The sequence below is a fragment of the Stieleria maiorica genome, from assembly GCF_008035925.1.
In the GTDB taxonomy this organism is placed as follows: Bacteria; Planctomycetota; Planctomycetia; order Pirellulales; family Pirellulaceae; genus Stieleria; species Stieleria maiorica.
Genome location: NZ_CP036264.1, coordinates 7374082 through 7431752, shown reverse-complemented (window position 1 = coordinate 7431752; position 57671 = coordinate 7374082). Strand labels below are relative to the sequence as shown.

38 protein-coding genes (2 of these 38 only partly in view) are annotated in these 57671 nt (G+C 60.2%); 17 read left to right on the top strand and 21 right to left on the bottom strand.

The window, feature by feature from the left end; genetic code table 11:
• A protein-coding gene (locus tag Mal15_RS25205) for a glycosyltransferase family 9 protein (protein WP_233903019.1) crosses the window boundary here: on the top strand, window positions 1-254 show its 3' portion. 868 nt of this gene lie to the left of the window's left edge; the window shows 254 of its 1122 coding nt (coding positions 869-1122); its start codon lies beyond the left edge, outside the window; it ends in the stop codon at window positions 252-254.
• Between the two features lie 11 nt (window positions 255-265).
• Window positions 266-616 carry a nucleotide pyrophosphohydrolase gene (locus tag Mal15_RS34755; protein WP_390623540.1) on the top strand — a complete coding sequence of 117 codons (351 nt, stop codon included), beginning with the start codon at window positions 266-268 and terminating at the stop codon, window positions 614-616.
• 702 nt (window positions 617-1318) lie between these two features.
• Here the strand turns inward: Mal15_RS34755 and Mal15_RS25195 are convergent.
• Together Mal15_RS25195 and Mal15_RS25190 are read right to left on the bottom strand one after the other, a co-directional pair.
• Window positions 1319-2347: a D-alanine--D-alanine ligase family protein gene (locus Mal15_RS25195; RefSeq protein ID WP_147870278.1), complete on the bottom strand. Its 1029-nt coding sequence runs from the start codon at window positions 2345-2347 to the stop codon at window positions 1319-1321.
• Window positions 2344-3366, bottom strand: a complete 1023-nt coding sequence (locus Mal15_RS25190) for a putative zinc-binding metallopeptidase (protein ID WP_147870277.1) — start codon at window positions 3364-3366, stop codon at window positions 2344-2346. Before Mal15_RS25190 ends, Mal15_RS25195 begins: the two co-directional genes overlap by 4 nt.
• 93 nt (window positions 3367-3459) lie before the next feature.
• Between Mal15_RS25190 and Mal15_RS25185 the strand changes: the two genes are divergently transcribed.
• Window positions 3460-4728 carry a GTPase gene (locus Mal15_RS25185; RefSeq protein WP_167547036.1) on the top strand — a complete coding sequence of 423 codons (1269 nt, stop codon included), beginning with the start codon at window positions 3460-3462 and terminating at the stop codon, window positions 4726-4728.
• Window positions 4729-4821: 93 nt separating this feature from the next.
• Here the strand turns inward: Mal15_RS25185 and Mal15_RS25180 are convergent, their stop codons facing one another.
• A complete protein-coding gene (locus tag Mal15_RS25180; protein ID WP_233903017.1) occupies window positions 4822-5907 on the bottom strand; it encodes a S1C family serine protease in 1086 nt (361 codons plus the stop codon).
• Window positions 5908-6029: 122 nt separating this feature from the next.
• The gene (locus Mal15_RS25175) at window positions 6030-7229 is read right to left on the bottom strand and encodes a S1C family serine protease (protein ID WP_233903016.1); all 1200 of its coding nucleotides are present in this window, start codon (window positions 7227-7229) and stop codon (window positions 6030-6032) included.
• Between the two features lie 95 nt (window positions 7230-7324).
• Between Mal15_RS25175 and Mal15_RS25170 the strand changes: the two genes are divergently transcribed.
• A complete protein-coding gene (locus Mal15_RS25170; RefSeq protein WP_147870275.1) occupies window positions 7325-8257 on the top strand; it encodes an NAD-dependent epimerase/dehydratase family protein in 933 nt (310 codons plus the stop codon).
• Between the two features lie 34 nt (window positions 8258-8291).
• A complete protein-coding gene (locus Mal15_RS25165) occupies window positions 8292-9083 on the top strand; it encodes an MBL fold metallo-hydrolase (RefSeq protein ID WP_147870274.1) in 792 nt (263 codons plus the stop codon).
• 142 nt (window positions 9084-9225) lie between these two features.
• Here the strand turns inward: Mal15_RS25165 and Mal15_RS25160 are convergent, their stop codons facing one another.
• Genes Mal15_RS25160 through Mal15_RS25150 form a run of 3 tightly spaced genes read right to left on the bottom strand, consistent with a single transcriptional unit; the run spans window position 9226 to window position 12482 of the window.
• Complete coding sequence (locus Mal15_RS25160) at window positions 9226-10011, bottom strand: 2-phosphosulfolactate phosphatase (protein WP_147870273.1); 786 nt, start codon at window positions 10009-10011, stop codon at window positions 9226-9228.
• Window positions 10011-11447, bottom strand: coding sequence for an MATE family efflux transporter (locus Mal15_RS25155; RefSeq protein ID WP_147870272.1), 1437 nt, complete (start codon window positions 11445-11447; stop codon window positions 10011-10013). Before Mal15_RS25155 ends, Mal15_RS25160 begins: the two co-directional genes overlap by 1 nt.
• 6 nt (window positions 11448-11453) lie before the next feature.
• Complete coding sequence (locus tag Mal15_RS25150) at window positions 11454-12482, bottom strand: rhomboid family intramembrane serine protease (RefSeq protein WP_147870271.1); 1029 nt, start codon at window positions 12480-12482, stop codon at window positions 11454-11456.
• A 312-nt stretch (window positions 12483-12794) separates the two neighbouring features.
• On the opposite strand from Mal15_RS25150, the gene Mal15_RS25145 reads away from it, so the two are divergent.
• The 6 genes from Mal15_RS25145 (at window position 12795) to Mal15_RS25120 (ending at window position 23358) form a co-directional block, all read left to right on the top strand.
• Complete coding sequence (locus tag Mal15_RS25145; RefSeq protein WP_147870270.1) at window positions 12795-13127, top strand: HesB/IscA family protein; 333 nt, start codon at window positions 12795-12797, stop codon at window positions 13125-13127.
• A 38-nt stretch (window positions 13128-13165) separates the two neighbouring features.
• On the top strand, window positions 13166-13411 hold the full coding sequence (gene yidD, locus Mal15_RS25140; protein ID WP_147870269.1) for a membrane protein insertion efficiency factor YidD: 246 nt from the start codon (window positions 13166-13168) through the stop codon (window positions 13409-13411).
• 493 nt (window positions 13412-13904) lie between these two features.
• On the top strand, window positions 13905-18725 hold the full coding sequence (locus Mal15_RS25135) for an Ig-like domain-containing protein (protein ID WP_167547034.1): 4821 nt from the start codon (window positions 13905-13907) through the stop codon (window positions 18723-18725).
• A gap of 293 nt (window positions 18726-19018) precedes the next feature.
• Entirely contained in the window at window positions 19019-19414 is a 396-nt protein-coding gene (locus Mal15_RS25130) for an HU family DNA-binding protein (protein WP_233903015.1), read from the top strand.
• Between the two features lie 452 nt (window positions 19415-19866).
• On the top strand, window positions 19867-21159 hold the full coding sequence (locus Mal15_RS25125; protein WP_147870267.1) for a Gfo/Idh/MocA family protein: 1293 nt from the start codon (window positions 19867-19869) through the stop codon (window positions 21157-21159).
• A gap of 180 nt (window positions 21160-21339) precedes the next feature.
• The gene (locus tag Mal15_RS25120; RefSeq protein WP_233903014.1) at window positions 21340-23358 is read left to right on the top strand and encodes a S46 family peptidase; all 2019 of its coding nucleotides are present in this window, start codon (window positions 21340-21342) and stop codon (window positions 23356-23358) included.
• A gap of 203 nt (window positions 23359-23561) precedes the next feature.
• Here Mal15_RS25120 and Mal15_RS25115 read toward each other — a convergent pair whose 3' ends face one another.
• From Mal15_RS25115 to Mal15_RS25100, 4 genes are read right to left on the bottom strand one after another with little or no spacing between them, the layout of a single operon-like run.
• Window positions 23562-25070 (bottom strand): DUF1559 family PulG-like putative transporter, encoded by a 1509-nt coding sequence (locus tag Mal15_RS25115; RefSeq protein ID WP_147870265.1) that lies wholly within the window; start codon window positions 25068-25070, stop codon window positions 23562-23564.
• Entirely contained in the window at window positions 25071-26564 is a 1494-nt protein-coding gene (locus Mal15_RS25110) for a hypothetical protein (protein WP_147870264.1), read from the bottom strand.
• Window positions 26561-27244 carry a hypothetical protein gene (locus Mal15_RS25105; RefSeq protein ID WP_147870263.1) on the bottom strand — a complete coding sequence of 228 codons (684 nt, stop codon included), beginning with the start codon at window positions 27242-27244 and terminating at the stop codon, window positions 26561-26563. The genes Mal15_RS25110 and Mal15_RS25105 overlap by 4 nt, the downstream gene beginning before the upstream one ends.
• The gene (locus tag Mal15_RS25100; protein WP_147870262.1) at window positions 27241-27753 is read right to left on the bottom strand and encodes a sigma-70 family RNA polymerase sigma factor; all 513 of its coding nucleotides are present in this window, start codon (window positions 27751-27753) and stop codon (window positions 27241-27243) included. Before Mal15_RS25100 ends, Mal15_RS25105 begins: the two co-directional genes overlap by 4 nt.
• Before the next feature lie 439 nt (window positions 27754-28192).
• Between Mal15_RS25100 and hrpA the strand changes: the two genes are divergently transcribed.
• Together hrpA and Mal15_RS25090 are read left to right on the top strand one after the other, a co-directional pair.
• The gene (gene hrpA / locus Mal15_RS25095) at window positions 28193-32374 is read left to right on the top strand and encodes an ATP-dependent RNA helicase HrpA (protein WP_147870261.1); all 4182 of its coding nucleotides are present in this window, start codon (window positions 28193-28195) and stop codon (window positions 32372-32374) included.
• A 482-nt stretch (window positions 32375-32856) separates the two neighbouring features.
• Window positions 32857-33066, top strand: a complete 210-nt coding sequence (locus Mal15_RS25090; protein ID WP_147870260.1) for a hypothetical protein — start codon at window positions 32857-32859, stop codon at window positions 33064-33066.
• 14 nt (window positions 33067-33080) lie between these two features.
• On the opposite strand, the gene Mal15_RS25085 is transcribed toward Mal15_RS25090, so the two are convergent.
• From Mal15_RS25085 to Mal15_RS25060, 6 genes are all read right to left on the bottom strand, one after another.
• Entirely contained in the window at window positions 33081-34313 is a 1233-nt protein-coding gene (locus tag Mal15_RS25085) for a M16 family metallopeptidase (protein WP_147870259.1), read from the bottom strand.
• A gap of 81 nt (window positions 34314-34394) precedes the next feature.
• A complete protein-coding gene (locus tag Mal15_RS25080; protein WP_147870258.1) occupies window positions 34395-35663 on the bottom strand; it encodes a M16 family metallopeptidase in 1269 nt (422 codons plus the stop codon).
• Between the two features lie 506 nt (window positions 35664-36169).
• Window positions 36170-37579: a tRNA (N6-isopentenyl adenosine(37)-C2)-methylthiotransferase MiaB gene (gene miaB / locus Mal15_RS25075; RefSeq protein WP_147870257.1), complete on the bottom strand. Its 1410-nt coding sequence runs from the start codon at window positions 37577-37579 to the stop codon at window positions 36170-36172.
• A gap of 3 nt (window positions 37580-37582) precedes the next feature.
• Window positions 37583-39025, bottom strand: coding sequence for a dihydrolipoyl dehydrogenase (gene lpdA / locus Mal15_RS25070; protein ID WP_147870256.1), 1443 nt, complete (start codon window positions 39023-39025; stop codon window positions 37583-37585).
• Between the two features lie 332 nt (window positions 39026-39357).
• Complete coding sequence (rpsD, locus tag Mal15_RS25065; protein ID WP_147870255.1) at window positions 39358-39966, bottom strand: 30S ribosomal protein S4; 609 nt, start codon at window positions 39964-39966, stop codon at window positions 39358-39360.
• 194 nt (window positions 39967-40160) lie between these two features.
• A complete protein-coding gene (locus Mal15_RS25060) occupies window positions 40161-41273 on the bottom strand; it encodes a 3-oxoacyl-ACP synthase III (RefSeq protein WP_147870254.1) in 1113 nt (370 codons plus the stop codon).
• Window positions 41274-42168: 895 nt separating this feature from the next.
• Between Mal15_RS25060 and Mal15_RS25055 the strand changes: the two genes are divergently transcribed.
• Window positions 42169-42942: a gamma-glutamyl-gamma-aminobutyrate hydrolase family protein gene (locus tag Mal15_RS25055; protein ID WP_233903013.1), complete on the top strand. Its 774-nt coding sequence runs from the start codon at window positions 42169-42171 to the stop codon at window positions 42940-42942.
• Window positions 42943-43736: 794 nt separating this feature from the next.
• Here the strand turns inward: Mal15_RS25055 and leuS are convergent.
• A complete protein-coding gene (gene leuS / locus Mal15_RS25050; RefSeq protein ID WP_147870253.1) occupies window positions 43737-46568 on the bottom strand; it encodes a leucine--tRNA ligase in 2832 nt (943 codons plus the stop codon).
• 119 nt (window positions 46569-46687) lie between these two features.
• Here leuS and Mal15_RS25045 point away from each other — a divergent pair, with 119 nt between their 5' ends.
• Both Mal15_RS25045 and Mal15_RS25040 read left to right on the top strand, forming a co-directional pair.
• Window positions 46688-47320 (top strand): thymidine kinase, encoded by a 633-nt coding sequence (locus tag Mal15_RS25045; protein WP_147870252.1) that lies wholly within the window; start codon window positions 46688-46690, stop codon window positions 47318-47320.
• A gap of 627 nt (window positions 47321-47947) precedes the next feature.
• A complete protein-coding gene (locus tag Mal15_RS25040; protein WP_147872493.1) occupies window positions 47948-50557 on the top strand; it encodes a DNA gyrase subunit B in 2610 nt (869 codons plus the stop codon).
• Between the two features lie 201 nt (window positions 50558-50758).
• Here the strand turns inward: Mal15_RS25040 and Mal15_RS25035 are convergent, their stop codons facing one another.
• Window positions 50759-51622 (bottom strand): hypothetical protein, encoded by an 864-nt coding sequence (locus Mal15_RS25035; RefSeq protein WP_147870251.1) that lies wholly within the window; start codon window positions 51620-51622, stop codon window positions 50759-50761.
• Between the two features lie 249 nt (window positions 51623-51871).
• On the bottom strand, window positions 51872-53293 hold the full coding sequence (locus Mal15_RS25030; protein ID WP_147870250.1) for a sulfatase-like hydrolase/transferase: 1422 nt from the start codon (window positions 53291-53293) through the stop codon (window positions 51872-51874).
• Between the two features lie 536 nt (window positions 53294-53829).
• Here Mal15_RS25030 and Mal15_RS25025 point away from each other — a divergent pair.
• Window positions 53830-56574 (top strand): FtsK/SpoIIIE family DNA translocase, encoded by a 2745-nt coding sequence (locus Mal15_RS25025; RefSeq protein WP_147870249.1) that lies wholly within the window; start codon window positions 53830-53832, stop codon window positions 56572-56574.
• A 381-nt stretch (window positions 56575-56955) separates the two neighbouring features.
• Here the strand turns inward: Mal15_RS25025 and Mal15_RS25020 are convergent, their stop codons facing one another.
• A protein-coding gene (locus Mal15_RS25020) for a transposase (RefSeq protein WP_199773673.1) crosses the window boundary here: on the bottom strand, window positions 56956-57671 show its 3' portion. The gene runs 445 nt beyond the window's last position; the window shows 716 of its 1161 coding nt (coding positions 446-1161); its start codon lies beyond the right edge, outside the window; its stop codon occupies window positions 56956-56958.

The window sequence follows — 57671 nt, the reverse complement described above, 5'->3', positions numbered from 1 at the left end:
TCATCAGCAACGACACCGGTCCGTTGCACATGGCCGTGGCGGTCGGCACCAAGACGATCGGCCTGTACGGCGCGACCAAGCCGGGTGACAGCGGCCCGTACGGCCAAACCGCCATCCAAGTGGCCTATGAATCGGGATCGGCACGCCAACGTCGCAACGCCTCCAACGCGGCGATGTGTGCGATCGGAGTCGAGCATGTCTGCCAAGCGGTCGACGAGATCGAGCATCAACGTCAGATGCTGGTCGCCGCGTGACGGAGCGAACCGTGATCGATCCGAACAGCCGAGACCGGTCGACCAGCGTGCAAGACCTGCGTGATCTGGTGGAACAGTTTGTCGCCGAGCGCAACTGGCATTCCTTCCACAACCCCAAGAACCTGGCGATGTCGCTGGGGATCGAAACCGGGGAGTTGATGGAGCATTTTCAGTGGTTGACGCTCGACGAAGCGGCCGAGGTGCAACACGATGCGGCGAAGAAGCATGACGTCGGCGAAGAGCTGGCCGATTGTCTGGCGTATGTGTTGGCGATCGCCAACACGATGGAAATCGATCTCAGTTCCACGCTGGCCAAGAAGATGATCCGCAACGCGGAGAAGTACCCGGCGCCCCGAGGATGACGGCCGTTCCGGGCGGTCGTGACAAGCTGTACGACGGCCCTTCCGGGCGGTCGCGGCAAGCTGTACGACGGCCCTTCCGGGCGGTCGCGACAAGCGTGCGTCTCGTTCTCGGACTCCGCCCGGGGACGGACGCGTGCAAAGGCTCCGCCGGGGCAGCTCAAAATCGTGGGGCGTCGCATCGCATGATTTCTGCCGAATCAAATGTTCGATCCACCATCGACAAACAGACGGCGGCTAAGCAGAGAAACTCGACGAACATCAGCCAGTATGCGCACTTGGTTTAGTTCCTAAACGAGCTGCGAAAATAGGGTAAGAACATTTCGGGGTAAGAAAATGGTGAATTGCCCCCTCCATGACGTCTCGCCAATTTTCCTACCTCCAAAATCTTCCTACCTCGCCAGCTGCCACGTCGGCGGGGAACTGAAGAGGAGGGCAAAATAATTCGCACACTGAATGATGAAACGCCGTGGGTAGACGGCTTATCTCATGGGAATTCGGCGGCATTGAAACCGTCAGAATTCCTCTGCCGAAAACTCGCACGGATTGCAAGGTGATGCACTGCCCGAGCCACCGCCTCTGGTTAAACGCCGCTGCCTCTGGTTAAACGCGGCGTGTTCGCGGCAGGAGCCACGCCTGCAGTGCGTTCCCAGGCGGAGCCTTGGAACGAGGCGGCGAGGCAGGGAAGGCGACCGCGGCCCGCCCCTAGCCCAGCATCCAGGCGGCTTTGTAGCGGAGGCCAAGATTCAGGATCCGCTGCATCAGCATCGAGTATTCGATGCCGGCCCGTTCAGCCGACTCGGCAAAATCCTCGCCGTACTCCAGGTTGGGATTCGCGTTGGCTTCCAACACGTGGATCTCCCCCGAATCGCTCAGCCGCAAGTCCATTCGGGCATAGCCGCTCATATTGAGAGCACGGTAGACGCGTTTGCAGATCTTTTGGATCTTTTCGCCCATTTCGCCATCCAAGTCGGTCGCTTCGTGCGTCGTGATGCCGTGTTTTTCCTGGTACTTGCGATTCCATTTGACTTGGCTGGTCGCGATCCGGGCGGTGTCGGAGGGCATTTTGCCGAAGTCCATTTCCCAGGGGGGAAAGGTTTGCAGGCGTTGGTTGCCGATCACGCCGACGTAGATCTCACGGCCTTCGATGTACTGTTCGACCATGGCGTCGTCGCGGGTGTGCTCGTGGACGAAGGCGACGCGTTCGGACAACTGTTCGTCGTTCTGCACGATCGAGGCTTGAGAGATCCCGAACGAGGCGTCTTCGGAGACCGATTTGACGAACAGCGGAAACTCCAGCTTCTTGGGCCGGTGGATCGTGCGTCCGTAGGGGAACACGGTGAAGCGTGGCGTCTGGATACGGTGGTAGGTCAGGATTTTCTTGCTGAGCGCCTTGTCCTTGCTCAACAACAATCCCCGCGGGTTGCAACCGGTGTAGGGCTGCTGCATCAATTCCAGATAGCTGATGACGGCAAAGTCGTACGTCACGACGCCGTGAAACTCTTCCAACAGCATGAACGTGATGTGCGGCTTGAATTCGCTCAATGCATTGCGGATCGGGGCCAAGTCGTCGTAAACGCCCAGGGGAAGCACTTCGTGCCCCATCAGCCGCAGCGTGTCACAGACGTCGAATTCCGCTTTCCACGCGTCGAGTTCTTTTTCCGAGATACCTTCCAGGGTCAGGGGGGGAACATGCCCGGTGCGGACCAGCACCAATACACGCAGCTTGCTCACATCATTACCCGTCGATGACCCGAATTGAGATAATTGCTTGTCCGCAGGGCCACCAGGATCATTGCGTCACGTTTGCAAATCTCCGGGGCGGAGCCCAGCCTTAACTCTAACTCTCGACACCGTTCGATCATTTCCTGCAGCACTTGATCGACCATGTACGTGTAGGCTCCGGTCCAATCCGCAACGACCCTCCGAATCTCCCCACGCCAACGCGACAGCAGGGCTGCGGCGGTGGGGTTACGCCGATGGCTCCGGTCGCAGGAAAAGAGCTTGCAAAGATCTTTGTCGAAGACGTTCGGATAATTCATTCCGTAGTATTCGCGTTTCCGCTGGTAATGCGTCCGCAGCGTGCGGCGAATTTGCGACAAGGGATCGATCCGCTGCTTGGATTGCACCATCGCCGGTTTGCCTTCCAATCCGCTCATCAATTCATCGATATAGCACAATTTTTTCAGCGCCGGCCAATTCCGGTAACGCGTCCTCCAGCGTGACTTGGGCGGCAACCAAACGGCAAAGGTCTCCGCAAAATCCTCCAATGGATGGGCTTGAGCATACCACATGTCCAGGTGCAGCACGTATTCGCGGGACTGCGGCTTGGGGCTGTAAAACTCCGGGTAGGGTTCCGACGGTTTGCCGAACAACTCTCGATAGCGGGCTTTGCGACGGATCTGAAACGCCGTGTCGATCGCGTGACCGGCTTCGTGCCGCAAGATTTTCATGCACCAGGTCTTGTTTCCCCCTTCGACCTCCAACAACTGTTTGCGTTCCAATCGGATCAGCCGGGGGTGTGCCAGGTAGAAAGGGATCGCGATGCCGGGGATTCCGTCGGGAGAAAACCAATCATCGCTGAGCCAGAAGTGCGGACGAAAGTTCAGTCCCCGCTCGGCCAATTCACCGTTCAATTGATCGATCCGGGCTTCCAATGGCGTCCCGACAATGGAAAGCTGTAGATCACAGATCCGCATGTCCAACAATTCTTCGTCCGACAGCGACGACAGATCTTGGGTTCTCCGTGCCATGGTTGTTGCGGTTGAGTCGTGAAATGGAAGTCCGATCGATGATCCTGGCGAGCCGCGATGGACTGCCTGCATCCGTGCAACCGACGTTACAAGATGTCCTTACCCCAAAACAATACGTTACCGATATCAAGCGACGAGTCTAACGACCAACCGCAGTCAAAACAAACGACACGTTGCGCGCTGTTGACCGGGGCCGGACGATCGGCGATCGCAGTGATCGAAATCTGGGGCCCGCGCGCCGCCGACGGTGTCGCCACCTTCTTTCGCACGAACACAGCACGTGCGATGGATGTCGGTCAAGTCCGATTTGGAGTTTGGGCGCAGCCGACGTCGGCGGATCAAGCCCACACCGCCGGCGAATCGATCGTGGTCGTGCCGACGGCCGAACAATGTTTCGAGTTGCATTGCCACGGCGGTCCCGCGGCGATCCGGCGAATCATCGACGACCTCGCGTCCATCAGTGTTCGCCAAGTCGCCCCCCGACGTTTCTCCGCCATTCCCGCCTCCGCGTTGCAATCGCTCGTTGACGACGTCGACCGCCGATTGGCCGACGAAGCCTGTGACGTGCTGTCACGATGCACGACGGTCAATACCGCCGCCATCGCTCTGGATCAACTCCGCGGCGGGCTGCGACAATGGCGGCGACAATCCATCGAGACGCTTGCCGATCGCAGCAGTGATGCCGCGGACATTGCCCGTCAAGCCGGAGCAATCGCGTCTGCGGGACGTCTCGGAATCCGCCTTGCAAAACCCTTTGACGTCGTGCTGGCCGGGCCCCCCAACGTCGGAAAGAGCAGTCTGATCAACGCGATGGTGGGTTACGATCGCAGCATCACGATGGACTTTGCCGGAACCACCCGCGATGTCTTGGATGCCGACACCGTGTTCGACGGCTGGCCGCTACGATTGCGAGACACCGCGGGGCTGCACGCCAGTGACGACACGATCGAACGGCAGGGGATCGACCGAGCCATGCTGGCGATCGCAAACGCCGATCTGGTCGTCCAAGTCAGCGAGCCGGGATTGCAATGGGATCCCACCGTGATCGATGCGATTCGCCGCGTCGGTCCCTCCGTGCCCAGCTTGCAGGTGATCAACAAGTCCGACCTGTCGCCGGCCGAATCGATCGATTCGTCAAAGGATGCTCTGGCGACGGTCGCGACGACCGGCCAAGGTGTTCGCGAGCTGCTTGAAACGATGATCACGATGCTTGTGGCCGAGATGCCACCGTCCGGATCGCCGGTCCCGATCAATCAACGCCAGTGGGATTGGGTGGCTGAAATCGCCCGCTTGGGACAGCGGCCCGACGCGATGCTCGCCTGCCTCACTCGCGGCGAACAGCAAGGACTCGCCTTGTCGTAGCTACGCTCGATGCGAGCGTGGAGAATGTCGGGGATCCACCTTCTGACGAACGTAGCTACGTGTCATGCCATCCGACGCACATTGACGACGCGATCACTCGCTGGGGCGACGCGCTTCTTCGAGCATGCCGATCATTTCCGCGGTGACCAACGATGACGGCAACGCATAGCTGACGACGCGTCCGGCGCGGGCGATATTGATTCCGATGACGCGTCCCTGGCTGTCCAACAGCGGACCGCCGCACTGATTGGGCGCCAACACCGTGTCGTGCTGGATGACGCTGTCAAAACCGCTCAACCGGACGTTCCGCGGCCCGTTCACCTTGGCGTCATTCTCCGATTCCATCAACAACGCCTGGTCACACATCAGAGCATCTAGCTCCAGCGTGTTGTCGCCGCGTTTGATCGTCAGTCGGACGACATCGCCGGGATACATCTTGCCCAGCGTGTTGATGGCCGATTGCGAGCCGAGCAGCTGAAGACCGTTGATTTTTAGAATCCGGTCACCGTCTTGCAGCCCGGCGTTGTCGGCACCGCTTTCGGGGTGGACACGGCGAACCATCGCCGGACCCGACGGGGCGTCATAAAAATTGACGCCCAGGCGACCTTGATGGGCGATGTACCGTGCCGGGACGCCCAAGACACCGATCCCGATCGTGAATCCGTCGCGGCCGGGTGAGACCAGGAAACTTCCCGTGGGCGGATCGACGGTGCTGAACGTCGCCGGTTGGATGTTCCAATTCGCTTCGTCCCCGCCGTGAAGTTTCAGCAGCGCCAGATCGTTGGACTTTCGTCGAGCGGCCACGCGGGCATCGACTTTCTGGCCGTTGGGCAAACGAACCGAAACCGGTTCGCCGCCGCTCAGCTCGCTCCGTTTGGTCAGGATGTAGCCGTCCTCGGAGACCACCGTCCCGAGCGCGACGACCTGACCACCGGAATAAACTTGCACGACCGAGTGTTCCACCATCTCTGACAGCGGCCGGACCAGACGCATCATCGCACCGCTGTCACGCGAGGCGATCGACGTCTGGTAACGTCCCTGGCCCATCCAGTGAGGAGTCGACTGGGCAAACACCGCCGGTGCCACCCCGCCTATCGAGAGGACCATCGACACCAGCGCCATCAAAACGAAAGCTGGCGGGCAGTGTTTCGAGAACCTGTCGATCGGGTTTTGTTTCATGGCGACAATCAATAAAGGAAACAAGAACTAGCGTATGTGATTTTGGGGGCCGAGCCAACCTTCAGGGCCGGGCCAACGCGAAACAGGTTCGGCGTCAACCTTGGCGTTCCTCGTTCCGAGTTTCACCCCGACCTACCGATTTCGATGACCAACCGGACCGTGGTGTTCCCCCGTTCGACCAAAACAGAGACTCGTTCGCCGGGCATGGTGTCGGCCACCGCATCGACCAGCGACTGGAAATCGGTGATCGGCTTGGTGCCGAATTTGATCACGACGTCGCCGGCCAACATCCCACCGGCTTCGGCCGCCATGCCTGGTTTGACGGCGATGATTTCAGCGACCTTGGTGGACCGGTTTCCTGAAACCCCCAAGGTGGGTTTGAAGTTCGGCAGAAACCCCCAGGCCTCACCGAGCGCCATCCGGTCCCACGAATAATCGTAGTGGTCGATCGGCACGTGCAAGTTGTCGGCCACGTCGTTTCCGATCCGGCTGTGCACGGCGATCAATTCGCCTGCGAAGTTAAACAACGGTCCGCCGCTGTCACCCCCGATCAGGGCACAATCGGTGCGGATCACTTCCGGACGCACTTCCAGCATCCTGCCGACGCGAATCACCGCCCCGCGTGACGGATCGTAACCGCCGGGATGCCCCATCGCGATGCACCACATCCCGGGAACCAAACTATCACTGGTCCCCAAGCTGGCATGCGGCCAGGGCTTGCCGCCGTTTTGGCCCGGATCGATGCGAATCAACCCCGCATCCACTTCCCGATTCATTCCTAAAGTGGTCGCCGCGACCTGACGTCCATCGGACAGCGTCACGATCGCTTTCAACTTGGGCCGCATGGCGACATGAGCGGCCGTGATGATAAATCCGGTGTCCGAGACGATCACGCCGCACCCCTGGGCGGGACCGATTTTGACGCTGACGGTACACTTACTGGCCCGTTCGGCGACGCGTCGCTGTTGTTTTTCCATCAGCCGCAGGATCTCCAGCGACTGGGGAACCCCGCCGCGACGGTGAATCGGTTCCAGATCGATCGGCAAACTGACGCGTGTTCCGGCCGCATCGGACTCCGCACGGCGCTTCGGATCGTCGGCACCAGCCCCCTCGACAAACGCATTCTGTACAAACGCATTTTCGCGAATCGTCGCTGAGTCACGCTCGCCCGTCTGGGCGTCATCGGCGAGGGCCAATACCGGCGTGATCGCAATCGCCACCACCAAACAGCTCAACTGATAAACCAGAGCATGGGCGCAACGCCGACAGCCCGACGGAAACACCGCCCTTGCCATGAAATTGGTTTGCTGGCCCTGGTTCAAAACAAACTCCTTGATTCATCGGCCGCACTTGAAAGACTCGCGTCCCATTGTAGCCTCAACCCCAGAATTTTGAAAAAGTCACGGAAAAAGCCGGAATGAACGACAATACGGATGTTTTAGTGGTCGGCGCGGGCTACTTGGGCCAAATCGTCGCCAAGCTGTCGGCGTCAGCGGCGGCCGGTACGAGCGCGAAAGTCTACGCGACGACGCGTCATCAAAACCGCTTCGCGGAGCTTGCCGGAAACGGATTTCATCCGATCCGTTTCGATTGGACCGATCAGGCAACCTTTCCAAATCTCCCTTGGCGGCAATTGTCCGCCGCGCCGCGGGTGCTGGTCGCGGTCAGCTACGACCGAAACAGCCCGCTGGACCGCTACCAGTCGCAAGTCGGCGGGCTGCGAAGTCTTCTGCGGGTTTTGCCGACCGACGCGAGGCTGTGTTACATCAGCACGACAGGCGTGTATCACCAAACTGACGGTCGCTGGGTCGACGAAACCTCGCCGACGCACCCGACGCGACTGGGTGGCCGCGTGCACCTGCAGGCCGAATCCCTGTTGCACGCGCTGCGCCCGGCGGCACCCTGGGCCGTGCTGCGGCTGGCCGGAATCTACGGGCCCGGACGCGTCCCGCGCGCCGCCGATGTCATTGCCGGTCGCCCGATCGCATCGCCCGAATCCGGTTTTTTGAATTTAATCCATGTCCAGGACGCCGCACGGGCGGTGTTGGCGGCCTGGGAAAAGATGGCAACCGCGTCCGGGGGCCCTGTCGTTTCCATGCAATCGCGGTTGTACGCCGTCAGCGACGATGCACCGGTCATGCGGGCTGATTTCTATCGTGAAATCGCCCGCCGCTGCGGCGCCCCGGCACCGCGTTTTGTCGCCCCCCCGCCCCACGCCTCGGATCGGATGCGGAGCGACAGCAACAAACGCGTATGGAATCGAAAACTACGCCGCGAGCTGTTACCGGCGTTGGACTTCCCAGACTACCGCTGCGGGCTGGCGGATGTCTTACGGCCCCCCGTAGAATGACCTGTCACCGACTTCTGATCACCACATCGAACGCATGATCCAGCGAACTCCTATCTTTCCCGGCATTCTTGAACTGAACTTCCAAGCCCGCGAAGTCCTCGGCTGCAATGTTTATTTGATCTACGACGAAGACGAATGGGCGCTCGTCGACATCGGCTATGAAGAAACCGTCGATGATTTTGTCGAAATCATTCGCAAGCTCGATTTTCCCCTGTCGCGATGCAAAATGCTGATCGCGACCCATGCCGACGTCGATCACATCCAAGGGCTGGCGAAACTCAAGTCGCTGCTGAAAACCACCGTGACGGCACATCCCAATGCCGTGCGGCCGCTTGCCGAAGGCGACACGCTGTGGACGTTGGCCGAAATCGAAGCCCAAAATCTGAAGCTGGACATGCCCAAGGTCGAGGTGGAACACCAGGTGACCGACGGCGATGTGATCAAAATCGGCAACCTGGACGTCGAAGTCTGGCACACCCCCGGCCACACCAACAGCCAACTCGCCTTCCGCATCGGCGACGTGCTGCTGAGCGGTGACAACATCTACCGCGACGGCTGCATCGGCGCGATCGACGCGCACCACGGCAGCGACATCAAAGCCTTCCTCGCATCGCTACGGCGGATCCGCGACAGCGACGTCAAATGGCTGGCACCGAGCCACGGGCCGATCTTTGCCAACGACAAGGACTTCATGAACAAAACCATCGATCGCGTCAGCGGCTATCTGAAAATGGCCGACTTCGGAACGCTGGCCGAGTCCTGGCCCTTGATGGACCAATGGGACGAAGAAGTCGCCGCCGGAAAACTGCCCGATGGGTTAGGCTGAGCGGCCGCGTTATAGGCTTCCGGGTTGTCAGGGTGCGACTGGAGCGTGGCAATGGTGGCCCGGCTCCGTCGTAGCTACCTTCGCCAGAAGGTGGTCCGCGGGACGTCGGTCCGGCGACCACACTCTGGCGAGCGTCGCCACATCAACGCTTCACGAACCGAAACACCGCCTTGCCCGGATCGACGCGTTCGGCGATGCCGTCGATCGTGTCGATTTGGGCACAACGGCCGATGTCCGACGTGTACCCGGCTTCGATCAGGTTGCGTCCGCCCAGCGACAGCGCGAGCGATTCCTCAAGCGCTCGCGCCGGCGTTAGGGATTGCCGCCAGGCGCTCCACGCGATGCGGGCTGAATCATCCAGGTGATCGGTCGGTTCGCCCGGCCCGCTTCCAGATTCATTCAATCGGTCGATGATCGCACCGGCTAACAGGACGTCTTCATAGCTGATCTGGCCGTTGGTCCCGGCGCAGACGATTTGCAGGTGCGGTTCAGACTCAACGGCGGCCACGGTCGCAGCGAGATTCAAAAACGATGCGGCCAATAGCCGACGCGACCGCATCGCGGCCTGGATCGCCCGCGTCCCGTTGGTCGTCGTCAGCACGATGTCGCGGCCGACAACGCGATCGGGCGTGTATTCGGCCGGCGAATTGCCGAGATCGAATCCATCGATCGGCTTGCAGTGGCGTTCGCCGCACAGCAACGGGCGACTTGGCGGTTGATCGGCGCGTTCGCTATCTGACTGGTCGGCGATTTCAAAGGCCGCGTGGATATTTTCGCACGTGATCATTCGCTTCGCCCCGGCCAGACCCGCCGTCGTCATCACGCTGGTCGCGCGCAAGACGTCGATGATGATCGAACACGCCTGATGCAATTCACACTCCGGCGCCAGCCCCGACGGCGTCAGTGCGACGGAAATTGATCGACTCATTAAACCATCCGCATGGATTTCCAGCGGCCTCCCAAGAATCGTGTGGTCATCGCAATCGCCAACGCCCAGATCCAAATCGTGATCACCCACCACCACCACGTCAGCGAGGAACGGCCCGGATCAAACGCGATCCCAGCGGCGATCGAAAGCGCGCTGGTCGCCGCGCCGGCGGCGAGCACAAACCATGTGTCTCCGGCACCCTTGAGTGCCGCGCTTAAAATCAATTGCACCGCGTCGACCAACACGTACGACGCGACAAATCCCAACAATCCGCCGGCCAGCAAGATCGCCTGACGAGAATCCTCGTCCGGTGTGCCTAAACCATACAGCGACAGCATCCAGTCCCCCGCGACAAGGTAGGCGATCGCCCAAACCCCGGAATAGAACAGCGCGATCAACAACGACGCCAGCGACGTTCGCACGGCAAAGGCCGGGCCGTTTTGCAGCAGGTGCCTGCCCACCAGCACCGACGCGGCGATCGCGATCCCGACCAAGGGGATGAACGCGACCATGTTGAAATTGATCGCCATCGTCGTCGCGCGCAGCGGCACGTCGCCCAGTTGTCCGATCCTTAAGATGATGATCGTGAACGCGCCGGCCTCGGTCAGATACATCAATCCGCTGGGCAGACTGTAGTACAAGAAATTGCGCAGCATCGGCAAATCCAGACCGAACCCGCCGCGCATCCGATAGCGACTCTCCAGCCCCGGACGGCTCAACAACCAGCTGTAACAAACGACTTTGAACCAAAACGCGATCACGCTGCCGATGGCGGCCCCGGCGATACCCAAGGCCGGCAGACCGCCCCAGCCAAAGATCAGCACGACGTCCAGGACCACGTTCAGCAGCCCGCTGGCGACAGACACCCACATGATCACCGACGTGCGTTCGGTGCCACTGAAAAAACCGCTCAGCGCCGACTCGATCACCAGCCCCAACCCGCCCAGCATCAACCATCGCATGTAGGTCGCCTCGGCCGCGATCAACTCCTCCGGTTGCCCCGTCAGGCGAAACAGTGATTCGGCGCCCAGAAATGCGGCGACGAAAAACGGAACCGTCATCAGCGACAACCAGATCGATTGCCAGAGTAGACGCCCGACCTTTTCGGGTTCGCCGTTACCGATCAGCTGACCGATCACCGCACCGGTCATCGCGGCGGCCCCGATCGGCACACAAACCACGACCCAAAACAGATTGCCGCCGGCCATCGATGCGCTCATCGAAGCACCGTCATAGAACATCAACAGCGTGCGATCGGCGAACAACACGACCGACATCATGCCGGCGCTGATCATCAACGGCACCGCCACGCGGAGCACTTCAATGGCCGCCTGGGCCAAATTCGTCGGGACCGGTAGATCGTCCGCGGCCCCCGGACGCGGAGCGAGATCCGCGGGTTGCGCCAAATCGTGACGCCCGCCAGAAATTTCCGACATCAGACGTCACGCAAACCGATCGGAAGGCATCCGCGAGACGACCACCGCGATCACCACCCCGGCGATCAAACCGCCCAGGTGTGCCCCGTTGGCGATGCGTTCGACGAAGAAGATGCAAAACACCAACCAGCCCAGCATGATCGCGACGTTCGAGGGCATCATGCGGACCGGATACGACGGCGAGAGTGCGGGCCGAATCCAAAGGTAACCGAACAGTCCATAGACGGCCCCCGATGCCCCGATCGAAAACGGCGAACCGGCCAATCCCCTGAATAGCTCCGGCAACGCTTCTTCCGGCGGCAGCCAAATCTGCACCAGACCGCCAAAGATCCCACTGGCCAACAGCAAAAACGCCATGAACCAAGACCCTTGCAGTCGCTCGATCGCCGAACCCAAAAAGAAAATCCCGAGCATATTGAACGCCAAATGATACGTGTCCCCGTGCAAAAACAGCGGCGTGACCAACCGCCACACCTGGCCCTTCTTGATCGACGCCAACGGGTCTTTGCTGATCACGTAATCGCGCCAATCGACGAAGGACAGTCCATAAAAGATGGTTTCCTCGGTCGAAAGTTCGCCGGGAACTTGCGACGGCTTGGGTTGGCCGAACCCGGTCGAAAAACTGGCGATCACCGACAGGATCACCATCGCGATCACCACCGGAATCGTCTGCTGCCGGATCGGCACGCCCATCAGCCCCCCGCTGCCGGTCGCGGGCGACTTCGGATTGACCTTTTGCTGCAATCGTTTTTTGCGTTTTTCATCCGACTGTCGCTGCTTGCGAATTCGATCCGCCTCCTCACCGACACGGTACTTTTCATCCGTCGGCGACTGCAAAAACGCCTCCAGTTCCTGTTTGGCCCGAGGAACGTGCGATTCGTCACGAATCCACAAATTGCACGTTGTTGCCGCCACAGCGCCATCCGATTGGGGGGCGTCTTCGATGTCGACGTTGCATTCGATCGAAAGCGTGAACAAAAAGTCCGCAAAGCGTCTGGCGAGGTCAGGATCCGTCAAAGTGCCGATTCGGCGCATGCAATTGTCACAGATAGGTGGAAAAAACGGCCGCAGATCGGGTGTATTGCGGACCGGGGCGGACTGCGATGGGGCGCAGAGACTTGCCGCAGAGACTTGCCGACAGGGGCGGTCTACCCGATACTATGACGGTTAGTCAGTTTTGCCGCCATGCGGTCCACAAAATAGTCACCGGCGGATCGGCCCCTTTCGGCCGTTCGTCTTACATTCCGACCGGTGATCTGACTAAATAGAATGACAACGCTCGGCCCGATCGCGGTCGCGTTGGATGTTGCAGATTGATTCGTCCTCCAAATACCAGGTGACGCCCCGATGGCAGTCAAATTGAGTGAGAGAGCGGCCCAAGAGGTCCAAAGATTCCGTACCGAACACAACTTCGGCGAAGAGATGGTCCTGCGGATCGGTGTCGCCGGCGGCGGGTGCAGTGGATTCAACTACACGCTCAACTTCGACGACAGCTACGACGAAAAAGCCGACTCGAAGTACGAGTGCCACGGCGTTGAAGTGGTCGTCGACAAGAAAAGTGCCCTGTACTTGGACGGAACCACCGTCGATTGGTACGAAAGCCTGGAAAAACAAGGCTTTACGTTCGAAAACCCGAACGCCGTGAAAACCTGCGGCTGCGGAAGCTCCTTCCAAGCCTAGACGAATCGAGCGATCCGCTGGGAGTCCTCGCGAAATTGATGATTTGGCTGATTCGGGTTTACCAGACTCGAATCAGCCCCTTGTTCCCCCCGCGCTGCCGTTTCACACCGACGTGCAGCCAGTACGCGGTCGAAGCGATCCGCAACCGTGGCCCCTTGGCCGGTCTGTTCTGGACCGGGGTGCGAATTCTAAAGTGTCATCCCTGGCACCCCGGCGGCCACGATCCGCCGCCGCAGAGAAATCCGCCGCCGCAGAGAAACCAGGCGCGACCCGACGGCCGCTGAAAAAAAGAATTCCAGTTTTTTAGCTGATCTTGCGTGCGCTTGGAGGACACAATCCGCCCTTTAGGATGGTACGTCCCGAGGCGGATCTGGGGATTCACGTCGGCGCAACACGCGCAGCCCTCTCGGGGGCAACACAAGCAGCCCTCCCGGAGGAATCGCGCGCAGCCCTCTCGGGGGCAGCAACCGACCACCCTTCCGGTGTTTTTTCCGGAACAAACCCGGACTTTTGCACGTCCAAGTCCGGGGTGTGAAACGGTAGCGGTTGTGCCGGATTTTCTCAGTCCACCCCGCCCTCCGTGCCGAATGGCCCAAGAGACGGTTCTGAGGTGTTGAAATCTCACGATCCGTGATTGTCCTGGGTGTCTGCAAAGCGTTTCCCCCGTCGTCGCCCATTTGCCCTTCACCGAAGCTGGTCCAATAGATGTTTCAAGGTCGCGAAAAACGAGCCCGTCGAAGTCGCCTGAGTCGTTTGCTGGCTCAGTTGAGCCCGAAAGTGAAAAAGTCAGCTGGCAGCACCGCGCGGGTCACCCGCGGCGGTCAGGTCAAACTGGAAAGCCTGGAGACACGCCAACTGCTCGCCGGTGACGTTTCGATCGTTTCAACCGATTCGATGGGTCCGGTCGACGCGCGTGTCGAAGTCGCAACGGCATCGACCAGCACATCGACGCTGACCACGGTCAGTGAAGCCGAGGGAGAATCGGCACCGGACCTGGTCCAATTCGCCAAGGATCTGGCCGCGGTCGGCAGGGATGCAAACGGCAACCCGATTTCCGGGCAAGGCCAAGTGACGTTCTTCGGCGCACATTGGTGTCCGGCCTGTTCGGAACAGAAAGCACTGTTTCAAGACGGCAAAGACAACCTGCCGTTCATCGAAGTGACCAATCCGGACCGTTCGATCGGCCAAATCGGCATCGACAACAACATCACCGCCTATCCGACGTGGGTGTTCCCCGACGGGTCTCGCGAGACTGGTGTGTTGACGCTCCAGCAAATCAGTGACCGCTCCGGCGTCGCAATCCCGCAGGGAGAGAATCCGACGTTCGAACCGGTCGGCGATCAAACGGCCTTGATCGGCTCCCCGCTGCACATCCCGATCGACGCCTATGATCCCGACGGCGGTCCGCTGACGGTGACCGTCTCGGTCGCCGATTCGAGCCTACTGGAAGCATCGGTGGTCGGCGGAACCGGTTCGGGGAAAACAGCCCGCTCGATCCGGATCGACATGGCCACCTATGGCGACATGGTGGTCCAGATGTTCGATGACCGCGCCCCGACCGCCTCGGGACGCGTGATCGAATTGGCCAACGCCGACTTTTACGACGACATCATCTTTCACCGAGTGATCGACGATTTTGTGATCCAGGCCGGCGACCCGACGGGCACCGGCACCAGCGGTTCGACCCTGGGCAATTTCGACGATGATTTTCATCCCGAACTGCAACACAACCGGACCGGCGTGATGTCGTTCGCCAAATCCAGCGACGACACCAACAATTCACAATTCTTCATCACCGAAGTCCCGACACGTTTCCTGGACTTCAACCACAGCGTCTTTGGCCAGCTGGTCGAAGGCTTTGACGTTCTCGACGCGATCAGCGAACACGCGGTCAACGGAGCCGATCGTCCGACAACCGACATTGCGATCAACACCATCGAAGTGTTCACCGACACCGAGAACTCGATGCTGATGTTAAAGCCGACCGGCAGCGGCGTCGGTTCGACCAATGTGACGGTGACCGTGACCGACGGCGACGGCAACACGCACAGCGAGACGTTCCAAGTCGACGTCAACAACGACACCCAAAACAGCCAACCGTTCTTGAATGCGGTCACGGTGCCCGACCAGTTCACCCCCGGCACACCGGCCACGCTGCAGATGTCCAGCACCGACATCGAAGGCGACGCGGTCAGCTACTCGGCTGTCGTCACCAGCAGCGGAACGGGCGCGACCGCCTCGATCGACAACAACGGTTTATTGACCGTCACGCCGGCGTCCGGTTTCACCGGCCAAGTCAATGTCCAAGTCACCGTCCGCCCCGGACCGGGGGTGACCGGCAACAGTTCCAGCGACAGTGACAACCAACTGTTGACGTTCAACTTCGAAGGCGAACAGGTCCTCGCGGCTCCGACATCGATCGACCTGCGAGCCAGCAGCGACACCGGTTCCAGCGACAGCGACAACATCACCAACGCCGGCACGCTGGCCTTTACCGTCAATGGTGTGACCAGCGGTGCGACCGTCCAATTGATCAACGTCCAGACCTCGGCGGTCTTGGGCGAAGCGGTCGCCAGTGGAACCAGCGTGACGGTCACGACCAACAACATCGCCGCACTCGGCGACGGAACCTACAACGTGGCCGCACGTCAGGTGTTCAGCGGCGAAACCAGCGAACAAACCTCGCCCCTGAGCGTGACCTACGACACCACGCGCCCGACATCGGTGATCAGCAGCGCCAACACACGCGGCAACGTCGATCGTCTGTACCAGACCGATTTGATCAATAGCGAAGAGGGCGCGATCACCTATGCGTTGACGCAGTCCCCCAACGGCGCAACCATCAACGCGGGATCCGGGGCGATCCAGTGGACGCCCGGCGCCGCCAATGTCGGCGACAATGTGTTCACCGTCGCCGTCACCGACTTGGCCGGCAACACTCGCAGCGAAAACTTCACCGTCACGGTCGCCGAGGCTCCCAAGGCCGAAGTCAAGCTGGTTCTGAAAGACACCGACGGAAACACCATCAGCAACGTCAACGTCGGCGACGAATTCATCTTGGAATTGGTCGGCGTCGATGCCCGCAACAGCTTCGACCGTGACGGCGTGTACGCGATCTACACCGATATCTTGTTCGATTCCAGCATCGTGCGAGTCAAAGGCGGAACCACGATCGAATACGTCGGCAGTTTCACGCTCTCTCCCAAAGGGACGTTGGCCACCGGATTGATCGATGAACTCGGTGCCGCGTCCTCGTTGACGGTCGCTTCCAACGATGACGAATCGGTGATCGCCCGCGTGCGAATGGAAGCCATCGCCGCAGGCAGCGTCAATATCCGCAGCGAAGAAGCGGATGAATCCAGCAGCGAAGTCCTGCTGTTCGGCGAAGACAACCAAATTTCTGCCGATTCGGTGTTCTTCGGCAGCGCCAACCTGACGGTCGGCTTGGAGTTCACGGTGGCCGATGACGCGATCACCGTTGCCGAGGACTCCGGAGCGACCACGATCGACGTGCTGGCCAATGACACCACGACCGGCAGCAACCCGCTGTCAATCGTCTCGATCACCCAGCCGGCCAGCGGCGGCACGGTCAGCGTGAACTCGGGAGTGATCTCGTTCACACCGGCATTGAACTTCAACGGCACATCCACGTTTACCTATCGCGCCGGCGACGGCAGCGGCGCCCAGGACGTCGCGACCGTGACCGTCACCGTCACCCCGGTCAACGATCCGCCGACCGGTCTGGACGATACCTTCGAAGTCGTCGAAGGGACCTCCGCCAATCGGCTGGACGTGTTGGCCAATGACTCCCTGGATCCCGACAACAACGGCACGTTGACCGTCACCTCGGCCAGCAGCAACACCGCCGGGGCAACCGTTCAAGTTTCCTCCGATGGCCTGGCGGTCAACTACACGCCGGCATCGGGATTCACCGGGACCGACTCGTTCACCTATGTCGTCAGTGACGGCGCCGCGACCGATACCGTCACCGTCACCGTCACGGTGATTTCGTCCAACCCGCCGCCGACGGCCAAACCGGACGCGTTTACGGTCGCCGAAGACAGCGCCGAAACATCCTACGACGTGTTGGTCAATGACGACCGGGACGACGATGACGAACCCTTTGTGATCGACGGCGTCGGCACGCCCAGCCAAGGCGGTTCGGTGCGCTTCAGCAGCGACGGGACGACGTTCTTCTATGCCCCGGCCCCCAATTTCTTCGGCACCGAAACGGTGACCTACACCATCCGTGACAGCGGTGGCGGTGTTTCGACCGGAACGGTCACGTTTACCGTCACCGATGTCGAAGACCCACCACCGGTTCTTAACGACACACTCCAAGTCAACTCCGGCTCGGGTGCCTCGGTCGTGCTTCGCCTGGAAGACCTGCCCGACAACGTCGACGGAACCGGCGAATCACTGCAGTTCACTCTGACCACGGCACAACAAACGACCTCGCAAAACGGCACCGTTTCGGTCAACTCGGCCGGCACCGAACTGACCTACACGCCGCCCAGCAGCACCTTCACCGGGACCGACACGTTGAACTACACCGTGTCCGACGGCTCGGGCAACAGCGTCGGCACGTTGACCATCGAAGTGATGGACCTGACCCAGCGAACCATCTCGGTCAAGTTTAGCGGCAGCCAAGGGCGAAGGCTCTTGTCGGCGGTGCGTTTGACGGGCACCGACGCACTGGGCAACGCCATCAGCGAATCACCGATCTTGAACGGGAACAATCTAGAGTTCGCGAATCTGCTGCCCGGTGATTACATGGTGGAGATCCCCGCCATTCCGTTCTTCAGCGGTGGCGATCAAGCCCAACAGTATGCGATCAACAGCGCCGCCGATGACGGGGATGCGGTGATCGAGGCACAGTTGGGGCGGATCAAGCCGGAATTCATCTCGATCCAAGATTGGCTGGGATCTTCGCCGCAGCAATCGTCACTGGTCGTGGTCCAACCCGGCGGATCGGCGCTGTTGGCCGAACCGACCGAGCTGGCATCGGAATCCATTTCTAACGCCAACTACTCGCTCAATGACCTGGGAACCGAATTGCTGATTTCCGGCGAAGATGAGAGCACGACGAACAGCAGCAATGGCCCCGACACCCTGAACGCAGCGATCCTGACCAACAACCGGAACGTCGTGCAGCCGCGGGGGCAGATCGGTGACCTGTTCCTGTACCGCGTTAACGTCGACAGCGATGTCATCACCTACAACCGCACGCCGGCGGCGAATAATAGCGCCGCATCGGCACAACTGGCCGCCGGCACCGGCGAAGGCGAGCAGGTCGGCGCTGCGGCCGGCACGTCTGCAGCCGACGGCGTCAGTAGTCAGATCGTGCAAAGTGAGTCGACCAGCGGCGGATTGACCACCGCCGGCTCTGGCGAAGGCGAATCGGTCGCCCAGGCGACGTCACAGAACCAGGTGGCCGCGCCGCTGCTGTCGTCCGACGTGATCGACGCCGTCGCCGCGGTCGATCCGAGCGGGCAAACCGACGATTCGGGCGTCGAAGACGAGTCGGACGAGGCATCGTCCGACACGCTCGAATCCGGTCTGAGCGTCAGCGGAGTCGACCGATTCTTTCGCCTTTAGACCGTAATTTGCGGTTTTTTTGAGATTCCCGCCGGGAAATTTGGGCGCCGTTTTGAGGGTTTTTCGAAAGCCCTCGGCGGCCGCTTTTTAACGGCGAAATCGCGTCTGGACGGGGGGAAACATCCGTAAAACCCCCGAAAACACGGGTATCTATGCATTTTCCGGCGATTTCAGCGTGCCGGATTTTTCACGCAAGCTACGGTTCGTTCGGCCAAGAATCGCCGGAAACCCCGCAAATTGCAGGGTTTTTTGAAAGATGCCGGGTTGCACCAACCTTTCAGGCAACATAACACTTGGCCGTCTCAAACGCATGGGATGCTGATTCCCTCTTCAACCCTTCCTGCATAAGTAATCAGAAAAGGCTCTCGCAAATGGCTAAAGCTCCGCCAAAGGCACCTACCAAGACTCAGATCATCGCCAATATCGCTGAGTCGACCGAATTGTCTAAAAAAGACGTCGCAGCTGTCTTCGACGCTCTGACCGACGAGATCGCTCGCGAAATGGGTCGCACCGGCTCGGGTCAATTCACCATCCCCGGTCTGTGCAAGATCCAACGCAAGGATGTTGAAGCCAAACCCAAACGCAAGGGTCGCAACCCCTCCGACGGAAGCGAAATCTGGCTGAAGCCGAAACCGGCCAGCAAGAAGGTCGTCATCCGTCCGCTCAAGGGCCTCAAGGAAATGATCTGAGTTCGGCCCCAACAGCCTGCATTCAGATATCATCAATGCGGCACGCGACAGTCCCCTGTTGCGTGCCGTTTTTTTATGGGCGGGGCGAGTTGCCGATGGCGCGTCGTAACCACGCTCGCCAGAGCGTGGGACAAAAGCACCAAGTTCAAGACGAAACCCTCTCTGACAGTGAGGGTCGAGCGCGGCGAGGGCAGGGTCGATGCCATCGGATCTCCACGCTTGCCACGGCACCGGATGATGTCGGCTAGAATAATCCGCGTTCTTGTGGGCAGCGTCGCAAGACACATCCAGCATCGTCAAGTGCGGTTCGATCGCAGCTACCTTCGCCCGAAGCTGGGTGCGGTCCGTTTTCCACGCTCTGGCGAGCGTCGCTACATCAAGAAAACGCTGTCCAGTTAAACCACGTGTTTCCCACCCGCTTTGAACCACCCCACCTCTCGATCATACCCGCCATGCAACGTCGTCAATTTCTTAAACAATCTGCCGCCCTCTCCACCGTCGCACTCTCCGCCGGCTATTGGAGTGAAACCCGAGCCGATGAATCACGTTCGGCAAACGAAAAGCTGAAGGTCTTGTGTGTCGGCACGGCCAATCGCGCCGGTGCAAACGTCGGCGGCGTGCAACACGAAAATATCGTCGGCTTGTGCGATGTGGATTCGAAGTACCTGGAGAAAGCATCGGCCCAGTTCCCGTCGGCGAAAACCTATCGCGACTATCGCGAGATGATCGCCCAAGAAGCCGACACCGCCGACGCGATCGTGATTTCAACGGCCGACCACAATCACGCCCCGGCGGCGATCCGAGCCATCCGCGCGGGTCTGCATTGTTATTGTGAGAAACCGTTGACCCACACCGTTAGTGAAGCGCGGTTGATCGCCGAAGCGGCCAAACAGGCCGGCGTTGCCACGCAGATGGGCACCCAGATCCACGCGGGCAACAACTATCGACGCGTCGTCGAAATCATTCGCGCCGGAACCATCGGCGATGTCGCCGAAGTCCACGTTTGGGTCGGTAAGGGCTGGGGCGGTGGCGAACGCCCCGAGTCGGGCGACCCCGTCCCAGAGCATTTGGATTGGGACCTGTGGCTGGGACCGGCACCGGAACGCCCCTACAAAGAAGGCCGCTATCATCCGGCCAACTGGCGGCGTTGGTGGGACTTCGGCCAAGGGACGCTCGGCGACATGGGATGCCATTACATGGACCTGCCGTTCTGGGCGCTGGACCTGCGGCACCCCACCAGCGTCACCGCGGAAGGCCCCGACGTGCATCCGGAAACTTGCCCGCTGGGTCTGACGGTGCACTACCAGTACCCGGCGCGCGGTTCCCAGGTGCCCGTGAAATTGACCTGGTACGACGGCGACCACATCCCCAAAACGGTCGCCGGTGAACAGGTGCCCGGCAGCGGGGTGATGTTCGTCGGCAGCGAGGGCAAGATGTTCGCCAGCTATGGCAACTATCGCTTGTACCCCGAAGACACGTTCAAGAGCTTCGAGCCGCCGACGCCCACGATCCCCAATTCGATCGGGCATCACCAGGAATGGATTCAAGCCTGCAAGACGGGCAGCGAGACGACGTGCAACTTCGATTACTCCGGCGCCCTGACGGAGTCAGTCTTGCTGGGCAACGTCGCCTTCCGCACCGGAAAAACACTCGATTGGGACGGCAAGAATCTCAAGGCGACCAATTGCCCCGAAGCCGACGCGCTGATCCAAAAGCAGTATCGCCCCGGCTGGGAAGTGGCCTGAGCAGCGGATGCCCCACGCCCGTAGCGGAAGCCGCCAAGGCTTTCGGCACTTCCCGCGCTGCACCCCCGCTAGCGAAACTCTCCGCGAGTTCCGCTACGATGACCGTGCTGACACGCACGACGACTTACATCTCTATCTCCTATGACCATGCGCAAACTCTATCCCCTGGCTTTGGCAACCATGTCCCTGATCTCCGCGGTCTGTGAAACCTCCGGCGACGAGGGCATGTATTTGTTCAACGACCTGCCGGTCGAGCAACTGAAATCCAAGTATGGTTTCGAGCCCTCCCAGGAGTGGGCCGACGCGTTACGACTCTCGTCGGTCCGGTTCAACAGCGGCGGTTCGGGATCGTTCATCTCCAGCGACGGCCTGGTGCTGACCAATCACCACGTCGCCAGCGACACCCTGCACAAGCTCAGCTCCGAGGAACGCAACCTGATCGACGACGGCTACCTGGCCAAGTCCTTGGACGAGGAACTCAAAGCCCCCGACTTGGAACTCAATCAACTGGTCTCCATCGAAGACGTGACCGAGCGTGTCGAAGCGGCGGTTGCCGATGACGCCTCGGCCGCCGACGCGGTCACGCAGCGCCGGGCCGTGATCGCAGAGATAGAAAAGGAGTCGACCGACAAGTCGGGTCTGCGCAGCGACGTCGTGACCCTGTTCGGCGGCGCCAAGTATCACTTGTATCGCTACAAAAAATACACCGACGTGCGTTTGGTCTGGGCGCCGGAAACGGCCGCCGCGTTCTTCGGCGGCGACGCCGACAACTTCGAATACCCCCGGTACAACCTCGATGCGACGGTCATGCGAGTCTATGAAGACGGCAAGCCCGCCAAACTGGAGCACTTCCTGCGTTGGAGTGATTCCGGCGTCCGTGAAGGCGACCTGGTGTTTGTCAGCGGAAACCCGGGGCGGACCCAACGGATCTTTACCGTCGAAGCGCTGAAGTACCTGCGCGATGCACGATTGCCTTACGTGTTGGATTACTTGCGCCGCAAAGAAATCATGCTGCAACAATTCGGCTTGGAAGGCGCCGAAGCGACACGCCGGGCGCGGGACGAACTGTTCGGCGTCCAGAACGGCCGCAAGGCGTACACGGGGATGCTGGCCGGACTGCAAGACCCCGGTACGATCGCGACCAAGCAGAAACGTGAAACCACGCTCCGCGAGGCGGCCCGAGCGGATGCGGAACTGACCGACACCGAAAGCGCCTTTGCAGAGATCGCTGCGGTTCAAGCCGAAAAGAAGAAGATGCTGGGACAAACCGTCACCTTCCGCTCGCGGCTGTTCGATCTGGCGCTGACGTCCGTGCTGCGTGCCGCCGAAGACGAAAAACCCAATGGCGAGCGGTTGCGGGAATTCACCGAATCGGGACGCGAATCGCTGGTCCAAGACCTGCTCAGCGAAGCCCCGATCTACCGAGACCTGGAACGCGTCAAACTGGCCGATGAATTGGCCCGGTTCGTCGAACAACGTGGCGGGGACGACCAGTGGGTCGCCGTGGTCTTGGACGGCAAGGGACCGCGTGAACGCGCCGCCGAACTGGTCGATGGCACCAAGCTGGATGACATCAGCATCCGCAAGACCTACCTGGACGGTTCGCTCGACGACGTCAAAACGTCCGAGGATGCGTTGATCGTGTTGGCGCGGAAGTTGGAACCCGAGTATCGACGCATCCGAACGATCAACGAAGAGTTGGACGAGCGCGAACGCCAGGCTTATGCCAAGATCACCGCGGCGGTCAGCAAGCTGCAAGGAGACTCGGGCTATCCCGACGCGACGTTCACCTTGCGGTTGGCCTACGGTCAAGTCAAAGGCTACATGCAGGACGGTCAGCGCATCGAACCGACGACCGACTTTGCCGGCGCCTTTGAACACGAAGCACAACACAAAGGCCAAACCGATTTCGACTTGCCGCCCTCGTGGAACGAGGCCGAAGACGAAGTGGACCTTGCGACCCAATTGAACTTCGTCTGCACCGCCGACATCATCGGCGGCAACAGCGGATCGCCCGTGGTCAACCGCGACGGCGAACTCGTCGGGCTGATCTTTGACGGCAACGTCCAAAGTCTGACCAGCGATTACCTGTACACCGACCAGCAAGCCCGTGCGGTCAGCGTGTCCGGTGTGGGGATCATCGAAGCGATTCGCAACATCTACGGCGCCGACGAACTGGCCGATTCGATCGGCCGGTAAACCGTCGCCGCGATCAACGTCGCTACCTTCGCCAGAAGGTGGATCCGACGTGTATCCCACGCTCTGGCGAGCGTAGCTACGCCAAATTCGGGCCGTCGCCGTGTTCTCCGAACTCGGCGTGCGGGAAAAAACGAAGCATTGCTCCGCGCCGACCTCGGAGAGGACGGCGACTGTCTGGCGAGCGTAGCTACGTTCCCCGGTTTTCAGTCACCCGCCGCGATCGTCAGCATCGCCTTCAGTTTGGCGTTGTCCACGTCCGAGCGTTTCAACCGCAAGACCGAGCCATCGGCCAACAGCACTCGCATCGCTTCACGGCCGGCGAACAGGTCCTCCACCGGATTCGTTTCGGAGATCATCCAAGGCGTCGGATCGGCCCAGTGGATCGCGTCGCCGCTCGGCGCCTCGGCCAGCAGAATCGTTTGCGACCGATCGTCGGTGATGTCCTGCAGCGTCTTCGGCGGCCCGTCGCCGTGCCAGAGGGATCCGGGAAAAACCGGAGCACGGATCACGGTGTGTGCGACCGGCAAACTGGAATCACCAACGCCGGCAGGTACGGTGCGTTTCATCTGCGAGTTTTCCGGTGCATCCCAAGGCAGATCCAATCGGATCGAACGATAGAACGCCAAGTTGTCTAAGTCGGGTAAAACGGCGACCAACCAGCTGTGCAGCGGTTTGCCATCGGGATCGACAAAGCAGCGCGGTGGCAAATGCTTTTCGCGATCATGGTAGATGTAGAACGCCAGGCCGAGTTGTTTGAGGGTGTTGACCAGCTGAGACTGGCGAGCGCGCTCGCGGGCGTCGCTCGCGAGCGATCGCCCCTGCCGGAAGACGTCGTCGCCGGCCTCCAAGATCACACGATTCTTTTCGCGGCGGAGCGAAACGTTTTGAAGCGATTCGCCGAAGGCCTGTTTGATTCCCGCAAATTGATTGGCAAATCGATCCGCCGATGCTTCATCGGTGGCGTCAACCATCAGACGTACCAAGGGATCCGGCGGTGTCCGAAAGGTCAGAATCACGCGGTCGATCCCCTGCACCAACTCGCTGGGGGATAAGTTCAGCGGCAATCCACCCGGCAGCCGTTGCGGCCAAACGCTTGTCAACAGCTCTCGAGTCTGGAGCGGAAACACCAGCACTGCGGTATGGTCCAAACGATTCGCGTCTTTGAGCGGCATCAGCAACGCATCGCGTTTGACCGGCGCCGACGATTGAACGCGTTTGATCTGCTCGGCCGTTCCTAGAATCATCCCTCGGTTACTGGTCAGGGCTGTGACCGAAGCAGGACGTTTTCCCAGGATGTTCTCGATCGCCGCAAGCAACTTCGTCGCCTGGGGTGTTTCGATCACGATCAAGGGCATTTTGTCAGCCGGGGTCTCCAGCCCGGCCAGAAAATAAACCTTTCCCGCCTGAGCCTCTTTCATGGCTCCAAACAATTGTTTCACGGTGGGCACGTCTGAGGGCCGGTCACCGCTGAGGTCTTGGATCAATTCAAACAGCGGATCGACATCGATCGTCTGCCAATCGACCTCGGCGACCAACATCGTTGACGGTTCGACGTAGGCGGAGATGGGATGCGTCTCCGCGACGTCGTTGATCAGGACGGCATGGGGCGGCCCTTCTTTGCGGTCTTGCCCATTGGCCGAATCACCCGCCGGGGCGGCAACCATCAGGACCAGGACGTAAAGCACGGTTCGCAGCGTTTTGATCAAAAGCATCTAATTCACCTCCAGCTTGATGTTCAGTGTGATGTCGTCGCGCGAGCGCGGTCCCTCGGCCATCGACAAAGTGGCCTCGGTTTCCGAGTGACGAGCGTATTGGAATGAGCCGCGGATCCGCGGGTCGTGCCAGGCGGGGACGGGGGTCAGGTCCGTCAGGGTCCCGGGCAACGCGGCGTTCTCGGCGGCATGCATTCGCAGCGCTTCGAGCGTCAGTAACCGGTGCAATTGTTGACGCATATCCAGCGGCACACTCATCGCGGTGGCAACCGATGGCGTCATCATCCGGGCCAGTTGTCCGCCGAGCGTCCGAGGTTGTGCGGCGGCAGTCATCGCACCGCGGCGTCGGGCCTCGGCTTCGTCCCACAATTCCGGCGGCAGCGATGCCCAAGAAAGCCAGGCATCCCGGATCCGCGCCAATTCGAATTCGCTGGCACGCAACACCGCCTCGGCGTCGGAGAGTTCATCGACGCGGTCGGACCACTCGGGATCGATCGACAACAACTGTCGTGCGGGTCCGACCATCAATGCGATTTGGAATCCGGTTGTCATCTGACGCATCGAAATGTTTTCGGTCGCGTCGCCGCTGGGGTGAAACATCGTCGCAAAGGCATGAGTGATCTTTTTCAAGCGGAGCAATGCTTCCTGTTCGCCGATCACGGTGTCGGGCAATTCGTCCAGTCCCGCGATGATTCCCAGGTGGCTGCTGAGCGTCGATTCATACTCCATCGCCTCACGAAAATCGAACAGCTGATCGGCCGGCAATCCCGCCAGCGCCCAATACAGATTGGGGCACTCGGGTTGTTGGATCATCGATTCGATCGTCTTCAACATCGTTTCGCTGATCGCCGTCCCGATCAATCGCCCCAGCAAGGTATCGGTGCTGTGACTGGCGGCCTGGGACAATCGAAACCCGAGCCGCAAGTCGGCCACGGCATCATCCCAGCGTTCCTCCGCCGCAGCGACACGTGTCCGCAATGCAAGCAGTCGCGCCAAATCGCGCATCTCCTGGAACTCCGGCAGCAAGGTGGAAACCCTGTCCTCCGCCGACATCTCTGCCATGCCCAGGTCATAGTCCAAACCCATCCAGGTCTCGCCCGTCCGCAAGACTCCGATCGCCGTTTCGAATGGCCCGTAGCTCTCCCGTGCTTCGTCGACGGGAAGTTGATCGATGGGAAGCGACGTCCAGGTGTCGTAGCGTTCCAAAAACTCACGCTTTTTCGTCGGTGAAACCTGGGCCACGAGGATCAGGGCGCGATTGACCGTCACCATGACCGGTCGGGGCCTGCGTTTTTCCGGCGCCGGCCACAAACGATACTTCAGCATCGGATCCGATTGGTGGCGCGGGTGCAGACGCACCGTTGTTGACGTTTCCGATTCTGTCGGAGCTTGGTCGCCCTGCGTGAATGCAGGCGAAAGCATGACTTGGCCGCGCGAGGGCGTCACTACCAACAGCGACGCCACCGCACAGATTACCGCGGTCGTGTTTTTCATCGTGGTTGAACCTGTAAATCGAAAGTGGCAGTGAGCGTGTCCAAATCTCCGGCAGAGATCGTGTCGCCTGCGTCAAAGGGGTCGTCTTCCAGTGCAATCCAATTGGACCTCGGAAGCGTCTCTAGCGATCGGCTATGAAACGCAGTCAGTGTTGCCAACGGTGTGCCGCCGGCGATGGTCGTGAGGTGCCAGTCGGAATGAATGTTTTGCCACCGCGTCGACTTGATCGATGGAGTCGCTTCAGCACCGACCGGTGCACCCGAGGGCTCATCACTCGGCTCTGGGGCCGCGTTGTCGGTTTCCGATGGAGACGCATCGTGCTGCACCGCCACCCGGGCCGGGTTTGGCGACTGCCAGTGCCGCCCGATGCCCAGCGCGACCGGTATGGTGACGACGGCCGTCAACACGCTGGCCGCCAGCAACGACAACCATTGCCCGGCATTTGCGTTCCGGACAATCGACATGCGACGAACATGATCCCGCCCGGCTTCGAAGCCCGCGCGATACAAAATCGATTCGATGCTGAGCGGAGTCTCGGGACCGTCGTCTGCGGAGGCGGAAACCGACGCCGGCGTCAGTCCACGCAGTCGAGCGATGAACGCCTGGTCGATCCCGTCGTCGTCGCCGTCCCGCTCCCTGTCATTTTCATTTTCATTTTCATTTTCATTGTCCAGATTCATTTTGAATCCCTCCCACCGACCGAATCGGCTGTCGGATTGAATTTGCGTTGCATGGCTTGAATGCCGGATTGAAAGGTCCGATGTGCCGTGGATTGGGAACACGCCATGACCTCGGCGATTTGCTTGAAACTGAGTTCACCCCACAATCGCATGACAATGACCTGCCTCTGGTCGGCGTCCAAAAGTTTCAGTGCCTCGGTGACCTCTTGGGCATCGAGCGCGGATTCCAGCAGCCGCGATTCCCCCTCAAACCAAGCCGATTGTTGATCGGAACCGCGTTCGCGTCGCCGGCGACGGATTCCGCTGCGACGCCATTGCAACAGTTGGTTTCGCGTCACCGTGACCAGCCAAGCGAAGGGGTCGTCCGGCGGTGGCGATTGCCGTGCCAGCCGCAAGAACGCCTCCTGCACCGCGTCCTCGGCCGGTTCGCCGATCGCACGCGCGATCAACAACAACCGCGACGAGCAGCGTTTCCACGTTTCGGCGAGCTCTTGGGGAGGCATCGGCATCGATCGAGTGGGGATTGTTTCGACGCCCAAAGACGCCACATCGGAAACAAGGATGTTACCGCCCCCGGTGTGTCCCAGGATTTTCCAAAGATTCTCGCGATCCTTTCCCCCCGATCAGACCTCAATCTTCCTACCCAATAATCTTCTTACCCTGTTTCCCGATCGGGGTCCTGCGATTTTCAACCTCTGAGAATCAAGTGCCAAAGCTTGTCACCCTCCCTGGCAGATATTTTTTTCTTCGGGTGGTGCGTTCGGGGTGAAGTTCTGGGGGAATCGAAAAAGCCCACGGATGGCATTGACCTCCTTGTGGTTGGAGCGGCCGGGGAAAGCAAACAACACCTTTTACGACCGACGACCTGCCGCTGTCACGATGCAGAAAATTTCGTAGGGTGATAGCTTCCAATCGACTTTCCCGCTGCTTTCCCAATTCCCCCGGTCCATGAACTTCAAACCATCCAGCCCCCGACTGGAGCCCCAGCGCGAGCCGAAACCCGGCAAAGTCGATCCATCGACCGCGGACCTCGGGGAGCCCCCCGCTAAAGAGCTCGCGAAGGCAACCCCATCCCCATCAGCGGAGCCGGCCGGCGAGTTCGATGTCGCCGACATTGCTCCTGACGAATTGGTAATCGACAACGCGATGCGGGCCGACCAGTTCCGGCTCCGTCGCCAACGCAAGCGTCTTTCCAACGAAGAGTTCCAGTCGCGTTTGGCAAAATCGATCGCCCGCCGCCGCGGGCGCGAATCGTACGCGCCGCTGCTGGACTACCCGTCCGAATTGCCGATCACCGGCTACAAGGACCAGATCATCGAACTGATTCAGACGCGTCAAGTGATCGTCGTGTGTGGTGAAACCGGCAGCGGCAAGAGCACCCAGCTGCCCAAGTTCTGTCTGGAAGCCGGACGTGGACGTGCCGCCATGATCGGCCACACCCAGCCACGACGACTGGCCGCACGCAGCATCGCCACGCGGCTGTGCGAGGAAATGCAGTGCCCGCTCGGAAAACAAGTCGGTTACCAGGTCCGATTCGGTGACCAGACCGGCCCCGAGACGATGATCAAACTGATGACCGACGGGATCCTGCTGGCGGAAACCGGTTCGGATCGCTTCCTGGATCAATACGACACGATCATCATCGACGAAGCACACGAGCGATCGCTGAACATCGATTTCCTGCTGGCGTACCTGCGTGGGCTGCAACAGAAACGCCCCGATCTGAAACTGATCATCACCAGCGCCACCATCGACGCCGAGCGTTTCGCCGAACACTTCAGCGACGAACACGGCCCGGCGCCGATCTTGAACGTCGAAGGCCGCGGTTATCCGGTCGAGATGCGGTACTTGCCCTGGGAAGATGTTGCTGACGAGAACCGTTCGTATGACCTGGCGCATCACGTGATCGCGGGGCTGAAAGACTTGGCCCGTGGATCCGCCGGCGGTGGTGACACCCTGGTCTTCCTGCCCACCGAACGCGACATCCGCTTGGTGTCCCATCGCGTCGCCGGACACTACAAACGCATGGGGCTGGAAGGCCGCGTGGAGATCCTGCCGCTGTACGCGCGGTTGCCGCAAAAAGACCAGCAACGGATCTTTCATCCCACGGGACAAAAACAACGCTTGATCTTTGCAACCAATGTCGCGGAAAGCTCGCTGACGGTCCCGGGCATCCACGCCGTGATCGACTCGGGGACGGCGCGGATCAGCCGTTACAGCCCGCGCAGCAAATTGCAGCGATTGCCGATCGAACCGGTCAGCCGTGCCAGTGCGGACCAGCGCGCCGGACGCTGTGGCCGCGTCGGACCGGGTGTCTGCGTGCGGCTGTATTCGACGACCGACTACGAGACCCGCGACGCCTTCACCACGCCAGAGATCCGTCGCACGAACCTCGCATCGGTGGTGCTGCAAAGCAAGATGCTGGGATTCGGATCGCTCGATTCGCTGCCGCTGTTGGACGTGCCACGACCCGAATCGATCCGCGAAGGGGTGCAGACGCTGTTGGAACTCGGTGCGATCGATGAGCGTCACGAGCTAACGCCGATCGGAAAGTCGCTCGGACGGATGCCGGTCGACCCGCGGATCGGACGCATCATCCTAGCCGCCGACGAACTGGGCGTGCTGCCGGAGATCTTGCCGATCGCCGCGGCGATGGAAATTCCCGATCCGCGACAACGGCCGCAAGACCAACAACAGGCCGCCGACCAGGCTCATGCCGAATTCCGCGACGGCGAAAGCGACTTCCTGTCCTACCTGCGACTGTGGCGTTACTACGAACAGGCCCGCGCCGACCACTCGCGAAACAAACTCACACGCCAGCTGCGCAAGCGTTTTCTGTCGCCCACGCGGATGCGGGAATGGTCCGATACCTTTCGTCAGCTTCGCGAAATCGCGTTGGACATGAATCGGTCGCGAGACTCACACCATGCCACGCCGCGGCGTCAAATCGGGGCGATCCGATTCGCCGAGGATCAATCCAAACGGACGATCGACAAAGATCGTTATGCGGCGGTCCACCAGGCGCTATTGAGCGGTTTCTTGTCCGGCGTCGCCATGGCGGGGGAAAAAAACGTCTATCTGGGTCCACGCAATTTAAAACTGTTTCTGTGGCCCGGCAGCGGCGTGTTCGACGCCAAACCCAAATGGATTGTCGCCGCGGAGTTGGTCGAGACGAGTAAACAATACGCCCGCACGGTCGCCAGGATTCAGCCGCAGTGGATCGAATCGATCGGCGCTCATTTGCTCAAAGCATCCTACAGTGATCCCCACTGGAGCCAAAAGGCCGGCGGTGCGTTTTGTTACCAGCGTCAATCGCTATTCGGATTGCCGATCGTCGTCCGCCGCCGCGTCCCGCTGCCACCGGTCGACCCGACCACCGCACGCGACCTGTTGATCCAACACGGGTTGGTCGAACAACAACTCAAGACCAACGCGCGTTTCATACGCCACAACCGAGCCCTGCGTGAATCGTTTGAAGTGCTTGCCGCGAAAACGCGGCGACGCGACATGGTCGTCGATGACTACGTCGTCCAGCAGTTCTATCAACGACGTCTGCCGGCCGACGTTTGCGACAAGGGCCGGCTGGAGAAACTGTCCAAGTCGATGCCCGTGCCCGATTGGGTCAATCACTTGACCGACTCGGCCGCACTGTCGCTCTGGTTGCATGATCCACCGACGGTCGAATCCGACGCGAGTTCGTTGTTCATGATGCCGTCGGATTTGATCGACATCACCACTGATCAGATCTCGGCCGATGAGTTTCCCGATCGCCTATCGATCGGCAAAACCGAATTACCGCTGCGGTATCGTTACGAACCCGGTGCGGAGGACGATGGAGTCAGCTTGCGGATCCATCAGGCCGCGGTTTCGCAAATCAGCGACGACCGACTCGGTTGGCTCGTCCCGGGATTGCTGCCCGGAAAGATCGTGGCGATGATCAAATCGCTGCCCAAGCGGATCCGTCGCAATCTGGTCCCGGCGGCCGACGTCGCCCGCCAGATCTACGACGAACTGTTGCCCCAGTACGGCCAAGTCCCGTTCATGCCGGCCGTCTGCCAAGCGATGTCACGTCACGCGGAAATGCCGATCAGCGAGTCGGATTTCCAAGACGAAAAGATGGAAGACCACCTACGGTTTTTGGTTTCAGTGGTTGACGACGACGGCAATCTTGTCGCCCAAGGCCGATCGGTCGATCCGTTGGTCCAGCGATTGGCGCAGCGCAACGACCAACCGTCCGGCGAAGTCACACCGCAGGCCGATGCCGATCTGCCCAGCGAGCCGATGCGGTCGTTTGATCTGGACCAGTTGCCCGTCGATGTGATCCGTCAGCGAGGTGGCGTCCGCGTCGCACAATACCCCGCGCTGGTCGACCAGGGCGATCACGTCACCGTCGCGCTCTATCCCGACCAATCGTCCGCCGAATCCGTCATGCGGCAAGGGCTGACCCGACTGTATGCGATCAGCCAGCGTGCCGAATTGAGACGCCAAGTCCGCTGGTTGCCAGAGCTGAACGAAACCAAAATCCGACTCGCCGGCGCCGTGCCCGCCGCCCAGTTCGAAACGTCACTGATCGATCTGTTGGCCCGCGTCGCATTCGTCGAAAACCAACCCTTGGTGCGCAACCGAAAAGAATTCCAGGCCCGGCTCGAATACCGCGGCGAACGGATTGCCCTGGCTGCCGCAGACGTGGCAAAGTGGCTGACCCAATTCGGTCAGTCTTACCTGGCCATGCGCGGCGAACTCGAATCCCTGTCGGCATCCCGGTTTCCTGTTGCAGCCGACGACGTGCAGCTACAACTCCGCTGGCTGATCCATCCGGATTTCCTGTCCGTCACCCCGTGGACTTGGCTGCAGCATTACCCGAGGTACCTGTCGGCGATCTCGTACCGTCTGGACAAACTTCGCAGCGGCGCCGGACCACGCGACCAGAGTGGGACCGAGACCGTGGCCGGATTGTGGCTGCAATGGATCACCAGATTCCCCGATCCGGAACAGACGCCGAAGCTACGAGCGGCCGATGAATTCCGCTGGATGATCGAAGAATTACGCGTCAGCCTGTTCGCCCAGCCGCTCGGAACTGCCGTCAAAGTCTCCGCCAAACGTTGCGAAAAGGTGCTTGCGGAAAAGTGACCGTGACCGGCACCCCCTGGCTGATCCGGGCAATGCGTGGCGCAAATCGGACAAAAATACACTTAAAGACGAAACGACCTCCCTTAAAAGACGATAACGGAGTATTCTATGGCGGTGCGATCTCTTTAGGCAGCCGAAGCATTCGATTGCGTGAAGAAGTGGCAGTTTCGCGACGAATGGTCGCCGGAACGACACACTCCGCGTTTTCCACAAACCAAATCGAAATTGTCAGAAATAAAATTCCGAGCGGTTTTTCGTGTGAAATGAGGAGAAAATCCACGGTCAGGAGACAAGAAAACGGCTGCAGGCACGAAAAAAGGCATGCAGCTTGCAACGACTGAAAGAACGTTCCCCAAAGAACCTTTGTTAATTCGATGAACCCCCGGCACGGTGGCGCGTCTAACTGACAGAGCAGACGAGGAACTGCGAGTCAGTTTCCAGAGTTGATCCGATCCAAACCACCCCCAACCGGAGGGTTCAAGATGTCGACGTCTAGCGGCAAACAAACACCGAGTTTGAAGAACGAATCGGCCAAGCAGGTGAGCGCGAGCCATTGGGATCAGTTCACCGCGTTGGTCGAAGACGTTTCTCGCGCGGAGTTTGCCACTTGGCTGGACGAGGAGCTGATCAAACTGGAGAAGGATCTCGACCAGTTCGTGACCAGTCGGTCCCGGTACAGCGGTCGTCGGTAGAGGGGGCTCTGCCATCACATCGCCAAAATTTCCGTCGGCTCTTCCGACAAGTACTTCTTGGCAACCTCAGCGATCGCGGCTTGGTCGACCGCGCGGGTTTTCGCCAACGACTGATCCAGATCGACATATTCGTTGTGGATCAACCAGCGGCTGCCGATGCTGAACAACCGATTGCTCGGCCGTTCGCTCTGCATAATGTAGCCGGCGGCGGTCTTGTTGACCGCCTGCTGCAGCTCTTCGTCGCTGACGCCCTTGTCGACGACACTTTCGACGATTTCACGCATGAACCGCTTGTTGCTTTCCAAGTCCTCGGGCGCGCAGACCAAGTAGTTAAACCAAGCCCCGCAATCACTAAACTCTTGGGGCCAACACGTCGCCACCTCGGCGCGTCCGGTATCGATCAGGTCCCAGAAGAATCGGCTGCCGCCTTCATCCCCCAAGATCGACGCCAACAGACGTGTCGCATGCCGCTTGCTGCAGCCCGACGAGGGTCCGTTCCCGATCTGGATGCAGTAGGCTTGAACGGCATCGGAAATCGGCACGCGGCGGGACAATTCGATTCCATCGGGGATCGATTCGGGGTCGTCGTCGGCGAGTCTTTCGGTCGTGGTGCGTTCGCTCCAGCTCGCCGTCCGTTTTTCGATTTCGGCGACCAAACCGTCGAAATCGACGTTGCCCGAGGCGGCCAGCACGATGTTTTCGGGCCGATAGCGAAGATGAAAATAGTCGCGCATCCGCGCGGCCGTCATCGCCTGGATCGATTCGCTGGTGCCCAACACGCGACGGCCCAGGCCGCGGGGGGAAAAGTAGACTTCCATCGCCCGCTCGAAACCGCCAAAGGGAGGTTGGTCCTCGTATTTGGCGATCTCTTCCAAAATCACTTTCCGCTCGGTTTCGAATTCATCGTCATCCAGCACGGGCGACATCATGTCGGTCAACAGATCGACGATCCGGTCTTGGAACTTTGGCAGCACCGTCGCGTAGTAGACGGTTTGTTCTTCGGACGTGTAGGCGTTTGACTGGCCGCCCAACTCGTCGAGCTCACGATTGACGTCCTCGGCACTGCGACGCTCGGTCCCCTTGAACATCATGTGTTCAAGAAAGTGACTCAGCCCCGATTGCGGGTCGAGTTCGTTGCGTGCCCCGGCCTGGACGAAGTAACCCAGCGACATCGAATAGTTGCGTGGATCCGTCTCGGCAACGATCCGCAGCCCGCTGGGCAAGGTGGCATGTTGAAACTTAGGCATTTCAAAACTCAAACGAGAAGATTCGTGTCTTCGGATCCGGAAAAAAAGGTAGCTCGGCTTCCAATCTGTCGTCGCAGGTGGCTACCCGACGGCCAGCTTTTCCGGCCCCAGCGTGACGATGCGGTAATCCGACGGTGGATGGTTTTCCCAGTAGCCCCTGACATCCTCCAACGTCAACGACTCGATGATCTCGCTTAGCTCGGCCGTCGGCATCGCCCGCCCGATCTGGTAGAAATCGCTGGCGAGTGAACTGGCCCGCGAGGCGCTGGATTCCTGTTCCATGATCAGACCGCTCTCGATGCGGACCTTCCAACGATCCAGCTCGCTCGGTTCCAAGTCGCTGGGCAGGTTTCGAATTTCTCCCAGCGTCACATCCAACGTCTCTTGGGCGCGAGCCGGAGTCGTTCCGGCATATCCGAACACGCCGCCGGCGTTGATCAGTGAATGGCAGCTGGCCGAGACCGTGTAGCACAGCCCTCGCTTTTCGCGGACGCGATCGAACAGACGGCTGCTCATCCCGTCGCTCAGAATCCCGATCCCCGCACGCATGGCAAAGTAATCCGGGTGGCCGTAGGGAATGCTGGGGAAGGCGAACGCGATATGCGTCTGGCTGCTGGTCGCCTGGACGTGTTCGTAGACCTGGGTGCCGACCGGCAGCGGCGCGGCGTCGAAGGCTTCGGTCCGCCAGTCTCCAAACGCCTGCTCGGCGAGCCGCATCACATCGTCTGCTTCGACACGGCCGGCAACGGTCAGGATCGCACCGCCGGCGTGATAGTTGGTTTGATAGAACTGGCGGATGTCATCGCTGTCGATCGCGGCCAACGACGCCATCGTGCCCTGGCTGCCGCGTCCGAGCCGGGGGCCATAGTGCAATTCGCGAACGCGTTTCATCACACGTTGCGTCGGCTCGTCTTCGATCGCACGCAACTCCTGGATCATCATCAACCGGGCGTCTTCGATCTGGTTGCCCGGCAGGTGCGGTCGCCGAACGATGTCCGCGTACAACTTGAGCGCTTCGGCAAACGATTCGGCCGGCATCGCCGCGCCGAACGAGACCGTTGCTGTGGAGACGCCGCTATTGCGGTCCATGCCCAAGTTGTCCTGCATCGCGACCAGATCGCGGCTGCTGTAGCTTCCGGCGCCGCGCTGCACCATCTCGCAAACCATCGACGCCAGCCCCGATCGTTCGGCCGGTTCGTTCTGGATGCCGCCGCGTAGTGATAGCGTGAACGCCGCGGTGCGAAGCCAGGGCATCGGTTGCACCAGCACGGTCATTCCATTGGGCAATCGATGCGTCGTGATTTCGCTCAGGGACGCGTCGTCCGCAGCGGATTCGGTGGAGGTGCACATAGGCCGTTTTTGGAAGGAAAGAGTGCCGAATTGTCACGAAGGCGGACGGTTTCGCACAGGGGGCGAAATCGTTGCAGGATAAGATGTAGCGACCTTCGCCAGAAGATGGATTTCCGTCACGACCGCCTGTGTCCTAGCCAACTCGGCCGTGTCAATCGTGATTACCTCGTTCACGGGCTCCGCAAAAACGTTCGATTCGTTCGCGTTTTCGTTCGTAGGATTTTGGCGTATTCGATTCCGGTAGCTGCTCTCGGGATCAGCCGTTTGCCGCCAGACCTATGCCAGCTAATTTCGATCATAATCTGAGCCGTAGGCGCTAGCCTCGGGCCTTACAAGACTCGAAGGGCAATCCAAGGCCCGCGGCTAGCGCCGTCGGCTCACGGAGTAGGTGGCGTTGGCCGCCAGACTACAGGCCGCCAGACTTCAGGCCTCCACGGGCGCTAGGGCCCGAACGCTTACGTGAATCGGCGGATGTCAATCGAGGCGTGGGAACCAAAACGCCGCCGCTACAGTCCGATCGAGACGACGTCGACGGTTTTGACGCGGCCGATCAGCGTGTGGCTGCTGACGTCATCGACGTGGATGTCCAGCAGTTGTCCGGCCTGGCGACGGTTCCCGTCGAACACCACGATGCGGTCGCAAGGCGTGCGGCCGGTCATCTGGACCACGGGGCTGTCCGCGTCGGCGTCGGCCGCCTTCTTGCTCGGACCTTCCACCAAGACCTCGACGTCGCGGCCGATCATCTTGGCGTTTTCTTCTTTGGCGATCCGGTTTTGGACCTCCAGCAACCGATGATTGCGTTCGGCTTTGACCTCCCGCGGCACGTCGTCTTCCAAACGCTCGGCCGCCTTGGTGCCGGGCCGCACGCTGTACTGGAAAATAAAGCTGTTCTTAAACCGGCAGCGTTCGACCAGAGCGACCGATTTTTCAAAGTCCTCATCGGTCTCACCGCAGAACCCGACGATGAAGTCGCTGCTGACGGCCGCCTCGGGCAAGATCCGTTCGATCCGCTCGAACATCTCCATGTAGTCGGCGATCGTGTAGCCGCGTTTCATTCGCCTGAGCACTTCATCGCTGCCGCTTTGGGCCGGAACGTGCAGGTACGGCGAGACCTTGGGCAGATCGCGAACGGCGACCAGCAACCGCTCGGTCATGTCTTTGGGGTAATTGGTGACGAACTTGATTCGATCGATCCCGTCGACCTCGTGCAGCATTTCCAACAACGACGTCATGTCGGTCGTCTTGCCGTCGGCGGTGTACTTGTAACTGTTGACGGTTTGCCCGAGCAACGTGATCTCGCGGCAGCCTTGCTCGGCCAACACGCGGGCTTCGGAAACGATTTGCTCCGGCCGACGACCTTGCTCGGGGCCGCGGGTGTTGGGGACGACACAATACGTGCAGAACTTGTCGCAACCGATTTGGATCCGCAGATACGCCTGGAACGGGGTCGGCCGCATCGTGGGGTCGCGCAGCGGGTCGAACGTTTCGTGGCTCCGCGCGACGACGGCTTGCTTGTCGTCTTTGCGGCCCAGCGAAATCGCCATCTGCCGACCTTCGCCGCTGCGGATTTTCTCGAGCAGGTCGGGAATCGTGTGCAGCTGCCCGGGGCCGACGACCAGATCGACGTAGGGCGCACGCTTGAAAATGATCTCTTGGTCCTTTTGGGCCATGCAGCCCATCACGCCGATCAGTTTGTCCGGCTGGTTCTTTTTGGACTCACGGATCTTTCCCAGCGCGCTGTAAACCTTTTCCTCGGCGTGTTCGCGGACGCTGCACGTGTTGTAGAGCACGCAGTCCGCATCTTCATGGCTGTCGACCACGGTGTAGCCGTGACGCTTCAGGTCGGCGATGACCATTTCGCTGTCCAGCACGTTCATCTGGCAGCCGACGGTTTTGATGTAGACGCGTTGTGTCATGGATTAACCCACCGACGCGGGCTTTCGTTTGGGTTTGAAAATCTCGGTGGCCGTGCCGAAGTGCACTTCACCGGCGTTCATCAACGTTTCGCTGAGCGTCGGGTGCGGGTGAACGCTCTCGGTCACGTCGTGGACTTCACATCCCATTTCGATCGCCAAAACCGCTTCGGCGATCAATTCACCGGCACCGGATCCGACGATGCCGCAGCCGATCACACGTCCCGAATCGGGATCGACCAGCCACTTGGTCAACCCTTCGGTGATCCCCAGCGCCTGGGCGCGACCGCTGGCCGCCCAGGGATAGACTTCGACCGAGACGTTCACGCCGTCACGTTTGGCTTCCGTTTCGGTGATGCCGGCCCAAGCGATCTCGGGATCGGTGAAGACCACCGCCGGGATCGCTTTCTTGTCGAACGCGGCGGGCTTGCCGGCGATGACTTCCGCGGCCACACGGCCTTCGTGCGTCGCTTTGTGTGCCAGCATCGGGTCACCGGCGACGTCACCGATGGCCAGGATGTGCGGGTCGGCCGTGCGTTGCCGATCATCGACCTGGACGAACCCACGCTCGGTGACGACGACGGAGGTATTTTCCAAGCCCAGACCGCGGGTCACCGGACGTCTGCCGATACTGACCAGCACGCGGTCAAATTGTTCATGCCCGAAATGCGCCGGCCCTTCAAACGTCACTTGGATCTTGTCGCCGACCTCGGTCATCGATCCGACCTTGGTGTTGGTCAGCACGCGGCCCTCGCAAAGTTTGTCGATGCGTTTGGCCAGCGGCTTGACCAAGTCCCGGTCCGCACCGGGCAACAGCCCTTCGGCCAATTCGACCACGGTGACCTTGGAACCCAGGTGAGCGTAAACGCTGCCCATTTCCAAACCGATGTAGCCGCCGCCGACGACCAGCATCGTCTCGGGGATGTCCGCCAAGGCCAACGCGCCGGTGCTGTCCATCACGCGGTCGCTGCCGATGTTGAATGCCGGCGGCATCGCCGGAACGCTGCCGGTGGCCAGGATGCAATGGTCGAACGTCAGCTGGCCGCCGACGGGGATCGAATCGTGATCGCCTTCCAACTGCAACGTGGTGGAATTGACAAACGTGCCGCGGGCCTGAATCACGGTCACATTGCGACGCTTGGCCAGATTCCCCAACCCGCCGGTCAAATTGGAGATCACCTGGTCCTTGCGGGCACGCACCTTGTCGATATCGATCGACGGATTGCCCGGGTACTCGACTCCCCAATTGGCACGCAGGTCGTCCACTTCATGGATCACTTTTGCCACATGCAGCAAAGCTTTGCTGGGGATACAGCCACGCAACAGACACGTGCCGCCGAGTCGTGGTTCCGCTTCGACGATGGTGACGTCCAACCCCTCGTCGGCGGCCAAGAACGCGGCCGCATAACCACCGGGACCACCGCCCAAGACAACTACGGGACAATGCATTTTTTTCTATTTCGATTGGCGAGAAAGGATTTGTGTTTTTGTAACGACCGTCAGCCCCAAAAAAGAACGGACGCCGAGTGCTGAGTCAACTTTTAAACTCAGGGCGCCGCGGAAAAGGGGTCAGGTACCAAAAATGCGAAGCACCCTTCGGGCCATTTGGTTTTTGGTACCTGACCCCTTTTCCGCTCGAGAAACGCAACCCGAGAATTCAATGCTGGCAGAGCACGAGTCGTCCGCGACGGGAGTCGAATTGTACTGTGAATCCGCCCCTGGGCGTATGCTTTCGGGGCGTGAATCGCTGTGATGGCAGGCTGGACGCCCCACCACTTGGCTTAGCGAGACAGGAATTCGACGACGGCGTTAGCGTCGACCGGCAAACTGATGTCGCTGGCCCCGGGCAAGCCCAGCATCGTCGCCTTCAGGTTCTCGCTGTCAAACGCAACCCAGTCCAGTGCATCGGGGGCCGCGTTGGCGATCACACCCCGATACAGGTTCTTCAGATTTTCGCGGCCGCGGACTTCGACGATGTCGCCCGGACGCAGGATGTAGCTGGGCTTGTCGACCTTCACGCCGTTGACCAGGAAGTGTCCGTGCGCGACGCCTTGGCGAGCCTGGGGACGCGTCTTGGTGAACCCGACGCGACGGACCACGTTGTCCAACCGTCGCTCGCACATCAACAGCAACAATTCACCGGTGTTGCCCGATTTTCGACCCACGGCGTCAAAGTAGCGCCGCAGCTGGCGTTCGCCCAACCCATAGTAGTGCTTGATCTTTTGCTTCTCTTGCAACGCCGCACCGTAGTTGCTGGGGCGGCGGCCGCGGACGTGCATCCCCGGAGGCGTGTTGCGGCGGTCGAGCGCACGGGCGGCACCCGCGGTTTCGTAAATCAGGGTGCCGAGTCGACGGTTGACGCGTGCTTTGGGGCCGGTGTAACGAGCCATGGGCGGTGATTCTCCTGGGTTGCCTGCAACCGGTCTTGTGGACCGCTACAGATCAAAAGGGGTCGGGCGGCGACCGGATCGGGCATCGTTGCCCGTCGATTCGCTGCCGGCGCGATCCGCGAAATTCACTCCGAGAGACGATTCTCCGAGGGCGGTCGCGCGTCGGTTTTGGGAAAGCGGCAGAGTGTCGCCGCTCAGCTCGGGATTTTCAAGGCCAACGGGGCATTTTGAATCGCTTTGATGTTCCCCGCCACCGGGGTCTGTCCCCAGCGGGCTGCAAGCATCACGCTGTTGATCCCCGAACCGATCCCCAACATCGCCACGCGATCCCCCCCGGACAGATCACCCTGGTCGGCCGCCGAAGCGACCGTCAAGGGCAATGCCACCGACCCCGTGTTGCCCAACTGCGGGAACGAAACGCTGTCCCGCTCGGTCGACAACCCCATCGACTGCAACATCGCCACGCGATGACGCGTGCCGACCTGGTGACAAACCGTTCGGTCGATCGCGTCGCGAGTCCAGCCGCTTTCGGCCAGCAACTTCTCAAACGCCGCGACCCCCGTCGCGATCCCCTCGGCCATCAGCTGTTCCGAATCCGTTTCCATCAACGGCTGCATCGACGCCCCCGCCGAATCGCTGTCGCTGACGCACAAGTCGTGGAACCGAGTGCGGGCTTCGGCGATCCCTACGTCGATGCAAGTCGCCTCGGGCGCCAACCGCTCATGGGCCAGCAACCACGCACAGCTGCCCGACCCGATCGTCAACGACGCGAACGCGCCCTTGATGTCCTTGCGACGTAGCGTCGTGTCGCCGTTAAGGGCCTGGATCGTCGACTCCAGCAACATCCGGCTGTTCTCGGTGCCGACGACAATCCCCGCGTCGATCGCACCGCTTTGGATCATCATCGCGATCTGAATCGCACCGTTGATCAGCCCCAGACAGGCGTTGGACACATCGTAAACCCAGCAATTTGACGACAGGCCGATGCCGTGGTGCACGCGGGATGCCGTCGCCGGTTCCAGAAAATCGCGACACACGCTGGCATGTATCAAACAGCCGATCGAATCCGCCGGTAATCCCGCGGCGGCCAGTGCCTGCTTGCCCGCTTCGATACTCGGACCGCTGGGGACAGTCCCCACCGGCCAGACACGGCGCTGGGAGATCCCCGACATCAGCTCCAAACGGCCCTCGGGCAGTTTCAACCGCTGATAAAGCGGCTCCAACCGATGCTCGATTTCATCGCTCGACCAGACCTCGTCGGGGACCAACGCTCCGATCGCCGCCAGCCGAACGTTTTCGAATTTCACGCGGGTGTTCCTGTCTGGATGAAGGGATTTGATCCGAGAGCGACATCATGACCGACGTCGCAGCCGTAGCGGAGGCCGCCCCGACTTTCGGCGGTTTGACGGCCGGATTCGCCGGGGAATGGCGACTCTAAACGCCTGATTGTCGACGGATCCGCCATTTTTCGCTAGTACGGCGTCTCGCCCTAAGATTGGGGGCATCGGTAGTGGACGACGCGAGGAGTCCACACGGTTCGCAATCCGATTGGACTCCTCGCCTCGTCCACTACCCGAAAACCAAGCAGGCTTTAGCCCACTGTCTTTAGCCCACTGTCACTGCGTCGCAGCGACCCGGAATCGCCTCAAGGCTAAACACCAACGATTGCCGAATCACGCCGCGCCGCACCGCCAAAAGCCCCCTCTCACCCGGTTTTGACAGCAAAAAAACGCTTTGCTAGCACTGCCTGTCGTGCTAGCAGATGTCGATTTGCACAAGATGTGGGGAATGTTTGGATCAGGTGAAAACACCCGCTACTTTTCCGATCGCTCGGAGAGACCAGCGAAACACTCGTCGGTCTCTTAACACAGAGCCGAACAGTCGGGGCGGTCCTGATTCAAGGATGATCAAAATGGGATTCCAAGATGGATTCTTGTTGCACTTCTTTTCATCGAGTCCAACAGTCTGGACCCGACTCGCCCGTTCGGTATGGCAACTTCGGTCCGTTCGCGACCGGCTTGCTGCTGCGTTCTATCGCTTCTCATTCTGCCCCGCTGCACCAATCGCATTGCCCGCTGCACCGCCAGCGAGACTGCATTTTGGTTCTGGGCCGTCATTCGAGGTGACCGCGCATTTTCAAACACGCAGCATGCTGCTGCGTATCCATTCTTGCATTTTGCGACTTTTATGAGGAAACGTCGGATGTCAAGCGAAGCTTTGGTTAGCAAGCCGATCATTGGTATCAATTGTGACTTCAAAGCTGCCGACCGCAGCAAACCCGGGTTCGCTTATTTGGCGTCGGGTTACTTCCAATCGATCCTCTCCGCCGGCGGGATCCCGGTGGTCGTGCCGCCGATGGACGATGCGGATTCGATCGCCCGTGTTTTGGATCATGTCGAAGGCTTCATGATGATCGGCGGCGCCGACCTGGACCCGCGCAACGACGGCTTCATGCTGCATTCGAGCGTTCGCCCGATGGACCCGGTTCGCGAAACCAGCGACCGCTTGCTGGTCGCCGAAATCGCCGAGCGTCGCATCCCGCTGCTGGCGATCGGAGCGGGCATGCAATTGCTGAACATCCAGCAGGGCGGAAATCTGTTCCTGCACATCAAAGAAGACCTGCCGATGGCGGTTCCGCACCAGGACCCCCACGACCCCAACCACCGCCACACGCTGGAAGTCGAAAGCGATTCACTGGTCGGCCGCGTGTTCGGTGACGGCGAGATCCGCGTCAGCAGCCGCCACCACATGGCGATCGACGAAGTCGCACCGGGTTTCCGCGTGACCGCCCGTTGCCCCGACGGTGTGATCGAAGCGATCGAAAGCGAAATGATGGACTGGTTCGCGATCGGCACCCAGTTCCACCCCGAATGCGCCGCCGCCTCGGCACTGGACGTCCGCATCTTCGAAGAATTCATCGAAGGCATCTGCGCGGCCAAAACACAAGAAGCCGAAAACCTGCGTCTGGTCGCCTAGCCGACAGCCGATCGGTCCGTCGTGCCCAGGTTTTCGCCTGGGCTGCGTGAAATTTGGATTCTGCGGCGATTCAGAATTCAAGCGAGATCATTCCGCGATGGATGGTCGACTCACAGCAGCCATCGGGCGACGAAACACGGTTGACATCAGCCGATTCGCGCAAGCGTTCGGGCCTTACAACGTCGATGGAGGCCCGTAGGCTGGCACCAAACGGCTGACCCCAACAGGGTTCAGCGGGATCGAAAACGCAAAAACCCTACGAACGAAAACGCGAACGAATCGAACGATTTTTCGCAGCCCAGGCTCCGCCCGGGGAAAAATATTGCCGCACCACTCCTCCCCCGTCTTTCAGCCGGAGGCGTTGAAGGCGTCGGTTCTCTTCCTCCTTGGCATGATCAGCCCTTGCGCGAGAGCCTGCGCGGACCGCATCATTCTGCCCCGCATCATTCTGCCCCGCATCATTCTGCCCCGCATCATTCTGCCCCGCATCATTCTGCCCCGCATCATTCTGCCCCGCATCATTCTGCCCCGCATCATTCTGCCCCGCATCATTCTGCCCCGCATCATTCTGCCCCGCATCATTCTGCCCCGCATCATTCTGCCCCGCATCTCTCCTGACTCCCACCGACGAGACAGGGCAGCGGGGAGAGGTAGGAAACTAGCTCCATCGAAGGGATCGGGATTCCATAATCTTCTTACCCCAAAAATCTTCTTACCTGATTTGCATCAACGGAGACCCCGCACAGCGGGCTGACTTTCAACGGATCGCCGCACGGCAGTGCAGCAACCGGCCGCTACTTCACCACCAGGTTCACCAAGCGGCCGGGGACGGCGATCTTCTTGACGACGTTTTTGCCTTCCAACATCGATTGCACCCGCTGGTCCGACAATGCCGCTTCGATCATCTGATCGGGCTTGGCATCCGGCGGCACGTGAATCTTGGACTTGACCTTGCCGTTGAACTGCACCGGCACTTCGATCGAGCTTTGCACCAACGCCGATTCATCCCACTGCGGCCAGCTCTGATGCGCGATCACGCCCTCCTGTCCCAGGATCTTCCAGAGTTCTTCGCACAGGTGCGGTGCGTAAGGTGACAACAGAATCAGGAACGACTTCATCGCGTCGATCGGTCGTTTTTCGGCACGCGTGAAGTAATTCGTGAATTCCATCATCCGTGCGATCGCGGTATTAAAGCTCATCGCGTCGGTGTCTTCGGTGACCTTTTTGATCGTCGCGTGCAGCATCCGGTTTTGCTCTTCATCGCACGGCTCCTCGGTCAGCGCGGGCTGCAACACCAACTCCTCTTCTTGATCGTCCACGATCATCCGCCAGACGCGATCCAAGAAATTGCGGACGCCGCCGACACCGGCCATCGACCAGGGCTTGGTCGCTTCCAACGGCCCCATGAACATCTCGTACAACCGCAACGAGTCGGCGCCGTACTCGCTGACGACGACATCGGGATTGATCACGTTGCCGCGTGCCTTGGACATCTTGTGGGCACGGCTGTCGACCTTGATCTTCGGATCGACCTTCAGCACAAATCCTTCGCCCTTCTTTTGCACGTCCTCTTCCGGGACGGTTTTTGCCGTGACCGCGCGTCCGTCCTTGGATTGCCGGCCGCCATCGGGACCTTTGCGAACTTCACCGGCCGACACCGGTTGCCCGTCGTCGTCGAAGAACGCCGTGTACTCGACGTCGCCCAAGATCATGCCTTGGTTGACCAAACGGACGAACGGTTCGGGCGTCGTCACGTGGCCACGATCGAACAGCACCTTGTGCCAGAACCGCGAGTACAGCAAGTGCAACACCGCATGCTCGGCACCACCGACGTACAAGTCGACCGGCATCCACTCTGCTTGCTTTTGCGGATCCACCAATGCCTGGTCGTTTTTGGGATCGATGTAACGGAGGTAGTACCAGCACGACCCGGCCCACTGCGGCATGGTATTGGTTTCGCGACGATAACGCTTGCCGTCGATCTGGACGTACAACCAATCGTCACCGGCCTTGCCCAGCGGCGGCTCGGGTTTTCCGTGCGGTTTGAAATCCTCCAGCTCGGGCAATCGAACGGGCAACTCTGCGGGATCGACGCCACGCATCCGCCCGGTCGGTGTGCCGTCCTCATCGACTTCGTGAAGGATCGGAAAGGGCTCGCCCCAGAAACGTTGCCGGCTGAACAACCAGTCGCGCAATTTGTAATTGACCGCGGCCATGCCGAGCCCGTCCGACGCGAGCGACTCGGTGATTTGCCGCTTGACCTCTTCGGTCGGCTTACCGTCCATCGGGCCACTGTTGATCGCATTTCCGACCGCGACATAACACGCTTTCCCGGCCAGGATGTCATCGCGGTCTTCGGCGTCCGCGGGCGGATCGACGACGGCAATGACCGGCAACTCGTATTTGACCGCGAATTCAAAGTCGCGTTCGTCGTGCGCCGGTACGGCCATGATCGCGCCGGTTCCATAGCCGGCCAAGACATAATCGGCGACCCACACGGGGATCGGAGTTCCGTTGACGGGGTTGATCGCATAGCTGCCGGTGAACACACCCGTTTTTTCACGATCTCCTTCGGTCCGTTCGCGATCGGATTTGAAGGACGCCTTCTCGCAATACGCTTTGACAGCGTCCGACTGCTCCGCGCCGGTCAACCGATCCAGCATCGGGTGCTCGGGCGAAACGACCATGTAGGTCGCGCCGAACAGCGTGTCGGGACGCGTCGTGTAGACGCGCAGCGCGTCCTCACCGGGGCTGGCCGGCAGCGGCGCCCCCGCCCGACTCGCCTTCCAAGCGTCAAACGATGCTTGATCGCCGATGTAAAAGTCGACTTCCGCGCCGGTGCTTCGCCCGATCCAATCCGATTGCAGCTTCTTGATCCCCGCCGGCCAGTCCAGGTCCTCAAGCCCGTCGAGCAATCGTTCGGCGTAGTCGGTGATCCGCAGCATCCACTGACGCAGCGGAATCCGTTTGACGGGGTGTCCGCCGCGTTCGCTCTTGCCGTCGATGACTTCTTCGTTGGCCAGCACGGTCCCCAGCTGGGGGCACCAATTGACCAAGGCGTCGTCCAGGTACGCCAACCGTTGGGCGTCGACGTAGTCGGCGACGGCCGACTCGCCTTGCGATTGAACGTCCTCGGGAATCGGCAGCTCGGCGATCGGGCGGCCCTTTTGCGTCTCGTAGTCAAACCAGGTATCGAACAGGACCAAGAAAATGTACTGCGTCCAGCGGAAGTAGTCTTCGTCGGTGGTCGCCAGCACGCGGTCCCAGTCGTAGCTGAAACCGAGCATCTTCAGCTGCCGCGTGAAGTTATCGATATTGCGTTGGGTCTGGATCCGCGGGTGTTCGCCGGTTTTGATCGCGTGCTCTTCGGCAGGCAATCCGAACGCATCGAATCCCATCGGGTGCAACACGCTTTCGCCACACAGTCGGGCGTAGCGGCAAACAATGTCCGTCGCCGTGTAACCCTCCGGGTGGCCGACGTGCAGTCCGTCGCCGCTGGGGTAGGGGAACATGTCCAAGATGTAGCGTTTTTTGGGGCCCGGTTTCTCGGGCGTGGCGAACGTCTTATGTTCTTCCCAATAAGCTTGCCATCGCGGCTCAAGATCGGCTGGGTTGTAACGCGGCATTGGAGGTCGAGCAAATAGGTGTGTTGTGGGGGGATACGTCTCAGACGCGGGCAGAGCGAAATTCTAAGGATTGACGGACCGGGCGTAAGTCTTGGCCGAAAAATAAGTGGCGACGGCAGATGGCAAAACTGTATTTCTACTACTCCACGATGAACGCGGGGAAATCCACGACGTTGCTGCAGTGCAGCTACAACTATCACGAACGTGGGATGAAGACGCTGATCTTGCTGCCGGAGATCGACACCCGCGACCAGGCCGGCAAAGTCACCAGCCGGATCGGACTGGCCGCCGACGCCGTCACGTTCGACCTGGCCGACAATTTGTTGTCAATGGTACGTCACCGCCATCAAACCGAAACGCTGCATTGCGTGCTGGTCGACGAAGCCCAATTCTTGACCGCTCGGCAAGTCAAACAGCTCAGCGACGTCTGTGACGACCTGGACATCCCCGTGATGGCGTACGGACTAAGGACCGATTTCCAAGGCAACTTGTTCACCGGCAGCGAGGTTTTGTTGGCTTGGGCCGACACACTGACCGAAATCAAGACCATTTGCCATTGCGGACGCAAGGCGACGATGGTGCTGAGAATCGATGATTCGGGGCATCCGATCAAGGACGGCCGGCAAATTCAAATCGGGGGCAATGAACGTTACGTGTCGGTCTGTCGCCGACACTTCAAGGAAGGCATGTGCGACCCCGCCGCCGATGAATTGCCACTGTTGGACGCGATCGAAGGGCCGCCGGCGGGATAGTGGACTATACCGAAAAGTTAAGGCCGCTCGCGCGGGCGCGAACCGGCTGATGTCAAACGATTATCAGCCGTTTGGCGCGAGCCTACGGGCGAGCGATGCGAGGGGCAGAGGCATCAAGTCAAGACGAACACCCTCCCTGGAAGGGAGGGCCGAGCGTAGCGAGGGGAGGTTCGATTCGCGACGCTTGAGTGAATCCGAGCCAAGACAACCTTCCCCAGCCACCCCAAACCATACGGACGATCAATGCCCACGGATGGCAGCGCGAACCCACGGATCCCCGACCGCATGCATCCGTGGGTTCGCGCTGCCATCCGTGGGCCTTTTCGATCCCCCCCTGCCCCCTGACCTCTATCCCAGCCGCCCTAGCTCAAGAAAAAAAGCTCCCCGCCAGCGCGAACGAATCGCAAAACCGACTGATATCCCAGAGCTCAAAAACCGCCCGGCCTGTGCAACCAGCGACTGCACAGACACTCCCCAACAAACGCCCTGTCGGCACCCCGGACGCCTCGCGAAAGTCGGCCGAGAATGTTAGAATTCCGCATTCTGCCGCAGGCGGTTCTGGGATGACCAGGATTGGGAAACATCCCTCGAAATGCGGCCTACTTTTATGCCCCGTTTCAGGTCTCAATGAGCGACGCCCCCTCTTCAGATCTCCCGGAATCCGACGCCCCCGAATCGCAGGAAGCGGCCTCCCAGGAAACCGGCTCCGATGCAGCGAGTCCCAATGTTCCGGCCTCCTCGATGCCTGCCGCGAACCAGAAATACACCGACGAAGACCTGAAACACCTTTCGGACTTGGATCACGTCCGCAAGCGACCGGGGATGTACATCGGTGACACGTCGACACGCGGCTTGCACCACTTGGTCTATGAAGTCGTCGACAATTCGATCGATGAAGCGATGGCGGGATTCGCCAGCAAGGTGTCCGTGATCGTCCACACCGACGGCAGCGTGACGGTCGAAGACGACGGACGCGGCATCCCGGTGACCAAGCACCAAGAACTTTCGGCCGAACTGGACCGCGAAGTCAGTACGCTCGAAGGCGTGATGACGGTGCTCAAATTCGGCGGCAAGTTCGAAAAAGGCGCCTACCAAACCTCCGGCGGTCTGCACGGCGTCGGCGTCACCGTCGTCAACTTCCTCAGCCAGTGGGCCGAAGCCGAAGTCAGCCGAGACGGGTTCACCTGGAGCCAAGAGTACGAACGCGGTGTCGCCACCGGACCGGTTAAGAAAGGGCGCACGACCAGCAAGACCGGAACCCGTACCACGTTCAAGGCCGATGCGCAGATCTTCTCGGTCACGAAATACAGCTTCGACACCCTCTACAAACGACTCCAAGAACTCGCATTCCTCAACAGCGGCGTGCGAATCACGTTCCTGGACGAGCGCAACGGCGAAGGCGGTGACTTCAAATACGAACGCGGGATCACCGAGTTCGTCGAGCACCTCAACCGCGCCAGCGATCCGCTGCACAGCGATGTGATTTCCATCGTCGGCGAAAAAGACGGCTGCCAGTACGAAATCGCACTCCAGTACAGCACCGAGTACACCGAGAACGTTCAGTCCTACGTCAACAACATTCACACCATCGAAGGCGGAACGCACGTGTCCGGATTTCGATCGGCACTGACACGGACGCTGAACAACTACGGCAAGAAAGAAAACCTGCTCAAAAACGCCACCCTGGGCGGAGACGATATCCGCGAAGGCATCACCGCGGTGATCAGCGTGCGCGTGCCGCATCCGCAGTTCGAAGGCCAAACGAAAACCAAACTCGGCAACAGTGAAGTCGAAGGCATCGTCAGCGGCGGCGTCGGCGAACAGCTGGCAAAATACCTGGAAGAAAACCCGCGCGTCGCCAAGTCGATCGTCCGCAAAGGATTGCTCGCCTCCGAAGCCCGCGAGGCGGCCCGCAAGGCCAAGGACCTGCTCCGCAAACGAAAAGATGCCCTCGGCGGCGGCGGGCTGCCCGGTAAGCTCCGGGATTGCATCAGCAAACAAATGGAACGCTGCGAACTGTACCTGGTCGAAGGTGACTCGGCAGGCGGATCGGCCGAAGGCGGGCGGATGCGCGACTTCCAAGCCATCCTGCCGCTGCGCGGTAAGATCATCAACGCCTACAAAAGCCGCGAAGACAAGGTGCTGGCCAACGAAGAAGTGCGTTCGATGATCCAGGCGATCGGAACCGGCATCGGCGGCGACCAAGACATCTCCAAACGCCGCTACAACAAAATTGTCGTCATGACCGACGCCGACGTCGACGGCAGCCACATCCGCACCCTGTTGCTGTGCTTCTTCTATCGCCAAATGTACCAGCTGGTCGCCGACGGCCACGTCTACGTCGCCCAGCCGCCGTTGTTCCGTGTCACCCACGGCCGCAACCGCTACTACGTCCAGACCGATGAAGAGATGAAGAGCCAGCTGCTCGAACGCGGCCTCAAAGACACCGTCTTTGAAGCCGAAGACGGACGACGGGTCGAAGGCGACGACATGCGAAAGCTGTGTAGTTCTCTGGCCTCGATGGAAGACGCGATCCTGGCACTCGAGCGACGCGGCGTCAGCCTCCGCGCCCACGCCGAACGCATCGATCCGGTCACCAACAAACTGCCCTCCTGGCTGCTGACCTACGGCAACGAAGAACACTGGTTCCACAGCACCGACGAAGTCGAAACGCATCTCAACGAGCACAACCTGGTTCTCGATGACGAGGCGGCCGCCGAACAGGAAGGCGAAACGGGCGAAACCGAAGCGGCCGACGGCGAGGCCGCGGCGACGCCAGCCGAAGACGCCGAACCGGCTAAATCGCTCGCCCACCTGGCCGAACTGCACGAAGTGCGGACGATCAACAGCGGACTCAAGGAACTGGCCGAATTGGTGTTCTCACTGGAAGACCTGATTCCCGCCGACCGAACCGGGATGACAACACCCCGATTCGAATTGGTCCGCGGCGAAGACGTCCGCCGGCCGATGGCCGATCTCCGCGAACTACTGCCCGAAGTCAGAGCGGCCGGTGAAAAGGGACTGCAAGTGACACGCTTTAAAGGGCTGGGCGAAATGAACGCCGAAGAACTTCGCGAAACCACGCTCGATCCGGCCAACCGGACGCTGGTCAAAGTCAACATGAAAGACGCCGGCGCGGCAGACGAAATGTTCCGCCTGTTGATGGGCGACAAAGTCGAACCGCGACGCGAATTCATCGAAAAGCACGCCCTAGACGTCCGCAACCTGGACGTCTAGCGGAACTCGTCAACGGCTTGTTGATTTGGCCAGCGCTGCGAGATCGACGCTATAATGCCAGCCCGACGCGTGAGCGGGGGGCGCCGCGTGGCCCCTCGCTCACGCGTCGGGCTAGCATAGGAGCCCTGCATTGGGATAAATCAACAAGCCGCCAACTGCGCTGCGGCGGATCGAAGCGAAACCGTCAGGCTTAGACCGACACTACGGCCGGCGTGCGGTCCGCACGACGCTGTCGATCAGTTGTTCGGTCATCCGTGCCCGGTACTCCATCATGCTGTTGGGGCCCTGAAACCCGACCACGGTCTCATCCCAGTTGAGTTCCTTGCTGATCATGTGGCCGGCATCCAGATCGAACTTGATCGTGCCGTTGCTGAGTTGCTGGACGACCTGGGCGCGGACGGCTTCTTCGTCGATCGGCGTCAACGGTTCGCTGCGGACCGAGAGCGTTGCGACGCCGGATTTCACTTTCTCCAACGTGTACAGCTCGCGGATCTTGATCGGCTTGACCAGCCCGTCTTCGGTCCGCGTTTTGATCTCACGAGGGATCGACCACGAATCACCGATCGCGATCGCGTCTTCGGGTAGCGCCAGCGACAGCGATCCCATACCCAGCGAGGCCTTGCTGCCGCCGTTGTCTTCACGATCGGTTTCCTGACCGCGGGGATTGATCGTCACGGTCGAGAGTGTCTTGCCGATCTGCTCGGCGACCTTGGAAAACACTCGCGGAGGCTCTTCACCGGATCGGCTGGACCACCGGATCTCGTCTTTGTCGCCCTGCTGCTGAGTCATTTCGACGGAATCGACGACGTGATTGAACGTCATTTCCTCGCCTTCGACGCCGACCACGTCCCAATGCCGATTGCTGACGGTGTGCACCTGTGAGATCTCTTCGTCACCCTTCAGCCGAGTCTTGGTCTTGGCCACATGCGTGACCTCGTAGCTCAGTTTTTGCCCACCGGCAAGCGAGTAACGCAGCAGGTATTTTTCGGTTTCTCCATCGGCGGCGATGGCGAACGGGACATTGGCGGCGACGACAAATGCGACGGCGAGGCAAAGGCGGGTCACGGTTTCGGTCTCCATACACTGAAATCGGGTCAGAAACGACCGTGAAACTCGCAGAATCCATCCGCGGTCGCAAGAGCGATTGCGCGTTCGCCCACTCGTCGGGCAAACGCCCCTGCAGGGACTTTGGCGTAGCTACGCTCGCCAGACAGTCGCCGTCCTCTCCGAGGTCGGCGCGGAGCAAAGCTTCGCTTTTTTCGCACACGCCGAGTTCGGAGAACACGGCGACTCTCCGAACGTGTCTTCGATCCTTCAAGGACTCATCGGTGCCATCTGCGAATCAAACGCCTGCCAACGGTTGATCAGCTCACGCAGCTTTTCCGTTTGCGAGCTGGCCAGATCACGTTCCTCCGACGGATCGATCTTCAGATGATACAGCTCGAACGGCTGACCCTTTTTCGGCCGAACGATTTTCCAATCGCCGCTCCGCAAGGCCTGCTTTCCGCCGGGCATCCGCCAGAACAGATGTTGATGACTGGTCGCGATCGGGTTGTCGATCCAGCGAAAAAGACTGATGCCGTCGGCTTGATCGTCGGCGGGCAAACCGGCCAGATCCAGCGCCGTGGCCGCGATATCCAGACTGACCACCGGTCGCGGCTCGGAGACGCCTGCCGGCAATCGCCCCGGAAAACTCCAGACCATCGGGACGCGAATGCCGCCTTCGTACAGCGAACCCTTTCCGTCGCGCAGTGGTGCATTGCTGCTGGTCAATTCGGCCGTCGGCCCCCCGTTGTCGCTGAGAAACACGACCAGGGTATTTCGCCGCAGTCGATGTTCATCGATGGCTTCGGTGATCGCACCCACGCCGCGATCGAGCGCGACCAACATGCCGGCAAAGATGCGACGCTGGACATCGGCGATCCGCCGCAGTGCGCGGCTGTCTTCCAACGTCGCCTGCATCGGACTGTGGACCGCGTTGTAGCACACCATCAAGCAAAACGGATCCGCGTGGTGCTGGCCGATGAACGCCACCGCTTCGTCCGTGATCGCGTCGGTCAGGTAGCGTGTCTCTTCGATGACTTCGGTTCCGCGCAAGATCGGATTGTCCTGGTCATAAAGCGGCTCACTCATTCGGGCGTAATTGCCGCGGATCAGATTTCCGCTGCGAACGCGTTCCCCCGACTCCAGCGTCGTGTCGCGAACCATCGTCAATACGTTCTCGTGCGGGACGCCCCCGGCGAGTGATCCGGGAACATAGAAGTGCCCCTCGTGCAAAAAACCGTAAAACGAATCAAACCCGCGCCGCAGCGGATGCAGTGGCTCGGTCGCCCCCAGATGCCACTTGCCGACCAATCCGGTCCGGTACCCGGCAGCACCGAGCTTCTTGACGAACGTCGTTTCCGTCTCCGGCAGTCCCATGCCCGGAATCAGATTCCGTTTGCCGGTCGGGTTGATGTCGTATCCGAACCGCGATTGATAGCGACCGGTCATGATTCCGGCGCGCGAGGGGCTGCAGTAGGACGACGTCACGTAACCGTTGGTGCAACGGATGCCCTCGTCGGCCAAGGCATCGATGTGGGGCGTAGGGATTTCCCGGTTGCCCATCATGCCTGTTTCGCCGTAGCCCAAGTCGTCGGCCACGATCACGACCAGATTCGGTCGATCATCTGCCAGGGAGAGAGACGACCAGCACAAGGCTGTAACGCAATACAGTGCCAGCAGGACAACTCGCATGATCTACCTCGTTGGCCGAGTAGCCGCTTATCGACCGGCGACCAAAATTTGACCGACAAAAAGCCAGACAAATGTAAACAGAATACCAAAGGAGGTGTGCAGAAGTTCGATGGACACTTAACGTTCTCGTGTGTGGTTCGGCTCTCGTACGTGGGCCTGCCTGACTCCTTGGCTGATCCTGATTCGGCGTTTGCGACGCTTGAGAGGCTTCTCATGAAAGAGAACTCACTGATCATTCCGGCCTTCGTGGCCAGTCGCTAGACCATTGTTACCCGTGCTGCCGGCATGTCAGCAAAAATCTCTGACAGTTGGCTGCAAAGCGGGGCTTTCGTTGGATCACGTACCAGCTGGTGAAAGCTTGACGGTTGCTGATGGCCCGACCGATTTGGCAAACCTTGCGGCACGGGTTGGCTTTCTCGCTCGGTCGGGTCTTTGCAGTTCCATCCATGGCATTCATGTCGGTTGAGTTTGAGGGACGATTTTAGACGACAAGCCGTGTTGGATAACTGAATCTGGCCCACCCCCTCGGACACTGCATGTCGGCCGAACTGACCAACGAATCTCCCGCCACGCCGGACTTCGCTCGCGATGTCGGTGCGATCTTGTTGATTGCGCTGACCATCCTGTTGACGATTTCGTTGGTGACGCGTAATCCGGCCGACCCGCTGGAGGAACCGTTTTGGCCCATCAGCGCGTTGCACATGCCCGATGTCCTGGTGTACCCGCCGGCCGATCAGATCACCAACGCATGCGGTTATTGGGGGGCGTTGATTGCGTCGGCAATGATGACATCGATGGGGTTGGCGTCGGGGATCGTCGTTGCCGCATTGGGAGGGACGGCGATTGCGCTGCTGCGTCGCGGCCGGCTCAATGCCCCGGTGCTTCGATCGCTGGGGGGAACGATCATTCTGCTCGGCGCTGCCACGGCCGCGGCGATGTTGCCGATTGACAACGACGGCATCACGATTTTCGGAGCCGGTGGAGTGCTCGGGGCGATGTCCTCGACGTGGCTTTTGGAGCACTTCAAAACCGGTGGCGCGTGGATTTTGACATTAACAACACTCGCGATCGGTGTGCTGTTGACGACCGATTACGCCATCTTGTACGCCAGTCGCCGCATCTTTGCCGGCAGCGCCCAGGTCTCGCGTCGTGGGGTGCAGCAGGCGGCAAAGGTACTTCCTCCTGCACTGCGACGTCGCCGACGACCGTTCGAGGAGCATGCGGCACCGTTCGCCGAGACATCCGATGGTGAGACGATCGAGGCGTCAGAGGAATTCGAAGCCAGTGAAGGGTCCTTCGACGAGGACGCTTTGGACGAACAAGTCGAGGAATCGGAAACTCCCCGGGCTGAACCACGAATCAAGGTCCGCGCCGGCAACCGCCGCAACCATTCCAACGCGGATGACTCGGACGAAGCGGACACTGCCGTCGCCGTTTCGTCATCCAACGAAGCGGTTGAAGACGATTACGAAGAGTACGACGAGGATGAGGAAACCGCCGAGGACAGTTCCTCGATTCGCGAACTCGAGATCGATGACGAAACCGTCTCGCTGCGTGGTGACGGCGCGCATGACGTGCCGGGCCCCAAGATTCGACTTCCCAAGAAGAACAAGAACGAAGACGAATTGGACCAGCTTTACGAAGACATGGTCGAAGCCGCTCCGGCCGGGAGTGAGGACTACCAATTGCCCCGCGTCGATTTGCTCGAAGCCAGCGACGACATCGACTACGACGAGCAATTGAGTGAGGTTCGTCGCAAGGCGAAGATCCTTGAGGCCACGTTTGCCGACTTCGGCTTCAACATCCGCGTCGTGGAAATTGAAACCGGCCCGGTCATCGCGCAGTACGAAATTGAACTCGAAGCGGGTTTGAGACTCAGCAAGATCACCAGTTTGGCGGAAGACTTGGCGATCGGGTTGCGCGTGCCCAGCGTCCGTATCGTTGCGCCGATCCCGGGCAAGAACACGGTCGGGATCGAGGTGCCCAACGAGAAGCGTCAGGCGGTTCGCTTGCGCGACGTGATGGAAGAATCCGACATGCGTTCGCTGAAGATGAACATCCCCGTCTTCTTGGGCAAGGACGTTTCGGGGAATCCGATGGTCGTCGATTTGGCCAAGATGCCCCACCTGTTGATCGCCGGGCGGACCGGTACCGGGAAAAGTGTTTGTCTCAATGCGATCATCACTTCGATTCTGATGACCTGTCGACCGGACGAGGTGCGGATGCTGATGATCGACCCCAAGATGGTCGAACTGAGCGGATACGGAAAGCTGCCGCACCTGATGCACCCGGTGATCACCGACATGCGCAAAGCCGAGGCGATTTTGGCGTGGGCGGTCGAGAAGATGGAGGAGCGGTATTCGCTGTTGGCCAACGCCGGCGTCCGACACATCAACAGTTTCAACGATCTGGGGCGCGACGAAGTCTTGCGTCGGTTGGAGATCGACCCCGAGGACGATGACGGCTCGGTCCCGGACAAGCTTCCGTTCATCGTCATCGTTGCTGACGAGATGGCGGATTTGATGATGACCGCCGGAAAAGATGTGGAACAGCACATCATTCGCTTGGCGCAAAAGAGTCGGGCGGTCGGAATCCACTTGATCTTGGCGACACAAAAACCGACCGTCGACGTAATCACGGGTTTGATCAAGAGTAACCTGCCCGCTCGATTGAGTTTCCAGGTCGCCAGCAAAACGGACAGCCGTGTCGTCTTGGATGAAAATGGAGCCGACAAGTTGCTCGGCAATGGCGACATGTTGTTCTTGTGGCCGGGGACCAGCACGCTGATCCGTGGGCAAGGAACCTATTTGAGTGATGAAGAGATCGACATGATTTGCGAGCACTGCAGCATGGGCGAGCAGAACTTTGTCGGTGAACTGATGAACTTGAAGGTTACCAGCGACGACGACGGCGACGGGCCTTCGCTCAATGAAGACCGCCCCGACATTTATGACAGTGCGGTTGAAGTGATCATTCGCGAAGGCCGCGGGTCCTGTTCACTGTTGCAGCGTCACCTCGGAATCGGCTACGGCCGTGCGGCCAAACTGATCGACTTCATGGCCGAAGACGGCATCGTCGGGCAGTACAACGGCAGCAAAGCCCGCGACGTCTTGCTGACCTTAGAACAATGGCATGAAATGCAGGGACTCGATCCCCCAGAGCCAGACGACGATCCAGAAGAATCATCCACAAAGCAAACCGCCTCGGCGACCGAAGAGGAATACGAAGACGAAGAAGAATACGAGGAATACGAAGAGGAAGAGTACGACGACGAATCATGACCGCCGCCCCCCCTCCAATTTGGTGCCACCCAACAATAGTCAGTCCGACGCCTCCGCTTTGGTGCCACCCACGAAACTATGCCCCTAATTCTGAGCGGTCAGGTATATGTCTGGGCAGGAGAATGCGGAGACACCGAGAAATCCACCGATGCTGCACGGAAGTTGAACGTTCGATCATCCAGGAGATCGCCGAAAGACATAAACGCTGAACAGATGGCCGCGCAGAAGATCGCAGCCTCACTTCGCCGATTTGCGATCAAGGCCTAGACGCGTCGCCCTGCCCTCGTCACTCCCTTGCGGCCGACCGCGGGACTGCCGGAAAGTGTTCCGCCGCGTGACCCACAGCGATTCAAAGGCGTCACCTGCCGCACGCCATCACTTTCACGCGGCGAAGCATTGGGCGACGCTCCGCTGCCCCTTGGACCAGTGACGGCCGGTCGATTCAGCGAACTTGCCCATCGCGCTCGGTGATCCCGCGCAACAGCTCTGGCCAAAGTACCGCTTGAAGTTCCATACCAAGTCACGCCACATCGACAGATCGATTCCCAATCGGGTCAGCACCGACTGCATGCCCTCGGGAACTTCGCGCCCCGACCCTTCGTCACTTTGCTTGGCCGTCCACCGCAGCAACTTCAAATAGTCGCCCCAGTCCAGATCCAGAAACCCCTTGTCACTGGCGCGCACGCCGCCTTCGCTGAGCTCTGGGTCACTCGCCGGCTTCTTCCCCAGCCGAAACGGCGCCAGCCAGCCGTCACGCCGAATCCGCTTGCCGGTCGGATTGACGCGTTTCTTCTTGCGTCGCTCCTTCAACGCTTCGACCGGCGTTTCGCGAATCGTTTTCCCTGCCTCTGCCGTGTCAACGGGAACCAAGTCAAACGCCGCTGAGTCGATCTGGTCACCTTGATCTGCTTTGATGCGGTCGTAGGCCGAGGTGTGAGGGGCCTGATCCGGCGTTTCCGCCATCGCCGCCCGAACCGGATTCAGGTCCACGTACATCGCACAGGCCAGCAAGCCCGCTTCATCGGCAATCGCCTGCGCCTTGAAACGGCCCTCCCAGAACCGTCCCGTGCATTCATCCTGTTTGTTGGCCATGCGGG

What these genes read in the sequence shown, in the direction of transcription:
- Mal15_RS25190 (WP_147870277.1), bottom strand. Translation starts at nt 3,366, where the DNA reads ATGGCACGGAGAACCCAAGATCTGTCGTCGCTGTCGGACGAAGAATTG.
- Mal15_RS25185 (WP_167547036.1), top strand. Translation starts at nt 3,460, where the DNA reads ATGTCCTTACCCCAAAACAATACGTTACCGATATCAAGCGACGAGTCT.
- Mal15_RS25180 (WP_233903017.1), bottom strand. Translation starts at nt 5,907, where the DNA reads ATGAAACAAAACCCGATCGACAGGTTCTCGAAACACTGCCCGCCAGCT.
- Mal15_RS25170 (WP_147870275.1), top strand. Translation starts at nt 7,325, where the DNA reads ATGAACGACAATACGGATGTTTTAGTGGTCGGCGCGGGCTACTTGGGC.
- Mal15_RS25165 (WP_147870274.1), top strand. Translation starts at nt 8,292, where the DNA reads ATGATCCAGCGAACTCCTATCTTTCCCGGCATTCTTGAACTGAACTTC.
- Mal15_RS25160 (WP_147870273.1), bottom strand. Translation starts at nt 10,011, where the DNA reads ATGAGTCGATCAATTTCCGTCGCACTGACGCCGTCGGGGCTGGCGCCG.
- Mal15_RS25155 (WP_147870272.1), bottom strand. Translation starts at nt 11,447, where the DNA reads ATGTCGGAAATTTCTGGCGGGCGTCACGATTTGGCGCAACCCGCGGAT.
- Mal15_RS25150 (WP_147870271.1), bottom strand. Translation starts at nt 12,482, where the DNA reads ATGCGCCGAATCGGCACTTTGACGGATCCTGACCTCGCCAGACGCTTT.
- Mal15_RS25145 (WP_147870270.1), top strand. Translation starts at nt 12,795, where the DNA reads ATGGCAGTCAAATTGAGTGAGAGAGCGGCCCAAGAGGTCCAAAGATTC.
- yidD (WP_147870269.1), top strand. Translation starts at nt 13,166, where the DNA reads ATGATTTGGCTGATTCGGGTTTACCAGACTCGAATCAGCCCCTTGTTC.
- Mal15_RS25125 (WP_147870267.1), top strand. Translation starts at nt 19,867, where the DNA reads ATGCAACGTCGTCAATTTCTTAAACAATCTGCCGCCCTCTCCACCGTC.
- Mal15_RS25120 (WP_233903014.1), top strand. Translation starts at nt 21,340, where the DNA reads ATGTCCCTGATCTCCGCGGTCTGTGAAACCTCCGGCGACGAGGGCATG.
- Mal15_RS25115 (WP_147870265.1), bottom strand. Translation starts at nt 25,070, where the DNA reads ATGCTTTTGATCAAAACGCTGCGAACCGTGCTTTACGTCCTGGTCCTG.
- Mal15_RS25110 (WP_147870264.1), bottom strand. Translation starts at nt 26,564, where the DNA reads ATGAAAAACACGACCGCGGTAATCTGTGCGGTGGCGTCGCTGTTGGTA.
- Mal15_RS25105 (WP_147870263.1), bottom strand. Translation starts at nt 27,244, where the DNA reads ATGAATCTGGACAATGAAAATGAAAATGAAAATGAAAATGACAGGGAG.
- Mal15_RS25100 (WP_147870262.1), bottom strand. Translation starts at nt 27,753, where the DNA reads ATGCCGATGCCTCCCCAAGAGCTCGCCGAAACGTGGAAACGCTGCTCG.
- hrpA (WP_147870261.1), top strand. Translation starts at nt 28,193, where the DNA reads ATGAACTTCAAACCATCCAGCCCCCGACTGGAGCCCCAGCGCGAGCCG.
- Mal15_RS25090 (WP_147870260.1), top strand. Translation starts at nt 32,857, where the DNA reads ATGTCGACGTCTAGCGGCAAACAAACACCGAGTTTGAAGAACGAATCG.
- Mal15_RS25085 (WP_147870259.1), bottom strand. Translation starts at nt 34,313, where the DNA reads ATGCCTAAGTTTCAACATGCCACCTTGCCCAGCGGGCTGCGGATCGTT.
- Mal15_RS25080 (WP_147870258.1), bottom strand. Translation starts at nt 35,663, where the DNA reads ATGTGCACCTCCACCGAATCCGCTGCGGACGACGCGTCCCTGAGCGAA.
- miaB (WP_147870257.1), bottom strand. Translation starts at nt 37,579, where the DNA reads ATGACACAACGCGTCTACATCAAAACCGTCGGCTGCCAGATGAACGTG.
- lpdA (WP_147870256.1), bottom strand. Translation starts at nt 39,025, where the DNA reads ATGCATTGTCCCGTAGTTGTCTTGGGCGGTGGTCCCGGTGGTTATGCG.
- rpsD (WP_147870255.1), bottom strand. Translation starts at nt 39,966, where the DNA reads ATGGCTCGTTACACCGGCCCCAAAGCACGCGTCAACCGTCGACTCGGC.
- Mal15_RS25055 (WP_233903013.1), top strand. Translation starts at nt 42,169, where the DNA reads ATGTCAAGCGAAGCTTTGGTTAGCAAGCCGATCATTGGTATCAATTGT.
- leuS (WP_147870253.1), bottom strand. Translation starts at nt 46,568, where the DNA reads ATGCCGCGTTACAACCCAGCCGATCTTGAGCCGCGATGGCAAGCTTAT.
- Mal15_RS25045 (WP_147870252.1), top strand. Translation starts at nt 46,688, where the DNA reads ATGGCAAAACTGTATTTCTACTACTCCACGATGAACGCGGGGAAATCC.
- Mal15_RS25040 (WP_147872493.1), top strand. Translation starts at nt 47,948, where the DNA reads ATGAGCGACGCCCCCTCTTCAGATCTCCCGGAATCCGACGCCCCCGAA.
- Mal15_RS25030 (WP_147870250.1), bottom strand. Translation starts at nt 53,293, where the DNA reads ATGCGAGTTGTCCTGCTGGCACTGTATTGCGTTACAGCCTTGTGCTGG.
- Mal15_RS25025 (WP_147870249.1), top strand. Translation starts at nt 53,830, where the DNA reads ATGTCGGCCGAACTGACCAACGAATCTCCCGCCACGCCGGACTTCGCT.